At 72.3% G+C, this 40,502-nt stretch carries 39 protein-coding genes and 1 pseudogene; 29 read left to right on the top strand and 11 right to left on the bottom strand.

The features are described from left to right. Nucleotides 1-57: 57 nt before the first annotated feature. The 7 genes from PV721_RS12165 to PV721_RS12195 all read left to right on the top strand — a co-directional run bounded on the left by PV721_RS12165 (nucleotide 58) and on the right by PV721_RS12195 (nucleotide 9,497). The gene (locus PV721_RS12165) at nucleotides 58-918 is read left to right on the top strand and encodes an RNA methyltransferase (protein WP_319723235.1); all 861 of its coding nucleotides are present in this window, start codon (nucleotides 58-60) and stop codon (nucleotides 916-918) included. 55 nt (nucleotides 919-973) lie between these two features. Beyond that, nucleotides 974-2,233, top strand: coding sequence for a sensor histidine kinase (locus PV721_RS12170; protein WP_319723237.1), 1,260 nt, complete (start codon nucleotides 974-976; stop codon nucleotides 2,231-2,233). A gap of 151 nt (nucleotides 2,234-2,384) precedes the next feature. Next, nucleotides 2,385-3,512, top strand: a complete 1,128-nt coding sequence (gene pheS, locus PV721_RS12175) for a phenylalanine--tRNA ligase subunit alpha (RefSeq protein ID WP_030706150.1) — start codon at nucleotides 2,385-2,387, stop codon at nucleotides 3,510-3,512. Next, complete coding sequence (pheT, locus tag PV721_RS12180; RefSeq protein WP_319723239.1) at nucleotides 3,512-6,040, top strand: phenylalanine--tRNA ligase subunit beta; 2,529 nt, start codon at nucleotides 3,512-3,514, stop codon at nucleotides 6,038-6,040. Before pheS ends, pheT begins: the two co-directional genes overlap by 1 nt. 138 nt (nucleotides 6,041-6,178) lie before the next feature. Then, the gene (locus PV721_RS12185; RefSeq protein WP_319723240.1) at nucleotides 6,179-7,258 is read left to right on the top strand and encodes a PP2C family protein-serine/threonine phosphatase; all 1,080 of its coding nucleotides are present in this window, start codon (nucleotides 6,179-6,181) and stop codon (nucleotides 7,256-7,258) included. Between the two features lie 308 nt (nucleotides 7,259-7,566). Next, a complete protein-coding gene (locus tag PV721_RS12190; protein ID WP_319723241.1) occupies nucleotides 7,567-8,907 on the top strand; it encodes a transcriptional regulator in 1,341 nt (446 codons plus the stop codon). Between the two features lie 62 nt (nucleotides 8,908-8,969). Continuing rightward, nucleotides 8,970-9,497, top strand: a complete 528-nt coding sequence (locus PV721_RS12195) for an NUDIX hydrolase (RefSeq protein WP_416371080.1) — start codon at nucleotides 8,970-8,972, stop codon at nucleotides 9,495-9,497. Nucleotides 9,498-9,597: 100 nt separating this feature from the next. Here PV721_RS12195 and PV721_RS12200 read toward each other — a convergent pair whose 3' ends face one another. Then, entirely contained in the window at nucleotides 9,598-10,470 is an 873-nt protein-coding gene (locus tag PV721_RS12200) for a 3-hydroxybutyryl-CoA dehydrogenase (protein ID WP_319723243.1), read from the bottom strand. A gap of 159 nt (nucleotides 10,471-10,629) precedes the next feature. Between PV721_RS12200 and PV721_RS12205 the strand changes: the two genes are divergently transcribed. Further along, on the top strand, nucleotides 10,630-11,877 hold the full coding sequence (locus PV721_RS12205) for a glycoside hydrolase family 10 protein (protein ID WP_319723245.1): 1,248 nt from the start codon (nucleotides 10,630-10,632) through the stop codon (nucleotides 11,875-11,877). A 1-nt stretch (nucleotide 11,878) separates the two neighbouring features. Here the strand turns inward: PV721_RS12205 and PV721_RS12210 are convergent, their stop codons facing one another. Together PV721_RS12210 and PV721_RS12215 are read right to left on the bottom strand one after the other, a co-directional pair. Further along, the gene (locus PV721_RS12210) at nucleotides 11,879-12,076 is read right to left on the bottom strand and encodes a DUF1918 domain-containing protein (RefSeq protein ID WP_319723247.1); all 198 of its coding nucleotides are present in this window, start codon (nucleotides 12,074-12,076) and stop codon (nucleotides 11,879-11,881) included. Between the two features lie 56 nt (nucleotides 12,077-12,132). After that, nucleotides 12,133-13,038 carry a DMT family transporter gene (locus tag PV721_RS12215; protein ID WP_319723248.1) on the bottom strand — a complete coding sequence of 302 codons (906 nt, stop codon included), beginning with the start codon at nucleotides 13,036-13,038 and terminating at the stop codon, nucleotides 12,133-12,135. On the opposite strand from PV721_RS12215, the gene PV721_RS12220 reads away from it, so the two are divergent. The 9 genes and pseudogenes from PV721_RS12220 to PV721_RS12260 all read left to right on the top strand — a co-directional run bounded on the left by PV721_RS12220 (nucleotide 13,037) and on the right by PV721_RS12260 (nucleotide 21,962). Next, complete coding sequence (locus PV721_RS12220) at nucleotides 13,037-14,506, top strand: PLP-dependent aminotransferase family protein (RefSeq protein ID WP_319723249.1); 1,470 nt, start codon at nucleotides 13,037-13,039, stop codon at nucleotides 14,504-14,506. The two genes, PV721_RS12215 and PV721_RS12220, sit on opposite strands and share 2 nt — an antisense overlap. Before the next feature lie 31 nt (nucleotides 14,507-14,537). Further along, on the top strand, nucleotides 14,538-15,113 hold the full coding sequence (locus PV721_RS12225; RefSeq protein ID WP_319723251.1) for a histidine phosphatase family protein: 576 nt from the start codon (nucleotides 14,538-14,540) through the stop codon (nucleotides 15,111-15,113). A 42-nt stretch (nucleotides 15,114-15,155) separates the two neighbouring features. Continuing rightward, nucleotides 15,156-15,940 (top strand): annotated as a pseudogene (locus PV721_RS12230) (N-acetyltransferase). 163 nt (nucleotides 15,941-16,103) lie between these two features. Beyond that, nucleotides 16,104-17,132: an N-acetyl-gamma-glutamyl-phosphate reductase gene (gene argC, locus PV721_RS12235; protein WP_319723253.1), complete on the top strand. Its 1,029-nt coding sequence runs from the start codon at nucleotides 16,104-16,106 to the stop codon at nucleotides 17,130-17,132. After that, nucleotides 17,129-18,301: a bifunctional glutamate N-acetyltransferase/amino-acid acetyltransferase ArgJ gene (gene argJ, locus PV721_RS12240; protein WP_319723255.1), complete on the top strand. Its 1,173-nt coding sequence runs from the start codon at nucleotides 17,129-17,131 to the stop codon at nucleotides 18,299-18,301. Before argC ends, argJ begins: the two co-directional genes overlap by 4 nt. Next, the gene (gene argB / locus PV721_RS12245; RefSeq protein ID WP_319723256.1) at nucleotides 18,298-19,254 is read left to right on the top strand and encodes an acetylglutamate kinase; all 957 of its coding nucleotides are present in this window, start codon (nucleotides 18,298-18,300) and stop codon (nucleotides 19,252-19,254) included. Before argJ ends, argB begins: the two co-directional genes overlap by 4 nt. Beyond that, the gene (locus tag PV721_RS12250) at nucleotides 19,251-20,456 is read left to right on the top strand and encodes an acetylornithine transaminase (protein WP_319723257.1); all 1,206 of its coding nucleotides are present in this window, start codon (nucleotides 19,251-19,253) and stop codon (nucleotides 20,454-20,456) included. The genes argB and PV721_RS12250 overlap by 4 nt, the downstream gene beginning before the upstream one ends. Nucleotides 20,457-20,463: 7 nt before the next feature. Beyond that, complete coding sequence (locus PV721_RS12255) at nucleotides 20,464-21,000, top strand: arginine repressor (protein ID WP_319723258.1); 537 nt, start codon at nucleotides 20,464-20,466, stop codon at nucleotides 20,998-21,000. 65 nt (nucleotides 21,001-21,065) lie between these two features. Beyond that, nucleotides 21,066-21,962 carry a hypothetical protein gene (locus tag PV721_RS12260; protein ID WP_319723259.1) on the top strand — a complete coding sequence of 299 codons (897 nt, stop codon included), beginning with the start codon at nucleotides 21,066-21,068 and terminating at the stop codon, nucleotides 21,960-21,962. On the opposite strand, the gene PV721_RS12265 is transcribed toward PV721_RS12260, so the two are convergent. From PV721_RS12265 to PV721_RS12275, 3 genes are read right to left on the bottom strand one after another with little or no spacing between them, the layout of a single operon-like run. Next, nucleotides 21,949-22,635: a L,D-transpeptidase family protein gene (locus tag PV721_RS12265; protein WP_416371081.1), complete on the bottom strand. Its 687-nt coding sequence runs from the start codon at nucleotides 22,633-22,635 to the stop codon at nucleotides 21,949-21,951. The genes PV721_RS12260 and PV721_RS12265 overlap by 14 nt on opposite strands. A gap of 6 nt (nucleotides 22,636-22,641) precedes the next feature. Continuing rightward, nucleotides 22,642-23,223 carry a pyridoxamine 5'-phosphate oxidase family protein gene (locus PV721_RS12270; RefSeq protein WP_319723261.1) on the bottom strand — a complete coding sequence of 194 codons (582 nt, stop codon included), beginning with the start codon at nucleotides 23,221-23,223 and terminating at the stop codon, nucleotides 22,642-22,644. A 5-nt stretch (nucleotides 23,224-23,228) separates the two neighbouring features. Further along, nucleotides 23,229-24,707 carry a hypothetical protein gene (locus PV721_RS12275; protein ID WP_319723263.1) on the bottom strand — a complete coding sequence of 493 codons (1,479 nt, stop codon included), beginning with the start codon at nucleotides 24,705-24,707 and terminating at the stop codon, nucleotides 23,229-23,231. A gap of 184 nt (nucleotides 24,708-24,891) precedes the next feature. Between PV721_RS12275 and PV721_RS12280 the strand changes: the two genes are divergently transcribed. Continuing rightward, nucleotides 24,892-26,085, top strand: coding sequence for an argininosuccinate synthase (locus PV721_RS12280; RefSeq protein WP_319723264.1), 1,194 nt, complete (start codon nucleotides 24,892-24,894; stop codon nucleotides 26,083-26,085). Between the two features lie 116 nt (nucleotides 26,086-26,201). After that, on the top strand, nucleotides 26,202-27,629 hold the full coding sequence (argH, locus tag PV721_RS12285; protein WP_319723266.1) for an argininosuccinate lyase: 1,428 nt from the start codon (nucleotides 26,202-26,204) through the stop codon (nucleotides 27,627-27,629). A 54-nt stretch (nucleotides 27,630-27,683) separates the two neighbouring features. Here argH and PV721_RS12290 read toward each other — a convergent pair whose 3' ends face one another. Beyond that, complete coding sequence (locus tag PV721_RS12290; protein ID WP_319723268.1) at nucleotides 27,684-27,860, bottom strand: hypothetical protein; 177 nt, start codon at nucleotides 27,858-27,860, stop codon at nucleotides 27,684-27,686. 4 nt (nucleotides 27,861-27,864) lie between these two features. Next, a complete protein-coding gene (locus tag PV721_RS12295) occupies nucleotides 27,865-28,380 on the bottom strand; it encodes an HAD domain-containing protein (RefSeq protein ID WP_319723269.1) in 516 nt (171 codons plus the stop codon). A gap of 89 nt (nucleotides 28,381-28,469) precedes the next feature. Between PV721_RS12295 and PV721_RS12300 the strand changes: the two genes are divergently transcribed. The 3 genes from PV721_RS12300 (at nucleotide 28,470) to PV721_RS12310 (ending at nucleotide 32,107) form a co-directional block, all read left to right on the top strand. After that, entirely contained in the window at nucleotides 28,470-29,021 is a 552-nt protein-coding gene (locus PV721_RS12300) for a TetR/AcrR family transcriptional regulator (RefSeq protein ID WP_319723271.1), read from the top strand. Then, entirely contained in the window at nucleotides 29,018-30,562 is a 1,545-nt protein-coding gene (locus PV721_RS12305; RefSeq protein WP_319723273.1) for an MFS transporter, read from the top strand. The genes PV721_RS12300 and PV721_RS12305 overlap by 4 nt, the downstream gene beginning before the upstream one ends. 69 nt (nucleotides 30,563-30,631) lie before the next feature. After that, complete coding sequence (locus PV721_RS12310; RefSeq protein ID WP_319723274.1) at nucleotides 30,632-32,107, top strand: membrane-associated oxidoreductase; 1,476 nt, start codon at nucleotides 30,632-30,634, stop codon at nucleotides 32,105-32,107. 7 nt (nucleotides 32,108-32,114) lie between these two features. Here PV721_RS12310 and PV721_RS12315 read toward each other — a convergent pair whose 3' ends face one another. Continuing rightward, nucleotides 32,115-32,744, bottom strand: coding sequence for a lysophospholipid acyltransferase family protein (locus tag PV721_RS12315; RefSeq protein ID WP_319723276.1), 630 nt, complete (start codon nucleotides 32,742-32,744; stop codon nucleotides 32,115-32,117). A gap of 330 nt (nucleotides 32,745-33,074) precedes the next feature. On the opposite strand from PV721_RS12315, the gene PV721_RS12320 reads away from it, so the two are divergent. From PV721_RS12320 to PV721_RS12330, 3 genes are all read left to right on the top strand, one after another. Next, nucleotides 33,075-34,238 (top strand): glycerophosphodiester phosphodiesterase, encoded by a 1,164-nt coding sequence (locus PV721_RS12320; RefSeq protein WP_319723278.1) that lies wholly within the window; start codon nucleotides 33,075-33,077, stop codon nucleotides 34,236-34,238. 73 nt (nucleotides 34,239-34,311) lie between these two features. Then, nucleotides 34,312-34,884: an RNA polymerase sigma factor gene (locus PV721_RS12325; protein ID WP_319723280.1), complete on the top strand. Its 573-nt coding sequence runs from the start codon at nucleotides 34,312-34,314 to the stop codon at nucleotides 34,882-34,884. A 37-nt stretch (nucleotides 34,885-34,921) separates the two neighbouring features. After that, nucleotides 34,922-35,428: a GNAT family N-acetyltransferase gene (locus PV721_RS12330; RefSeq protein ID WP_319723282.1), complete on the top strand. Its 507-nt coding sequence runs from the start codon at nucleotides 34,922-34,924 to the stop codon at nucleotides 35,426-35,428. A 40-nt stretch (nucleotides 35,429-35,468) separates the two neighbouring features. On the opposite strand, the gene PV721_RS12335 is transcribed toward PV721_RS12330, so the two are convergent. Beyond that, complete coding sequence (locus PV721_RS12335) at nucleotides 35,469-35,891, bottom strand: hypothetical protein (protein WP_319723284.1); 423 nt, start codon at nucleotides 35,889-35,891, stop codon at nucleotides 35,469-35,471. Then, complete coding sequence (locus tag PV721_RS12340; RefSeq protein WP_319723286.1) at nucleotides 35,884-36,252, bottom strand: hypothetical protein; 369 nt, start codon at nucleotides 36,250-36,252, stop codon at nucleotides 35,884-35,886. Before PV721_RS12340 ends, PV721_RS12335 begins: the two co-directional genes overlap by 8 nt. A 581-nt stretch (nucleotides 36,253-36,833) precedes the next feature. Here PV721_RS12340 and PV721_RS12345 point away from each other — a divergent pair. The 4 genes from PV721_RS12345 (at nucleotide 36,834) to PV721_RS12360 (ending at nucleotide 40,459) form a co-directional block, all read left to right on the top strand. After that, nucleotides 36,834-37,889 (top strand): methionine ABC transporter ATP-binding protein, encoded by a 1,056-nt coding sequence (locus PV721_RS12345; protein ID WP_319723295.1) that lies wholly within the window; start codon nucleotides 36,834-36,836, stop codon nucleotides 37,887-37,889. After that, complete coding sequence (locus PV721_RS12350; protein ID WP_319723288.1) at nucleotides 37,886-38,554, top strand: methionine ABC transporter permease; 669 nt, start codon at nucleotides 37,886-37,888, stop codon at nucleotides 38,552-38,554. Before PV721_RS12345 ends, PV721_RS12350 begins: the two co-directional genes overlap by 4 nt. Before the next feature lie 111 nt (nucleotides 38,555-38,665). Beyond that, nucleotides 38,666-39,529: a MetQ/NlpA family ABC transporter substrate-binding protein gene (locus PV721_RS12355; protein WP_319723290.1), complete on the top strand. Its 864-nt coding sequence runs from the start codon at nucleotides 38,666-38,668 to the stop codon at nucleotides 39,527-39,529. 240 nt (nucleotides 39,530-39,769) lie between these two features. After that, complete coding sequence (locus PV721_RS12360; protein ID WP_319723292.1) at nucleotides 39,770-40,459, top strand: GNAT family N-acetyltransferase; 690 nt, start codon at nucleotides 39,770-39,772, stop codon at nucleotides 40,457-40,459. Nucleotides 40,460-40,502 lie beyond the last annotated feature (43 nt).

Below are 40,502 nucleotides of genomic sequence, written 5' to 3' on the forward strand. Positions count from 1 at the left end.
CCCCCGCTTCCCCGCGCCCCGTGCGCATCGGAACCCCGAGAGAGAACCGCTGAGACCATGGGTACCCCCGCCGAGCTGATCTCCCCCCGATCCCCGCGGGTGGCCGCCGCCAGGCGACTGGCGCGGCGCAACTTCCGCACCAAGGAGCGCCGGTTCATCGCCGAGGGCCCGCAGGCGGTCCGCGAGGCCGTCGAGCACCGCGGTCCCACCGGAGCGTCGACCCTGATCGAGCTGTTCGCCACCGTCGAGGCGGCCGAGCGCTACACCGAGATCATCGACGCCGCCCTCGACGCGGGTGCCCGCGTGCACTACGCCTCCGACGAGGTGCTCGCCGAGGTCTCGCAGACCGTCACCCCGCAGGGCCTCGTCGGCGTCTGCCACTTCCTGGACTCCCCGTTCGAGGAGATCCTCGCGTCCGGGCCCAAGCTCGTCGCCGTCCTCGCGCACGTCCGCGACCCCGGCAACGCCGGTACGGTGCTGCGCTGCGCCGACGCCGCCGGCGCCGACGCGGTGGTGCTGACCGACGCCTCCGTGGACCTCTACAACCCCAAGTCCGTACGGGCTTCCGTGGGCTCCCTCTTCCACCTCCCGGTCGCGGTCGGCGTCCCGGTGGAGCAGGCCGTCGAAGGACTGCGGGCGGCCGGCGTACGGATCCTCGCGGCCGACGGCGCGGGCGAGGACGACCTCGACGCCGAGCTGGACGCGGGCACCATGGGCGGGCCCTCCGCCTGGGTCTTCGGCAACGAGGCCTGGGGCCTGCCGGAGGAGACCAGGGCCCTGGCGGACGCCGTGGTGCGGGTCCCGATCCACGGGAAGGCGGAGAGCCTGAACCTGGCGACGGCCGCCGCCGTGTGTCTCTACGCGTCCGCGCGTGCACAGCGGGCGCCCGGAGGGTGCCGCTCCGTGACCCCCAGCTAGTAATGTGGCGGCCCGGGGGCCCACTGCGCTACTCGGAGATGTGGGGTACGGGGACATGACCGTCGGTACGAACAGCTCACCGGGGGCCGGCACGACGGCCGGTACGCCGGTGCCGGCCGGACCCGGCCCCGCCCAGGTCCCGCCGCAGGTCGACGGTCTGGCCGGCGTCCCGCCGCAGGCCCCGGCCGGCGCCCGTGCGGGCGGGCCTGCGGACTCCGTCCCCGGCGCCCGCGCCGATGCCGTACCCCCGGGGTCCGCCCCCGGTGAGGGGCTCGGCTTCGGGATCGACCCCGACAGCCTCCCCGACGGCCTCGTCGTCGCCGACCACACCGGGCGCGTCATCTGCTTCAACCGGGCCGCCGCCCGGATGACCGCCACCGACCCCGCCCGGGCCCTCGGTGCGCGCATCGACCGGGCCCTCCCGCTGGAGGACCTCGAAGGCCGCCGCTGGTGGGCGCTGACCGATCCGTACGGGGGCCTCGCCACCCGCCGCGGACAGCCCGAGCGGAACCTGCTGCTCCCCGGCGGCCGCGAGGTGCTGGTCTCCGCCAGCTACGTCCGCACCCACCCCACGGGCCCGCTGCGCCGCCTCGTGGTCACCCTGCGGGGCACCGAGGCGCGCCGCCGCACCGAGCGCAGCCACGCCGAGCTGATCGCCACCGTCGCCCACGAGCTGCGCTCTCCCCTGACCTCGGTCAAGGGGTTCACCGCCACCCTGCTCGCGAAGTGGGAGCGGTTCACCGACGACCAGAAGCGGCTGATGCTCGAGACCGTCGACGCCGACGCCAACCGCGTCACCCGCCTCATCGCCGAACTCCTCGACATCTCCCGCATCGACTCCGGCCGCCTGGAGGTGCGCCGCCAGCCCGTCGACATCGCCACCGCCGTCGGCCGCCACGTACAGGCGCTCACGGCGAACGGCCAGGCCCCCGAGCGGTTCCTCGTGAGCGTGAGCCGTCCGCTCCCCGATCTGTGGGCCGATCCGGACAAGATCGACCAGATCCTCGGCAACCTCCTCGAAAATGCGGTGCGCCACGGAGAGGGAACGGTCACCATCGGGGTATCGCCGCATGAGAAGGGAACCGCCGTCACCGTGTCCGACGAAGGCCCCGGGATCCCCGAGGAGTCGATGGGCCGCGTCTTCACCCGCTTCTGGCGGGGGAGCAAGCGCGGCGGCACCGGCCTGGGCCTCTACATCGTCAAGGGCATCGTGGAGGCCCACGGCGGCACCATCACGGTCGGCCGCGGCCCCGGCGGCGGCGCCGAGTTCCGATTTATCCTGCCCGTGAGCGCCCCGGCGTACCTCACGCAGTAGCCCTGCTGAGCATCTCGCCAGACGGCCCACGGGCTCCTTCACCTCCAGCGACCTTTAGACTCGTCCTTTGGCACCTTTGTGTCTCTGCTTCGATCGGTCTGATCGTGTCGTACGGGGACCCACCAGCCAGCCATCGGAAGTACGGGAAGAGATGTCGGCACCGAACAAGTCGTACGACCCTGTCGAGGTCGAGGCACTGAAACCGGAAGAGATCGAGCGCATGCGGGACGAGGCGCTCGCCGCCTTCGCGTCCGCCGGCGACCTCGACGCGTTGCGTGAGGCGAAGACCGCGCACATGGGCGACCGCTCGCCCCTGGCGCTCGCCAACCGCGAGATCGGCGCGCTGCCCCCGCAGGCCAAGGCCGAGGCGGGCAAGCGCGTGGGCCAGGCCCGCGGCGCCGTGAACAAGGCCTTCGGGGCCCGCACGGTCGAGCTCGAGGCCGAGCGCGACGAGCGGGTGCTGGTCGAGGAGGCCGTGGACGTCACGCTGCCCTACGACCGCGTCCCCGCCGGCGCCCGGCACCCCCTGACCACGCTGATGGACCGCATCGCGGACATCTTCGTGGCCATGGGGTACGAGGTCGCCGAGGGGCCCGAGGTCGAGGCGGAGTGGTTCAACTTCGACGCCCTCAACTTCACGCCCGACCACCCGGCGCGCCAGATGCAGGACACCTTCTTCGTCCGGGGCCCCGAGGGCACCGAGGGCGACGAGTCCGGTGTCGTCCTGCGCACCCACACCTCCCCGGTGCAGGCGCGCTCGCTGCTGGAGCGCAAGCCCCCCGTCTACATCGTCTGCCCGGGCCGGGTGTACCGCACCGACGAGCTCGACGCGACGCACACCCCGGTCTTCCACCAGGTCGAGCTGCTCGCCGTGGACGAGGGCCTGACCATGGCGGACCTCAAGGGCACCATGGACCACATGGTCCAGGAGCTGTTCGGCGAGGGCACCACCACGCGTCTGCGCCCGCACTTCTTCCCCTTCACCGAGCCGTCCGCCGAGATGGACATGCAGTGCTACGTGTGCCGCGGCGAGTCGGTGGGCAACCCCGACCGCCCGTGCCGTACCTGCTCCAGCGAGGGCTGGATCGAGCTGGGCGGCTGCGGCATGGTCAACCCCAAGGTGCTCGTCGCCTGCGGCGTGGACCCGGAGAAGTACAGCGGGTTCGCCTTCGGGTTCGGCATCGAGCGGATGCTGATGTTCCGTCACAACGTTGAAGACATGCGAGACATGGTCGAGGGTGACGTTCGCTTCACCCGGCCGTTCGGGAGTGAGATCTGATGCGCGTCCCGCTTTCCTGGCTGCGGGAGTACGTCGACCTGCCCGCGGGCGAGACCGGTCGTGACGTGGCCGCCAAGCTGGTCGACGCCGGCCTCGAGGTCGAGACCGTCGAGCAGCTCGGCGGCGGGCTCAAGGGCCCGCTCGTCGTCGGCCAGGTGCTGACCATCGAGGAGCTCGAGGGCTTCCGCAAGCCGATCCGCTTCTGCACGGTCGACGTCGGCCGGGCCAACGGCACCGGTGAACCGCAGGAGATCGTCTGCGGCGCCCGGAACTTCTCCGTCGGCGACAAGGTCGTTGTGGTCCTGCCCGGCGCGGTGCTCCCCGGCGACTTCGCGATCGCCTCGCGCAAGACGTACGGCCGCACCTCGCACGGCATGATCTGCTCCGGCGACGAGCTGGGCATGGGCGACGACGGCACGCACGGCATCATCGTGCTGCCGCACGAGCACGAGGTCGGCACCGACGCGATCGAGCTGCTCCAGCTCGTCGACGAGGTCCTCGACATCGACATCACCCCGGACCGCGGCTACTGCATGTCCATGCGCGGTGTCGCCCGCGAGGCGGCCACCGCCTACGGCCTGCCGCTGCGCGACCCGGCGCTGCTCGACGTGCCTCAGCCGAACTCGTACGGCTACCCGGTCGAGATCGACGACCCGGCCGGCTGCGACCGCTTCACCGCCCGCACGGTGACCGGCCTCGACCCCGACGCGCGCTCCCCGATCTGGCTGACCCGCCGCCTGCAGAAGGCGGGCATGCGTCCGATCTCGCTCGCCGTCGACATCACCAACTACGTGATGCTCGAGCTCGGCCAGCCGCTGCACGCCTACGACCGCTCCAGCATCGAAGGCGCCATCGGCGTCCGCCGTGCCGAGCAGGGCGAGAAGTTCACCACCCTCGACGGGGTCAAGCGCACGCTCGACGCCGAGGACCTGGTGATCACCGACAACAGCGGCCCGATCGGGCTCGCCGGTGTCATGGGCGGCGCCCACACCGAGATCGCCGACTCCGTCACCGACCCCGAGACCGGCCAGGTCACGGGGACCACGGACGTCGTCATCGAGGCCGCGCACTTCGACTCCGTGTCGATCTCGCGCACCGCCCGCCGCATGAAGCTCTCCTCCGAGGCCTCCAAGCGCTTCGAGCGGGGCGTCGACCCGCAGGCCGCCGCCGCGGCCGCGCAGCGGACCGTCGACCTGCTCGTGCTCCTCGCGGGTGGCACCGCCGAGGCGGGCGTCACCGAGGTCCTCGCCCCGGGCGCGCCGCGCACCATCGCCATGCCCGCGGACCATCCGGACCGGGTGGCGGGCATGGAGTACGGCCGCGAGACCGTCGTGCGCCGCCTCCAGGAGATCGGCTGCGACGTCTACGGCCAGGACGAGCTCGTCGTCACCGTCCCCTCCTGGCGGCCCGACCTCGCCGCGCCCAACGACCTCGCCGAAGAGGTCATCCGGCTGGAGGGCTACGGGAACCTCCCGTCGACCCTCCCGCAGGTGCCCTCCGGCCGCGGTCTGACCGCCCGGCAGCAGCTGCACCGCCGGGTCGGCCGCGCGCTGGCCGGCGCGGGCTACGTCGAGGCGCTGAGCTACCCCTTCATCGGCGAGGGCGTCTTCGACCAGCTCCAGCTCCCGGCGCACGACGCCACCCGCCAGGTGGTCAAGCTCGTCAACCCGATCTCCGACGAGGAGCCGGCGCTGCGCACCACGCTGCTGCCGGGTCTGCTCGGCGCACTGCGCCGCAACGACAGCCGGGGCAGCCACGACCTCGCGCTCTTCGAGACCGGTTCGGTCTTCCGGGCCGCGGCCCAGCCGGGCGTCGCCGTCCGGCTGCCCGTGGACCGGCGTCCCACCGACGAGGAGATCGCCACCCTGAACGCGGCCCTGCCCGCGCAGCCGCGCTACGCCGCGGTCGTGCTGGCCGGTGCGCGCGAGCAGGCCGGCTGGTGGGGCAAGGGCCGCCCGGCCGGCTGGGCTGACGCGGTCCAGGCCGCCCGCTCGCTGGCCGTCGAGGCCGGCGCGGAGCTCGTCGTCCGCCAGGGCCAGTACGGCCCCTGGCACCCGGGCCGCTGCGCCGAGCTCGTCGTCACCATCGACGGCGTCGAGCAGGTCATCGGCCACGCCGGCGAGCTGCACCCGCGCGTGGTCAAGGCGATGGGCCTGCCGGCCCGCACCAGCGCCATGGAGCTCGACCTGGACCGTCTCGCGACGGCCGGCGGCGAGGCCCTGCAGGCGCCCCGGATCTCCACCTTCCCGGTGGCGACCCAGGACGTCGCGCTGATCGTGGACGCGTCGGTTCCGGCGTCCTCGGTGGAGGCCGCCCTGCGCAAGGGCGCGGGCGAACTCCTCGAGTCGCTGCGGCTGTTCGACGTGTTCACCGGTGAGCAGGTCGGCGAGGGCAAGAAGTCCCTCGCGTACGCGCTGCGCTTCCGCGCGGCCGACCGGACGCTGACCGCCGAGGAGTCCACGGCCGCGCGCGACGCGGCGGTGGCGCTGGCGGGCGAGCGGACCGGGGCGGTGCTCCGGGGCGCGTAGCCGCACCGCGTAAGGCCAGTTGAGGGCGCATCCGGACCACCGGATGCGCCCTCACTCGTTCGGGTGAGAAGCGCGGAGGCCGTGTCCGGGGGCACCGGTCGGTCGACACAATCGATCCGGCCGGAGGGGAGCCTACGGATGATCTCGCGCGGGGAGATGCCCCAGCTGCGCCGGGTGTGCGTCGTCGCCTGGGGCGGCGCCGCGGTGTCCTGGGAGCTGGCCACCCCGGGGCGACTGGTGCCGAGCCTGGCCACGTGTGCGGCCTTCCTGCTGCTGGCCACCGGGTGCGCCCTGCACATCCGCCGCGGGCTGCTGGGCGAACTGCGCCGCTCGCAGGAGATCGCGGGCGCCGCGCAGCGGGCGCTGCTGCGGCCGCTGCCGGGGCGGATCGACGGCCTGACGCTGGCCGCGGCGCAGCTCTCGGCGAGCCGGGGCGCGGCGGTGGGCGGGGACCTGTACGAGGCCGTGCCGACGGGGTACGGCGTGCGGGTGGTCATCGGGGACGTACGGGGACACGGGCTGCCGGCGCTGGGTGCGGCGGCGGCCGTGCTGGGGGCCTTCCGCGAAGCGGCGTACGACGAGGTGTCGCTGAGCGGTGTCCTGCGGCGGATGGAGCGGGCGCTCGGCCGGCATCTGCGCGACCGGGCGCGTGCGGAGCATCCGGCCGCCTGCACCGGCGAGCCGGAGTCGCCCTCGGCGGAGGAGTTCGTAACGGTGCTGCTCCTCGAGATCGCCCCGGACGGCGCCCTGCTGGCCCTGAACTGCGGCCACCCCTGGCCGTACCGCATCCGCACGGCCCCCGTTCCGGAGCATTGCGCTGCGCGCAACCGGGGCTCCGCCGCGGACCCCGCGCCTCGATCGCCGACGGGGCTGGATCTTCCGCGGGGTGGGGGCGGCTCCGCGCAGCGGCTCACCGACGTGCAGGCTCTGGCCGGCGAGACCCTGCCACCGCTCGGGGTGGTGCCCGTACCGGTGGAAACGCAGCCGCACGCCGTGGGGGAACTGCGGCCCGGGGACACCCTCTTCCTGCACACCGACGGTGCCGAGGACGCCCGGGACGGCGCCGGCGCGTTCTTCCCCCTGCGGAGCGTCCTCGCAGAGGCACCGCTCACGCCCGCGCGGCTGGTCGCGGGCGTGCACGCGGCCCTGCTCCGGCACACCGGCGGGCGACTCGCCGACGACGTCGCCCTGCTGGTGCTCCGCAACGACCGGTCCTGACCGGCCGGGTGCCGGGGGGCGGGCTCCGCCGGGCCCGGCGACCAACCGGGCGCCGGCGGAGCCGGAACACGCCGCCCGCCTGCCGTGGAGTGTCGGGCAGACAGCAGGACGGGCGGCGCGGTGCGGGTCGTCGCACTGTACGAGGGGGAGCCGACGACCCGAGCCGCCTCTTGGCGAGGCCCTTAAGTGAAGCGCCCACGGAGGCCCGTGCGGCAGAGTGCGCATCGCATTTATGCGCGTACGCGGTTCACACCCCGTGTGAACCGCGCACCCACTAGCCTGAGACCGACGAGCCCTTGGAGCGGCCCATGCAGCCCAATGTCCTGCTCGACGCCCTCCTCGCCGAGGCGGGCATGTCCCATGCCGGACTCGCCGCCTACGTGAACCAGGCAGGCCGCACGCGCGGACTCGCCCTGCGTTACGAACACACCGCCGTGGCCCGGTGGCTGAAGGGCCAGCGGCCCCGGGGCCAGGTCCCCGACCTGATCTGCGAGGTGCTCGGCGGCCGGCTGCGGCGTCCCGTCGGGCTGGACGACATCGGGCTCGGGGCGGCCGACCGGCCCGTCTCCCTGCACGCCTGCCCGCTCAGCGGGTTCGTGGACCGGGCCGCAGCCCTGTGGCGTTCCGACGGCCAGGCCCGGCCCCAACTGCTCGCCGCCGAGGCGGTCACGGGGACGCCCGCCGTCATCCCCGTCTGGGAATGGGAGAATCCGCCCGAGGACGCGGACGTCTCCCGTGAGGGGCCGAACCGGATCGGTCCCGAGCACATCGAGATCCTGAAGGCCGCCCGCGCGCACTACGAGCTGATGTACCGCCGGGCCGGCGGAGTGGCCACCCGGGACCGGATCGTCCGCTTCCTCGGCAGTGAGACGGCGCCCATGCTGCGCGGCAGTTACTCCGACGGCCTCGGCCGCCAGCTGCACCGGGCCACCGGGTCCCTCGTGGCGGTGGCGGGCATCTGCGCGTACGACTCGGACGCCCACGGGCTCGCCCAGCGCTACTTCCACCAGGCGCTGCGCCTGGCCAAGGCGTCCGGGGACCGGGGGCTCGGCGCGTACGTGATCGCGCTGATCGTCAACCAGTCCCTGCACCTGCGCGAATACCGCCAGGCCGTCGCCTTCGCCGAGGCCGCGCTGCGCGCCGCCGGCCCGCACACCACCCCGGCGCTGGCCGCCGACCTGTACGCGATGCAGGCCAAGGCGTACGCCCAACTCGGTGACACCCAGGCCGCGCTGGCCTGCATCCGCAAGGCCGAGGCGGCCGCCGAGCGCATCCACCCGGGCACCGAACCCGACGAGACCGGCTACGTGCAGCCCGGGCTCGTCAACGTCCAGGTCGCCGAGGCGCTGCTCAGTCTGGGGGATCTGGAGGCAGCCCGGATCCAGGCGGCCGCCGCCGTCGACACCCCGGCCCACGACCGCGGCCGGGTGCACCGGCTGGCGATGCTGTGCGAGATCCAGCTGCGCCAGGGCGAGGTGGACCGGGCCGCGGCGTCCGCGGCGGAAATGGCCGAGCGCGCCAGGGGGATGGAGTCGCTGAGGCTGCGCGACCGGCTGCGGACGGTCCGCGAACAGCTGTTGACCAGCGGTTGTTCGGACGCGGCACAGACCGCAGAGCTCATCGACGGGGCGCTGCGCGTTCCGCTGTGACGGGTCAGCTGCTGCCATGTTTGCCACCTACTCGAACGGAAGGTGGCACAGCCGTGCAGTGGATGAACCTGAGTGAGCAGACTGTGTACAAGAACCGCTGGTTCGACGTGAATCTCGCCGATGTGGAACTCCCCGACGGCCGGCACCTGGACCACTTCGTGATCCGGCTGCGCCCGGTCGCCGTGGCCACGGCCGTCAACGAGGCCAACGAGGTGCTGCTGCTCTGGCGGCACCGCTTCATCACCGACAGCTGGGGCTGGGAACTGCCCGCCGGGGTGGTCGAGGACGGCGAGGACATCGCGGTCGCGGCCGCGCGGGAGATGGAGGAGGAGTCGGGCTGGCGGCCCGGCCCGCTCCACCACCTGATGACCGTCGAGCCGTCCAACGGGCTGACCGACGCCCGCCACCACCTGTACTGGGCGGACGGGGCCACCTACATCGGCCACCCCGAGGACGATTTCGAGTCCTCGCGCCGGGAATGGGTCCCGCTCAAACTCGTGCCGGACATGATCGCGCGCGGGGAGGTCCCGGCCGCCAACATGGCGGCCGGGCTGCTCCTGCTGCACCACCTGCGGCTCGGCCAGCCCTAGGGGACCATCCGCAGGGAGGGCCGTACGGGACCGGCCGTACGGGACCGGCCGTACAGGGTCGGCCGTACGGGACCGGCCGTACAGGGTCGGCCGTACGGGATCAGCTGTACGGGTAGAAGCCCGCGCCCGTCTTGCGGCCCAGGCGGCCCGCGTCGACCATCCGCTGGAGCAGCGGGGGAGCGGCGTACAGCGGCTCCTTGTACTCCGCGTACATGGAGTCGGCGATCGAGGCGATGGTGTCCAGGCCGATCAGGTCGGACAGCTTGAGCGGGCCCATCGGGTGGGCGCAGCCCAGCTCCATGCCGTTGTCGATGTCCTCGCGGCTCGCGATGCCGGACTCGAACATCCGGATCGCGGAGAGCAGGTACGGGACGAGGAGCGCGTTGACGACGAAGCCGGAGCGGTCCTGGGCGCGGACCGCGTGCTTGCCCAGCACGTTCCGCACCAGGGCCTCGGCCCGCTTGACCGTCTCCTCGCCCGTGGTCAGCGCGGGGATCAGCTCGACGAGCTTCTGCACCGGGGCCGGGTTGAAGAAGTGGATGCCGATGACCTGGTCGGGCCGCGAGGTCGCGACGGCCAGCTTGACCAGCGGGATCGAGGACGTGTTGGAGGCCAGGATCGCGTCCGGGCGGGTGATCACCTGGTCGAGGACCTGGAAGATCTCCGTTTTGACCTGCTCGTTCTCGACGACCGCCTCGATGACGAGGTCACGGTCGGCGAACTCGCCGAGGTCGGTGGTGAAGGTGAGGCGGGCGAGGGTGGCGTCGCGCTCCTCCTCCGTGATCTTGCCGCGTTCGGCGGCCTTGGTCAGGGAGTTGTGAAGCCGGGTCCGGCCGATCTCCAGGGCTTCGCCGGTGGTCTCGGCGACCTTGACCTCAAGGCCACTGCGGGCGCACACCTCGGCGATACCCGCGCCCATCTGGCCACAGCCCACTACGCCGACTCGTGTGATGTCGGAAGGGAGGTCAGTCACTTCGTGCCTTTCGCAGCTCTCCGTCGGCGGGTCCCCCGTACGATTCCGGCGCCCGCCACGCCCCCCGACGTTACTCCCGACCTTGCGCCGGCCGGCGGGCCGGGGCGGGCATGCTGAGCGGACATCATGCAATGTCACTCAGCGAAACGGAGACGTCACATGGCGTACATCGGCCGACGGGCGCTACTGGCCGGAGCCGCGGGGGTGATCGCGGCCGCCACGTCCGGGCCGGCCGCCGCGGCGGCGCGGCGGACCTCCTCCGGGCCTTCCCCACGGGCAGCCGCCGCCGACTTCAGGGGGATGTGGATCGCCTCCGTGTCCAACGTGGACTGGCCCTCCGCGAGCGGGCTCTCCGCCGGGCGGCAGCGCACGGAACTGCTCCGACTCCTCGACGCGGCGGTCGCGCGACGGCTCAATGCAGTGATCCTCCAGGTCAGGCCGGCGGCCGACGCGTTCTGGCCCTCGAAGCTGGAGCCCTGGTCGCAGTGGCTGACCGGGGAGCAGGGGGTCGATCCCGGCTGGGACCCCCTGGGCACGGCCGTCGCGGAGGCGCACGCCCGCGGGCTGGAGCTGCACGCCTGGTTCAACCCGTACCGGGTGGCCAACCACACCGACCCCGACCGGCTGGCGGCCTCCCACCCGGCCCGTCGCAATCCGGACTGGACCGTGGAGTACGGCGGCAAGCTCTACTACAACCCCGGCCTGCCCGAGGTGCGGCGCTTCGTCCAGGACGCCATGTTCGACGCCATCACCCGCTACCCGGTGGACGCGGTGCACTGGGACGACTACTTCTACCCCTACCCGGCGGAGGGCGAGTACTTCGACGACGACGCGGCGTACGAGGAGCACGGGGGCGCCTTCGCCTCCCGCGCCGCCTGGCGCCGCCACAACACCGACACCCTGGTCCGGGAGATGTCCGCGCGGCTGCGGGCCCTGCGCCCGGCGGTCCGGTTCGGCATCAGCCCCTTCGCGGTCTGGCGCAACTCCGACCGCGACCCGCTCGGCTCGCCGACGCGGGCGGGCCTGGGAACGTACGACGACCTGTACGCGGACACCCGCAAGTGGGTCAGGGAGGGCTGGATCGACTACGTCGTGCCGCAGGCGTACTGGCACATCGGGCACCCGACCGCCGACTACGCCGACGTCGTCCCCTGGTGGGCGCGGACCGTCGCGGGCACGGGCGTGGACCTCTACGTGGGGGAGGCGCTGTACCGCTGCGACGCGGAGAGCACCATCACGGCCTGGCGCGACCCCGGGGAGCTGTCGAAGCACCTACGGCTCGCCGCCGGACACCCGGAAGTCCGCGGCCACGCCTACTTCTCGGCGAAGCAGGTGGCCGCGGACCCCAATGGAGCGATGGCCCGGGTGGTCGCCGACCACTACGGCTCGGCGGCGCCCCCGCGCTGATTCAGTGCTCGGGCTCCGACGGGTGGCGGACCGTGCAGTCGGGCCCGGGGGCCATCAGGGCCTCGTGCCCGTCCTGGAAGCGGACCCGGTACGGGGGGGTTCCGTTCTCGCCCAGCACCTGGGTGATCTCGCCCACCTTGTCGTGCTGTCCGACGATCCTGCCGTGCTGCACCAGCTGGTCGCCCTCGGTCGCGCGCATACTGACCTCCTCGGTGGCGGTCCGATCCGGTGCTAGCAGTTTAGGTCGTTCCGGGGCTATTTGACCCGTTGAGTCACCGCGATGCAGACGAGGACCGCGCAGGCAGCGGCCGGAGCGGCGGGGGTGAGGTGCTCGCCCAGCAGCGCCACCGACCAGACCAGGGTCAGCAGCGGCTGGGCGAGCTGGAGCTGGCTCGCGCGCGGCGCGCCGATCTCGGCCATGCCCCGGTACCAGACGTACAGGCCCAGGAAGGTGGAGCCGGCCGCCGCCCAGACCAGGCCGGCCAGCCCGTGCGCGCCGAGGTGCACCGGCTCGTACGCGAGCCCGAGCGCGGAGCCGGCCAGGCTGAGCGGCAGGCACAGGACCAGCGCCCAGCCGATCACCTGCCAGCCGGGCAGGGTCCGCGCGAGGCGCCCGCCCTCGGTGTACCCGGCCGCGCAGACCAGCAGGGCGCCGAAGAGGTAGGCGTCGCCGGCCGAGAGGGCGCCCCCGCTCTGCGCCAGCGTGAAGCCCAGCACGACGACGGCCCCGGCGACGGCCGCCGCCCAGAAGGCGCGCGAGGGGCGGGCGCCGGTCCGCAGGGCGGACAGCGCTGCCGTGGTGAGCGGCAGCAGGCCGACCACCACGGCGGCGTGCGAGGTGGTGGAGGTCGTCAGCGCGAGGGTGGTGAGCAGGGGGAAGCCGACGACCACCCCGGCGGCGACCACGGCGAGACCGGCCCAGTGCTCGCGGGCGGGCAGCGGGGCGCGGCGGGCCAGCAGGAAGGCTCCGGCGATGACGGCGGCGAGCACGCTGCGCAGGGCGACGAGGGACCACGGGCCGAAGCTCTCCAGACCCCAGGCGGTGGCGGGGAAGGTCAGCGAGAAGGCGAGGACGCCGAGCGAGGCGAGGGCGGTGCCCCGGCCCACCGGACTCTTGACCGCTATCGGCTTCGGGAGAGTAGCGCTATTCTGTGCTGTCATGTACGAGCGTAGCAGTGTGGTGGAACTGGCAGAATCTCTACGGTCCGAGCTGAACCGCTACTCGGTGGGTGGAAAGCTCCCGTCGAGCCGGGCCCTGGTCGAGCGCTACCGGGTCAGCCCCGTCACCGTCTCCAGGGCCCTGGCGCAGCTCGCCGCCGAGGGCCTCGTCGTCACCCGGCCCGGCGCCGGCGTCTTCCGGGCCTCCCCGCGCACGGCGCCCGCCGCGCCCGGGGACACCTCCTGGCAGGAGGTCGCCCTCAGCGCCGAGGCCCCCGGCGAGATCGTGCCGCGCTCGGTGGACGCCTCCGGGGTGCTGGCCTGTCTGGCCGCACCGCCGCCCGGGGTGATCGGGCTCAACAGCGGTTACCTGCACGCCTCCATCCAGCCCGAGCGGGCCATGGCCGCCGCGCTCGCACGGGCCGGGCGGCGCCCCGGGGCCTGGGACCGGCCGCCCATGGAGGGGCTGCCCGAGCTCCGCGACTGGTTCGCCCGCGAGATCGGCGGGGGCGTCGCGGCCGCCGACGTACTGGTCACCGCGGGCGGGCAGAGCGCGCTGACCACCGCCCTGCGGGCGCTGGCCCCGCCCGGGGCGCCGATCCTGGTGGAGTCCCCGACCTATCCCGGGCTGCTGGCCATCGCCCGCGCCTCCGGATGCCGGCCCGTCCCTGTCCCGGTGGACGCCGAGGGGGTGCGGCCGGAGCTGCTGGCCGCCGCCTTCGAAGCGACCGGTGCGCGGGTGTTCGTGTGCCAGCCGCTGTTCCAGAACCCGACGGGGGCGGTACTGGCTCCCGGGCGCCGGGCCGAGGTGCTGAGGATCGCGCGGGCAGCCGGGGCCTTCGTGGTGGAGGACGACTACGCCCGCGCCCTGGGCCACGACGACGCCGGTCCGATGCCCGCGACGCTGGCCGCCGAGGACCACGACGGGGTGGTCGTGCACGTCCGGTCCCTGACCAAGGCCACCTCGCCCAGCCTGCGGGTGGGCGCCCTCGCCGCCCGGGGCCCGGTGGTGGACCGGCTGCGGGCCATCCAGGTCGTGGACAGCTTCTTCGTTCCCCGGCCGCTCCAGGAAGCCGCCCTCGAACTGGTCGGCACGCCCGCCTGGCCGCGCCACCTGCGCACCGTGGCCGGCGAGCTCCGGCACCGGCGGGACGTGCTCGCCGGGGCCCTGCGGCGCGAGCTGCCCGGGCTGACGCTGCCGCACCTGCCCTCGGGCGGATACCAGTTGTGGGTCCGGATGGCCGACGGCGCCGACGACGCGGCCTTCGCGGCCGCGGCCCTGCGCGCCGGGGTGGCGGTGGCCCCCGGACGCCCGTACTTCTGCGCCGAACCGCCCGGCCCGTACGTCCGGCTGAGCTTCGCCGGGGTGTCGGGACCGGCGGAGCTGGTGGAGGCGGTCCAGCGGCTGAGGGCGGGCCTGGGCGGCCAGCCCTCTGCGGCCCCGCCGGCGGCCTCGTCCCGGAAAGCTTGACCCCCGGCCGTTCGCGGCTCACCATCACCGCATGCATGTTCGGGTTTCGCTGGTTGCCGCAGCCCGTAGTTCCTCGCTGCTCGCCGAGCGCTTCGACGACGACCGACCGCTGGACGGAGCGGGCTGGCGGTCCGTGGAGTGCGCCGCCCGGGACCTCGTGCCCCTGGGCTCGGCCGAGCTGCGCTACTGCTCTCCGACCCCGCGCAGCCGGGCCACGGGCGAGGCCCTCGGGTACGCGCCCCTCGCGCAGCCCGCGCTGCGCGAGTGCGACATGGGCCGCTGGCGGGGGATGACCCTGGCGGAGGTGACGGCCCGCGAGCCCGGCGCGGTGGACCTGTGGCTCGCCGATCCGCGGGCCGCCCCGCACGGAGGCGAGTCCCTGCTCGCCTTCATCTCCCGGATCGGCGGCTGGCTCGACACCCGCCCCGCCGACGACGGCGGCGAGATCGTGGCGGTGGCCGAGCCCTCGGTGGTCCGGGCGGCCCTGGTCTACGCGCTTCAGGCGCCCCCGCTGACCTACTGGCACGTGGACGTCCGGCCGCTGTCCACGCTCACCCTGACGGGCTGGTCGGGGCGCTGGTACCTGTCCCTGCAGGCCCCGGCGTAAACGCGTTCGAGACCTCGCGGGACAGTCGTCTAGTGTGCGGGGATGACCGCGTTGCTCATCACCACGCTCGCCGAGCGGCGCGAACTGGCGGACCGGCTCTGGGACATGAAGGACCCGTGGCCGCCGTTCGCCGCCCACGACGCCCTCGCCTGGCTGCTCTACCCGCGGATGACGACCGAGCTGGCGGACTACGTCCTGGTCGCCACGGACGGGGACGCGGTGGTCGCCCGGGGCTTCAGCGTGCCCTTCGCGCTCCACGTCGGCGGCCGGGACGGGCTGCTGCCGGCGCAGGGCTGGGACCGGGTCCTCATGTGGGCCTTCTCCGACCTGCGCCGCGGGGTGCGGCCCGACACGGTGAGCGCGATCGAGATCACCGTGGCGGCCGACCGGCAGGGCGAGGGTCTCTCCGCACTGATGCTGACCGCGATGCGGGACAACGCCAGGGCCCGGGGCTTCGACGAGGTGGTGGCCCCGGTCCGGCCCAGCGGAAAGCCGGCCGAGCCGGACACCTCGATCCACGAGTACGCGTACCGGACGCGCGAGGACGGCCTCCCGTACGACCCGTGGCTGCGCGTCCACGTCCGCGCGGGCGGGCTCGTCCACTCGGTGCGCCGCTGTCGATGACGATCACCGGCTCGCTCGCCCAGTGGCGCGAGTGGACCGGACTGCCCTTCGACGCCGCCGGCCCCGTGCGCGTACCGGGCGCCCTGACGCCGGTGCGCTGCGACCCGGAGCAGGGTTACGCGGTCTACGTGGAGCCGAACGTATGGGTCAGGCACCGTCTCGTCGACGGGACGGCCTCGCCGGCCGGCGGCGCGACCGGCTGACGGGAAGGCGGAATCGCCGCCGGAGCGGGGCCTTTCCTGCTAGACATCTTCTCTGGGGCGCCGCAGGCGCCGGATCCTCCCGTGCCTCCCTCCCGCCGAGATCCAGAACATTGCATAAACGTGCGGACATACGTATAGTCATGCCATCGATGAGGAGGGTCCGATGGTGGTACGTGTAGCGGTGGCCGGAGCGAGCGGGTACGCGGGCGGAGAAGTCCTGCGCCTCCTGCTCTCGCACCCCGAGGTGGAGATCGGCGCGCTGACCGCCAACTCCAACGCCGGACAGCTCCTTGGCTCCCTGCAGCCGCACCTCGTGCCGCTCGCCGGGCGCACCCTGGAGGCGACCACCCCCCAGGCCCTCGCCGGCCACGACGTCGTCTTCCTCGCGCTCCCGCACGGCCAGTCCGCCGCCGTCGCCGCCGAGCTCGGCGAGGACGTCCTCGTCGTCGACATGGGCGCCGACCACCGGCTCAAGGACTCCGCCGACTGGGACGCCTTCTACGGCGCCCCCCATGCCGGGACCTGGCCCTACGGGCTCCCCGAGCTGCCGGGCGGCCGCGCCGCGCTGGAGGGCGCCAAGCGCATCGCCGTCCCCGGCTGCTTCCCCACCGCCGTCTCCCTCGCGCTCTTCCCCGCCTACCAGGCGCAGCTCGCCGAGCCCGAGGCCGTGATCGTCGCCGCCACCGGAACCTCAGGCGCGGGCAAGGCCCTCAAGCCGCACCTGCTCGGCGCCGAGGTGATGGGATCGGTGACCCCGTACGGCGTCGGCGGCGGCCACCGGCACACCCCCGAGATGGTGCAGAACCTGAGCCCGCTCGCCGGGCAGCGCGTCTCCGTCTCCTTCACGCCGACCCTCGTGCCCATGGCGCGCGGCATCCTCGCCACCTGCTCGGCCAAGGCCCTCCCCGGCACCACCGCCGAGACGCTCCGCGCCGCCTACGAGAAGGCGTACGCCGACGAGCCCTTCGTCCACCTCCTGCCCGAGGGCCGGATGCCGTCCACCAAGTCAGTCCACGGTTCCAACGCCGTCCACGTCCAGGTCGCCTACGACGCGTCCGCCCAGCGGATCATCGCCGTCAGCGCCATCGACAACCTCACCAAGGGCACCGCCGGCGGCGCGGTGCAGAGCATGAACATCGCCCTCGGGCTCCCCGAGCAGCTCGGGCTTTCCACGATTGGAGTCGCGCCGTGAGCGTTACGGCTGCACAGGGATTCACGGCAGCGGGCATCGCCGCCGGGATCAAGGCCAACGGCAATCCGGACCTGGCCCTCGTGGTCAACAACGGGCCGCGTCTCGCCGCCGCGGGCGTCTTCACCTCCAACCGCGTCAAGGCCGCCCCCGTGCACTGGTCCGAGCAGGTCCTGCGGGGGGCCGCCGTCGGCGCGGTCGTCCTGAACTCCGGCGGCGCCAACGCCTGCACCGGCCCCAAGGGCTTCCAGGACACCCACGCCACCGCCGAGAAGGTGGCCGACGTCCTGAACGGGCTCGGTTGCGGCGCGGAGTTCAACGCCGGGGAGGTCGCCGTCGCGTCCACCGGCCTGATCGGCGTCCTGCTCCCCATGGACAAGCTGCTCCCGGGCATCGAGACCGCGGCCGCCGCCCTGTCCGAGGACGGCGGCGAGGCCGCGGCCATCGCCATCAAGACCACCGACACCGTGCACAAGACGGCCGCCGTCTCCCAGGGAGGCTGGACCGTCGGCGGCATGGCCAAGGGCGCGGGCATGCTCGCCCCGGGCCTGGCCACCATGCTCGTCGTCCTCACCACCGACGCCGATCTGGACAGCGCCACCCTCGACGAGGCGCTGCGCGCCGCCACCCGCACCACCTTCGACCGGGTCGACTCCGACGGCTGCATGTCCACCAACGACACGGTGCTGCTGCTCGCCTCCGGCGCGTCCGGCCAGGTGCCGGTGTACGAGGAGTTCGCGGAGGCCGTGCGCACGGTCTGCGACGACCTGGCCCGCCAGCTGATCGGCGACGCCGAGGGAGCCAGCAAGGACATCCGCATCGAGGTCATCGGCGCGGCCAGCGAGGACGACGCGGTCGAGGTCGGCCGGTCCATCGCCCGGAACAACCTGCTCAAGTGCGCCATCCACGGCGAGGACCCGAACTGGGGCCGGGTGCTCTCCGCGATCGGCACCACCAAGGCCGCCTTCGACCCGGACCGCCTGGGCGTCGCCATCAACGGCGTGTGGGTCTGCAAGAACGGCTCGGTCGGCGAGGACCGCGACCTGGTGTCGATGAAGGACCGCGAGGTCCGCATCACCGCCGACCTGTCCACCGGCAGCGAGTCGGCCGTCATCTGGGCCAACGACCTGACCGCCGACTACGTCCACGAGAACAGCGCCTACTCCTCATGAGCGACGAGAAGGCCGGCCAGCCCGGCACCTCCGGCGGCACCGCCCGCAAGCACACCGCCCTGCCCAAGGCGCAGATCCTCATCGAGGCCCTGCCCTGGCTCACCCGCCACAACGGCAAGATCGTCGTCATCAAGTTCGGCGGCAACGCCATGATCGACGAGGACCTCAAGGCCGCCTTCGCCCAGGACGTGGTCTTCCTGCGCCAGGCCGGCCTCAAGCCGGTCGTCGTGCACGGCGGCGGCCCCCAGATCAACGCCCAGCTCGACAAGCAGGGCCTGGTCAGCGAGTTCAAGGCCGGCCTGCGCGTCACGACGCCGGAGGCCATGGACGTCGTACGGATGGTCCTGGCGGGCCAGGTCCAGCGCGAGCTGGTCGGACTGCTCAACCAGCACGGGCCGCTCGCCGTCGGCATGACCGGCGAGGACGCGCACACCATCACCGCGACCAAGCACACCCCGCAGGTCGGCGGCGAGGCCGTCGACATCGGGCGGGTCGGCGAGATCACCGCCATCGACACCGGCGCGATCGAGGCGCTGCTGTCGGACGGCCGGATCCCGGTCATCTCCTCCATCGCGCGCAGCGCCGACGACCACCACGTCTACAACGTCAACGCCGACACGGCGGCCGCGGCACTCGCGGCCTCGCTGGGCGCCGAGACGCTGATGGTCCTCACCGACGTCGAGGGGCTGTACGCGGACTGGCCGCACAGCGACGAGGTCATCAGCCGGCTCACCGTCAGCGAGCTGGAGAAGCTGCTGCCCGAGCTGTCCAGCGGCATGGTGCCCAAGATGGAGGGGTGCCTGCACGCCGTGCGCAACGGCGTGAACACCGCCCGCGTGCTCGACGGGCGGGTCCAGCACTCGATCCTGCTGGAGATCTTCACGGACTCGGGCATCGGCACGATGGTCGTGCCCGACCCACAGCCCGGACAACAGCCAGGGGGAGCGGAATGACGAAGGGCACCGGCAACCAGGAATACGGCGCGCGCTGGCAGGGTGCGCTGACCAACAACTACGGAACCCCCGCGGTCGCCCTCGTGCGCGGCGAGGGCGCCCAGGTGTGGGACGCCGACGGCAAGCAGTACACCGACTTCGTCGGCGGCATCGCCGTCAACGCCCTCGGCCACGCCCACCCGGCGATCGTGGCGGCCGTGACCGAGCAGATCTCCACCCTCGGCCACGTCTCCAACCTCTTCATCTCCGAGCCGGTCGTCGCGCTCGGCGAGCGGCTGCTGCAGCTCTTCGGGCGCCCCGGCAAGGTCTTCTTCTGCAACTCCGGAGCCGAGTCGATCGAAGCCGCCTTCAAGATCGGCCGGCTGACCGGGCGGACCCACATGGTCGCCACCGACGGCGGCTTCCACGGCCGCACCATGGGCGCCCTCGCCCTCACCGGCCAGCCGAAGAAGCAGGCCCCTTTCCTGCCGCTGCCGGGTGACGTCACGCACGTCCTGTTCGGCGACGTGGAGGCCCTGCGGGCCGCCGTCACCGAGGACACCGCGCTCGTCGTCATCGAGCCGATCCAGGGCGAGAACGGCGTGGTCGTGCCCCCGGCCGGGTACCTGACGGCCGCGCGCGAGATCACCCGCGCCACCGGCACCCTGCTCGTCCTCGACGAGGTCCAGACCGGCATCGGCCGGTGCGGCCAGTGGTTCGAGCACCAGGCCCACGAGGACGTCGAGCCCGACATCGTCACCCTCGCCAAGGGGCTGGGCGGCGGTCTGCCGATCGGTGCGGTGGCCCTCTTCGGGGCCGCGGCCGACCTGTTCCAGCCCGGCCAGCACGGCACCACCTTCGGCGGGAACCCGGTCGCCTGCGCCGCCGGCCTCGCCGTGATCGACACCATCGACTCCGAGGGCCTGCTCGACCAGGTCAAGGCCAGGAGCGAGCGGCTGCGCGCCGGGATCGAGGCCTCGGGGCACTCGCTGGTCTCCCACGTCCGGGGCGCCGGCCTGCTGCTGGGTATCGTGCTGACCGAGCCGCTCGCACCCCAGGTGCAGCAGGCGGCTCAGGATGCCGGATTCCTGGTCAACGCGCCCGCCCCCGACGTCGTACGGCTCATGCCCCCGTACGTACTCACCGAGGCCGAGGCGGACGCGTTCCTCCGGGCCCTGCCCGGCATCCTCGACGCAGCCCACGGGGACGGATCCGGAGAATGAGACGACGATGAGCCAGCCGCAGGACAACGAACAAGGCGGACAGGCCGTCCCGCAGACCCGCACCGCGCGCCACCGCCGGATCGTGGACATCCTCAACCGGCAGCCGGTCCGCTCCCAGAGCCAGCTGGCCAAGCTGCTCGCCGACGACGGGCTGAGCGTCACCCAGGCGACGCTCTCCCGCGACCTCGACGAGCTGGGCGCGGTGAAGATCCGCAACACCGGTGGCGAGCTGATCTACGCGGTGCCCAGCGAGGGCGGGTTCCGCACCCCGCAGGCCCCGCTGGGCGAGTCTGCGAAGGAGGAGCGCATGCGGCGCCTCTCCGGGGAGTTGCTGATCTCGGCGGAGGCCTCCGCGAACCTCGTGGTCCTGCGCACCCCGCCGGGTGCGGCCCAGTTCCTCGCCTCGGCGATCGACCAGGCCGAACTCCGCGCGATCCTCGGCACGATCGCAGGCGACGACACCCTGATGCTGATCAGCCGCGACCCGTCGGGCGGCCAGGCCCTCGCCGATCACCTCCTGCGGCTGGCGCAGAAGGAGAGCTGAGCGGAGAAGTCGCGGGCGCCGGAAATCCGGTGCCGGCCCGGGTCCCGCCGACATAGCCTCGGGGCGTGCTCCAACTCGTCCTCGCCCTGTCGGTGTCCGTCGTGACCGTCGCCGTGTACGGGCCCATCGGCCTGCGGTGGCGGCGCCGGGCCCGGATCCGGCGCGAGATCCTCCGGCTCGTCGCCGCCCTCGACATCGAGCCGTACCACGCCGCCCTGCTGCGCAACCAGGCGACCGAGGCGGCGGCCGCCGAACTCGTCCTCGGCGGGTGCCTGCGGATCGACGGGGAAGGAGCCGCGTTCCTGACCGAGGCGGGCCGCGACCCGGCCCGGACGCCCGCTCACCCGCTGCCCGCCGCCCTGCTGGAAGCCGTACGCCGGCACGATCCCGAGCCCGTGTCGATCGGCTGGATCGACTGGTGCGACGAGGAATACGCGAAGCGGCGCAGTGCGTACGGGAGCGAACGCGACGGCCTGCTGCCCGATCTCCCGCGGATGCCGGACGGCGAGGGGAACCGGCTGCTGGCCTGCTGCGGCTGCGTGGGCATCGTCCTGGTGATGTTCTTCTGGTGCCTGGCGGGCGTGCTGCTGCTGGCCGAGCGCCCGCACGGCGTACGGGAATGGGCCTGCGCCACGGTGGCCGCCCTCGGCCTGGCGGCGCTGGTGTTCGCCGAAAGAGCCGGCAAGGAGGTCCGGGCCCGGACGGAGTGCGGCGACCCGCTCGGGGACCGGATCCGCGCCCAGCCGCACCCGGCCCTCGCGGCCCTGGACGAAGAGCAACGGCGCGACCTGGTACGGAGCATCGGTCACCGCGACAGGTGGCGCGGCGTCGACCAGGTCGATGACGCGGACGACGACGAGGACGACGAGTGGCTGGACGACAAGGTCTGGTGGGAGGACGCGTACGAGTACCGGGCCACCGACGAGGACGAGCCCGAGGCCGAGGGGCCTAGTACCGGGTGACGGCGAGCGGCCCGTCCTCCGTGCCGATCGCGATGTGCGGGCGTCGGCGAGGGTCCGCCCAGCGCAGGATCGCCCGCATGGCCCGCTCGGGCACGGACACGCAACCGGCCGTCGCGCCCTTGCCGTTGACGTGCAGGAAGATCCCGGCGCCCCGGCCGCGCACGGGCCGCTCGTAGTTGAAGGCGATGAGCAGTGCGTGCGCGTACTGCTTCTCGTACGTCACCAGGTGCTCGGCCTCGCCCGGCGCGCAGTCCGCGGGCAGCGGCTCCACCCAGCGGTTGTACTGCGCGGACGCGTTGTCCTGGCACCACCAGGAGTCGCCCCGCACCCGCCGGTAGCCGAACTCCGTGCCGGCCGGCGCCCGCCGGATCCCGAAGGCGTACGGGAGTTCGTACAGCCCCGTCGGCGTGGTGCTGGTCCCCTGGGTACGGGTCGTGCCCTCGGTGAGGCCGTTCGACCCGAACCGGGCGGGCGCGCTCCCGGCCTCGTGCCAGCCCCCGGACCACCGGTCCCACCAGGTCAGCCGGCCGCTGGTGGATCCGGGTGCGGGCGCGACGGCGATGATCAACTGGCTGCCGCCGCCGGTGTCGGCGAGCCGGGACGGCAGGGGCGCGGGACCCTGCGGGAGCAGGCTGGTGACGATCAGCGAGCCGGTGACGAGAGCGGTACGCAGCACATGTCAGACGCTACGGGGCGGAAGGGGCAGAGGCAGCGCAGGCAGGCCGTCGACGCTCGATCCGATGAACTCCTTCTTCTCGCAGTACGCCGCGAACTCCTCGTCCGTCTTGCGGCCGAAGTACTCCGCGTGGAGGGTGCGCTCGCCCTGGTACTCCATGAGCGGCACGGCGTATCCGCAGACGTCGGCGATCCGGCGGGCGTGCACGAGGACGATGGCCCGCGCGGCGGGTCCGTCGGCCTCGCCGAACAGGGCGACCAGCCCGGCCCAGCGCGGGTCGTCGCGGAAGACCGCCTCGCCCTCGCCGTGGATGCGCACGATGTTCGGCGGGCCGCTGAACGCGCACCACATGAGGGTGATCCGGCCGTTCTCGCGGACGTGCGCGATGGTCTCGGCGCCGCTCCCGCCGAAGTCCAGGTAGGCGAGCGTCTGTTCGTCGATGACCACGAGGGTCCCGGCACGGCCCTTGGGGGACAGGTTGACGTGACCGTCACCCGCGAGGGGTGCGGTCGCGGTGAAGAAGACCGGCTGCTCTTCGATGAACTTGCGCAGGCGGGCGTCTATTCGTTCGTGGAGTTTTCCCATGATGATCAGTATCCGTCCACCGCGGTGGTGCGGGGGATTCCGAGCTGTGAGCGCATCCGCTGCAGGACGTAGTCGCTGAACACTCCGGTGCAGCGGTCCAGCAGGGCGCCGACCTCCGGATCGCGGATCGGAAGGGCGGGCGGCCGGCAGGGGGACCACAGGCTCCCGAGGCGTTGCCTGGCGAGCACGCGCAACCCCGCGTCCTCGTCCGACAGCAGGTCCACGGAGGCCCGCAGCCCGACCACACCACCGCGCGCGAACAGCAGCCGGTAGGCGGCCCGGCGGGTGTGCAGCGGCCGCTCGGGCGCGACGCGGGCCAGCAGCCAGTCGGCGGGCAGCTGCCCGGCCGAGGCCCGCAGGCTCACCGAGGCTTCCCGGGCCACGCCCGGCGAGGGGTCGTCCAGCAGCGGCCGCAGCAGCGCGAGGTCGGTGACGTCCAGGAGGCGCAGCCCCGCGACGGCCGCCGCCCGGACCGCCCCCGCGGGGTGCTCCAGCAGGGCGCGCAGCAGCGGGGCGTCCTCGCGCCGGGCGCATTCGGCGAAGCCGGTCACGGCGTACGGGGTCAGGCGCACGGGGTCGGCCAGCCGCTCGCGGCAGGAGGCATACGGGTCGCCGCCGTCCTGGCGGACCAGCCAGCGGGCGCAGGCCCGGACGATCCCGGAGCGGTCGGCGAGGTGGCCGGCGGCCTCGGCGGCCCGCCCGGCCCGGCGCAGGGCGGTGACCCCGGCGGAGCGGACCATCGGGGTGTGGGCGCCGATCAGCGTGTCGATCGCCTCGTCGTCCGGTCCGTCGGCGGCCATGGCCGCCAGCGCGCCGTCCGTCCACAGCTGGGCCGCGGCCGGGTCGTGCTCGCCGGCGGCCAGCCGGGCCAGCTCCCGAAGGCCGAGCAGCCCGGCTTCGAGGGTCAGCCGGGCGGCGTACCGCCGGGTCGGCAGGTCGGCGCTGCCACGCAGCTCGCCGAGGAACCCGGCGCTGTCGCCCAGCACGGCCCGCGACGGACCCCGCTCCCACCAGGACGTGTCCACGGCCACCGGCTCGCCGCGCAGCACGGCCCGGAACAGCTCCAGCGCCCACGCGCCCTGCTCGCGCCGGCCCAGCCGCAGCACGATGGGGGTCAGCCGGCGCAGCGTGGCCGCGGGGTCGCCGGCCAGGGCCGTGACGAGCAGCCGCCGGGCCTGCTTCCGTACGGCCGGTACCCAGTCCGCGCACCGGATCGCGATGAGTTCGGGCACCGGCTCCGGCTCGCGCAGCGCCGCCTCGCGGACCCGGCCGTCGGGATGGCACAGCCGCACGGCCGCCGCCGCCCCGCTGCCGGGCGTCACGTACGACCAGCGGTGGATCCGCCGGACCTGGTGGTCGAAATCGATCCACTCGGCCGCCGCGCCTTCGGGCAGCGGGAAGCCGGTCTCGTCCGGCGCCGTGCCCGTCAGCCGCTGCGCGCAGGCGCGCCCCGCCCGTTTTCCGCCGTGTGATCCGGTGCCCATGCGTCCCCCTCGTGCTCGTTGCCGCTGATCGTAGGCAACCGGGCTGCCGACTCGCCTCCCATATATCCGCAGGTCAGGCTGGATGGTGGGCGCCAGTCGCGGCGCGCCGCCCGACTCGATTGACGAAACATACGGAGTAGTGCATAGTTATGCCTGTCGTTGAATGCACCGTAAGGAGAAACCCGTGACCGAGCGCGTCGTACTCGCCTACTCGGGCGGCCTGGACACCTCCGTCGCCATCGGCTGGATCGCCGAGGAGACGGGCGCCGAGGTCATCGCCGTTGCCGTGGACGTCGGCCAGGGCGGCGAGGACCTGGACGTCATCCGCAAGCGCGCGCTCGACTGCGGTGCGGTCGAGGCCGAGGTCGCCGACGCCTCCGACGAGTTCGCCAACGAGTACTGCCTCCCGGCGATCAAGGCGAACGCCCTCTACATGGACCGGTACCCGCTGGTCTCGGCGCTCTCCCGGCCGGCCATCGTCAAGCACCTGGTCGCCGCCGCCAAGAAGCACGGCGCCACGACCGTCGCCCACGGCTGCACCGGCAAGGGCAACGACCAGGTCCGCTTCGAGGCGGGCATCGTCGCCCTCGCCCCGGACCTCAAGTGCATCGCCCCGGTCCGTGACTACGCGATGACCCGCGACAAGGCGATCGCCTTCTGCGAGGAGAAGCAGCTCCCGATCGCGACCACCAAGAAGTCCCCGTACTCCATCGACCAGAACGTCTTCGGGCGCGCCGTCGAGACGGGCTTCCTGGAGGACATCTGGAACGCCCCGATCGAGGACATCTACGAGTACACCTCGAACCCGGCCCTGCCGCGCGAGGCCGACGAGGTCGTGATCTCCTTCAAGGAGGGCGTCCCGGTCGCCATCGACGGCAAGCCCGTCACCGTGCTCCAGGCGATCCAGCAGCTCAACGACCGCGCCGGCGCCCAGGGCATCGGCCGGATCGACATCGTCGAGGACCGTCTCGTGGGCATCAAGTCCCGTGAGGTGTACGAGGCCCCGGGTGCGATCGCGCTGATCACCGCCCACCAGGAGCTGGAGAACGTCACCGTCGAGCGCGAGCTGGCCCGCTACAAGCGGCAGGTCGAGCAGCGCTGGGGCGAGATGGTCTACGACGGCCTGTGGTTCTCCCCGCTCAAGCGGGCCCTGGACGGCTTCATCAACGAGGCCAACCAGCACGTCACCGGTGACATCCGGATGACGCTGCACGGCGGCCGCGCCGTCGTCACCGGCCGGAAGTCGGAAGAGTCGCTGTACGACTTCAACCTCGCGACCTACGACTCGGGCGACACCTTCGACCAGTCCAAGGCCCAGGGCTTCATCGAGATCTTCGGCCTCTCCTCGAAGATCGCGGCGCGGCGCGACCTCGCCTGACCGATCAGCAGTACGTGACCGCCTCCCCGTTTCCTCCGCGGCGGGGAGGCGGTTTCACATCCGAAAAGCATGCCGTACAGGCCGTACAGGCCATGCAGTCCTGAGGAGCAGTAGCTGTGAGCAGCAACAAGGGTGACGTCCGGCTCTGGGGCGGCCGGTTCGCCGACGGTCCCGCCGAGGCCCTCGCGAAGCTGTCCGCGTCGGTCCACTTCGACTGGCGCCTCGCGCCCTACGACATCGCCGGCTCGCGCGCCCACGCCCGCGTGCTCCACAAGGCGGGCCTGCTCACGGCCGAAGAGCTCGACCGCATGATCGCCGGACTGGACCGGCTGGAGGCCGACGTGGCCGACGGCTCCTTCACCGGCACCATCGCCGACGAGGACGTGCACACGGCCCTGGAGCGCGGCCTGCTGGAGCGGCTCGGCGCCGACCTCGGCGGCAAGCTGCGCGCCGGCCGCTCCCGCAACGACCAGGTGGCCACCCTCTTCCGCATGTACCTGCGCGACCACGCCCGGACCATCGGCGGTCTGCTCGCGGACCTCCAGGACGCGCTGGTCGGGCTCGCCGAGAGCCACGCGGACGTGGCGATGCCGGGCCGGACCCACCTCCAGCACGCGCAGCCGGTGCTCTTCGCCCACCACATGCTGGCCCACGTGCAGTCCCTGTCCCGGGACGCGGAGCGGCTGCGGCAGTGGGACACCCGGACCGCGGTCTCCCCCTACGGATCGGGCGCCCTCGCCGGTTCCTCGCTGGGCCTGGACCCGGAGGCGGTCGCCGCCGACCTGGGCTTCGAGCGGGGCTCGGTCGGCAACTCCATCGACGGCACGGCCTCGCGCGACTTCGTCGCCGAGTTCGCCTTCGTCACCGCGATGATCGGGATCAACCTGTCCCGGATCGCGGAGGAGATCATCATCTGGAACACGAAGGAGTTCTCCTTCGTGACGCTGCACGACGCCTTCTCCACCGGCTCGTCGATCATGCCGCAGAAGAAGAACCCGGACATCGCGGAGCTGGCGCGCGGTAAGTCGGGCCGCCTCATCGGCAACCTGACCGGTCTGCTCGCCACGCTCAAGGCGCTGCCCCTGGCGTACAACCGGGACCTGCAGGAGGACAAGGAGCCGGTCTTCGACTCCTGCGACACCCTCGAGGTCCTGCTGCCGGCCTTCACCGGCATGATGGCCACCCTCACGGTCAACCGGGAGCGGATGGAGGAGCTCGCCCCGGCGGGCTTCTCGCTCGCCACCGACATCGCGGAGTGGCTGGTCAAGCAGGGCGTGCCGTTCCGGGTGGCGCACGAGGTGGCCGGCGAGTGCGTCAAGGAGTGCGAGGCGCTCGGCATCGAGCTGGACGAGCTCACGGACGAGCAGTTCGCGAAGATCTCGGAGCACCTGACCCCCGAGGTCCGGACCGTCCTCGACGTCAAGGGCGCCCTCGCCTCGCGCAGCGGCCGCGGCGGCACCGCCCCGTCGGCGGTCGCGGTCCAGCTGACCGAGCTGAAGGCCGACCTGGTCATCCAGCACGCCTGGGCGGTCCACAAGCAGTAGTCCCGAGCGTGGCCGGGGGCGGGGGAGCGGACGGGCTCCCCCGCCCCTTCGGCGTTACGGGCAGACGACGCTGATCGCGTACGGCCGGTCGCTGTCGGCGGCCGCGGTGCCGCCCGCGGACGGGGTGGCGGTGCGGATGAAGAGGGTGTTCCCGTTCACCTGGCCGACCAGGATGGAGGCGTGGCCCGTTGACCGCTGCACATCGTCGGGGCGAACGCGAATAGTAGTCATCGAATCACAGCGAGTCCGCCCAGTTCGCCAGGGTGTGGAAGTCCTGCCCGGTCAGGCCGATCTGCTCGTCGATCCGCAGGAGCAGCGCGTGCGCCGGGTGGTGGTGGTCGACGTACTCGTGGTCCATGGCCCCGATGTCGTCGTCGATCCAGGCGAAGGGCCGGCCGCCCGCGTACTCCAAGACGTACTGGGTCTTCCAGAAGGTGCCGCGCGGTGCGCGGCCGTGCATCGACGGCCAGTCGATGAAGGGGAGCCGGGGCAGGCCGAGGCGGGGGCCGATCCAGTCGTTCGCCTCGTCCTTCCAGGTGGTGGCCCACACCAGTTCGTACGCGTCCGCCAGCGCCAGCAGTTCCTCCCCGTGGGCGGGATTCAGCCAGACCCGCAAGGGCTTCGCGCTCTCCGCCTCCCTCCAGCCCGTCGGCCGCATCCGATGGGTGGTGTAGCCCTCGGGGCGGCGCTGGGCCTTGGCCGCGTAGGGGTTCAGTGGTCCGTCGACGTCGATCAGCAGCAGTGGCTTCATCGGCTCAGATTCCCTTCCGGCTGCCCGTGTAGCAGCCCATTTTTCTCGAAAATGAGACATTGACGTCTCATTCGGGGTATGCTTGTCTCATGGCCATGGATCGTGACCAGGTGCTCCGCGACGCCGCCGCCCTGCTCTCCCGCAAATCGACCGCCACGATGGACGAGGTCGCCCGCGCCGCAGGAATCGGACGCGCGACCCTCCACCGTCACTTCGCCGGGCGGGACGCCCTCGTACGGGCCCTCGAAGAACTCGGCATCCGGGAGTTCGAGGTGGCTTTCGACAACGCCCGCCTCGACGAGGGCACGGCCGTGGAGGCACTCAGACGCCTGGTCGCGGAGGCCGAGCCCAACGCCGAACTGCTGGCCTTCCTCGTGACCGAGAACCAGCTGTTCGAAGGCGAAGAGATCCACGAGGGATGGGCCCGGCTCGACGCCCGCGTCACCGCCCTGTTCCGGCGCGGCCAGGAAGAGGGCGACATCCGGATCGACCTGAGCCCGGCCTGGCTCACCGAGGCCCTCTACGGCCTCATCGGCAGCTGCGCCTGGGCCGTCATGGACGGGCGGGTCGCCGCCAAGGACTTTCAGTACATGATCATCGAGCTGCTGCTCGGTGGCGCCAGACGGAGCGTGGAGAAATGAGCCGTACCGAACAGCTGAGCAGGCAGACGGGGACGGAGGGGAAGAGCAAGGGGCGCTGGCTCGCGCTCTCCGTGCTCGTCCTGGCCGTGCTGCTGGTCGCGGTGGACGCCACCGTACTCGGCCTCGCCACCCCCTCCCTCAGCGAGGACCTCAAGCCGTCCGGCACCCAGCTGCTGTGGATAGGCGACATCTACTCCTTCGTCATCGCCGGACTCCTGGTGTCGATGGGCAGCCTCGGCGACCGCATCGGCCGCAAGAAGCTGCTCCTCGTCGGCGCCACCGCATTCGGTGCCGTCTCGGTCCTCAACGCCTACGCGACCAGCCCCGAGATGATGATCGTCGCCCGGGCCCTGCTCGGCGTGGCGGGCGCGACCCTGATGCCCTCCACCCTCGCGCTGATCCGCAACATCTTCCACGACCCCAAGGAGCGCAGCCTCGCGATCGGCATCTGGGGCGCCACCGCCTCGGCCGGCGCGGCCGTCGGCCCGGTCGTCGGCGGAGCCCTGCTCCAGCACTTCTGGTGGGGCTCGGTCTTCCTCATCAACCTGCCCGTGATGATCGCCCTGGTCCTCGTCGGCATCAAGCTGCTGCCCGAGTCCAAGAACCCGGTCGCCGGGCCCTGGGACCTGGTCAGCGTCGGCCTCTCCCTGGTCGGCGTCATCGCCGTGGTCTACGCCGTCAAGGAAGTCGCCACCCACGGCCTGACCTGGGAGGTCGTCGCCACCGCAGGGCTCGGCGCGGGCGCCCTGTACGCCTTCGTCCGCCGCCAGTTCACCCTGCCGTCCCCGCTGCTCGACATGCGCCTCTTCAAGCACCGCGGCTTCTCCGGCGCGGTCCTCGCCGACCTGCTCACCGTCTTCGGCCTCTCCGGACTGGTCTTCTTCCTCTCACAGTTCCTCCAGCTCGTCCAGGGCCGCGGTCCGCTGGAGGCCGGCCTCGCCGAACTGCCCGCCGCCCTCGGCGCGGTGGTCACCGGCCTCATCGCGGGCAACTACGCCCGCAAGTACTCCGTACGGTCCATCGTGGCCGGCGGCCTCGGCGCCATCGGCCTGGCCCTGGCCGTCCTGACCGTGATCCACAAGGAGACCGGCTACCCGCTGCTCGGCGTGGCCCTGCTCGTCGTCGGCCTCGGCGCCGGCTTCTCCTTCACCGTCACCGCCGACGTGATCCTCTCCAGCGTGCCCAAGGAACAGGCCGGTTCGGCCTCCGCCGTCTCCGAGACCGCGTACGAACTCGGCGCCGCCCTCGGCATCGCCCTGCTCGGCTCCATCGTCACCGGCGTCTACCAGGGCTTCACCGCCCCGGCCGCCGCCACCGGGCCGGTGGCCGACGCCGCGCACGAATCCCTGGGCGGGGCGGTCGAAGCCGCCAAGTCACTGGACCCGGCCACCGCCACGCAGATGGTGGGCGCTGCCCAGGAGGCTTTCGTCGACGGCCTGCGCCTCGCCTCCGGCGTCGGTGCGGCCGTGCTGCTGGCCACCGCCGCGGCCGCCTGGTTCCTCCTGAAGGGCCAGCGGCTCCAGGACGGCATCGAGCACTGACGTCCCGCCAGGGGGTGCTGTCCCGAACGGAGTTGACAGTCCGTCGAACCGCGGGACACCATCCCGGCGATGGAGATCAACGACCTGACCCCGGCCGAGCGCCGCATCTGGGACGCCTTCCCGCGCGGTGAGGGCGTCGACTTCCGCGAGCACCCCGACGACAGCTCCGTGGACGGGGCCGGCTGGGGGCCGCAGCGCACTGTCCGGGCCGAGGTCCTGCGGGCCCTGCTGCTGGGCGCCGGCCGCGCCGAGCCGGGCCAGGTCGCCGGGCTGAAGGTCAAGGGCGCGAGGATCGTCGGCAAGCTCGACCTGCGCTACGCGGTCATCGACCACGCGGTCCGGCTGCGTGACTGCTGGTTCGAGCGCAAGCCCCTGCTGTACGGGGCCCAGCTGCCGGCCCTGGTGCTCGGCTACTCCACCCTGCCCGGCCTGACCGCCGGCACGGTCCGCGTCGACCTGGTGTTCCGCCTCAACTGCTGCCGCATCACCGGACCCGTCAGGATGGCGGGCGCGAGGATAGCCGGCGGCCTCTTCCTCCAGGGTGCCGTGATCGGCCCGCTCACCGGCGAAGAGGCCGACGAACCCCCGCTCCAGCTCAACCACGCCGAGATCGGCACCGACATCATCGCCTCCGACCTGGTCGTGCACGGCCAGCTGCGGCTCAACGGCTCCACCGTCGGCGGTCAGATCAACCTCGACGGTGCCCGCCTCCTGGCCCCCGGCGGGACCGCCCTGCACGCCGAGACCGTGACCGTCGGCACCGACCTGCGGGCCAAGGGCATGCGCGCCGAGGGCAGGGTCACCTTCACCGGATCCCGCATCCCCGGGCAGCTCAACCTCGCCCACGCCCAGCTCGTCAACCCCGGCGGCGTGGCCCTGAGGGCCAGCAGCTGCACGGCGGGCGAGGTCTGGCTGCGGGGCTGCGACACCGTCCAGGGCACGGTCAACCTGCGCCGCTCCCAGTTCGACCTGCTGCACATAGAGCCGGAGACCTGGCCGGACACGCTTCTGCTCGCGGGGCTCAGCTACCGGGCGCTGAGCCCGCACCTCCCGGCCGAGGAGCGGCTGCCCGCCCTGGAGCGCGAGGAGTCCGGCTACCTCCCGTACGCCTACGAACAGCTCGCCGCGGCCTACCGTACGGCGGGGGACGAGGCGGGCGCCCGCACGGTGCTGCTCGCCAAGGTGCGCCGGCACCGGCGCACCCTGCCCCGGCACGCCCGGCTCTGGGGGCTGCTCCAGGACGGCACCGTCGGCTACGGCTTCCGGCCGCTGCGGGCCACGGGCTGGCTGCTGGCGCTCCTGCTGACCGGGACGATCGCCTACGGGCTGGCGCCGCCCCGGCCGCTGAAGACGGGGGAGGCCCCCGACTTCAACGCGGTCTTCTACACGATCGACCTGATGCTGCCGATCATCGGCTTCGGGCAGGAGTCCGCCTACGCGCCGAGCGGCTGGTACCAGTGGCTCTCGTACCTGCTGATCGTGACCGGATGGATCCTCGCCACCACCACGGCGGCGGGCGTCAGCCGGTCACTGAGGCGTCAGTAGGAACGGACTACGCGGCCTTCGCCTTCGTCGCGTACATGTCTACGTACTCCTGGCCCGAGAGCCGCATGACCTCGGCCATCACCGAGTCGGTGACGGCGCGCAGCACGTAGCGGTCGCGGTCCATGCCCTCGTAGCGGGAGAACTCCATCGGCTCGCCGAAGCGGACGGTGACGCGGCCCGGGCGCGGCATGCCGGCGCCTCCGGGCTGGAGCTTGTCGGTGCCGATCATGGCGAACGGGACCACGGGGGCACCGGTCATCAGGGTCAGGCGGGCGATGCCGGTGCGGCCGCGGTAGAGCCGCCCGTCGGGGGAGCGGGTGCCCTCGGGGTAGATGCCGAAGATCTTGCCCTCTTCGAGGATCCGGCGGCCGGTCATCAGGGCCGCGACCCCGCCGTTGGCCCCGTCACGGTCGACGGGGATCATGCCGGCCCCGGTGAAGAACCAGGCCATGGCGCGCCCCTTGATGCCCTTGCCCGTCACGTACTCGTCCTTGCCGATGAAGTGGACCGTACGGTCGCAGACCAGCGGAAGGATCATGGAGTCGATGAAGGTGAGGTGGTTGCCCGCCAGGATCACCGGTCCGTCGCCGGGGATGTTCTCGACGCCCTCCACGCGGGTGCGGAACATCATGCGCATGACCGGTCCGACAGTGGCTTTGATGAGGCGCGTACGGAACAACGTGGGCCCTCCGGCATCGAAAAGCGGGGTTCTCGCACTCACCACACGGCGGTGGTGCAGGTGAGGACGATACTCGCGGGTCAGGTCCGAGCGCACATCGGGTTCACGTGTCGGATACGCAGTGTTGACACACGTTTCCGCCAAGTTCCCCGGATGTGCCGTCGCCGCACCCCCTGCGGCCACCCCTCTTTGCCTACCATCGGCACGCCGATCAGGGCCGCCGAAATGCCGGGACATCGGAGATCCCCGGCACGCGGCAGCCCTTCGCGACGACGAGGAGTGGCACTCATGACACAGGGTGGGGCAGCGCGGCGCACGGTCCTGGGGGCGGCCGTCCTGGCGGCCGGGGGCGGCATCACCGGGCTCGCGGCGGGACCGGCGTCCGCCACGAGCGGCGGGCACGGCGACGGAGGCCACCGGGACCTCCCGCACCCGACGGTCATCGGCCACCGCGGGGCCAGCGGCTACCGGCCGGAGCACACGCTCGGCTCCTACCAGCTGGCACTCGACCTGGGCGCCGACGTCGTGGAGCAGGATCTCGTCCCGACGAAGGACGGGCACCTGGTGTGCCGCCACGAGAACGAGATCGGCGGCACCACCGACGTCGCCGACCACCCCGCGTTCGCCGCCCGGCGCACCACCAAGTCCGTCGACGGGGTCTCCGTCACCGGCTGGTTCACCGAAGACTTCACCCTCGCCGAGCTGAAGACCCTGCGCGCGAAGGAACGCATCCCCGCCGTCCGACAGCGCAACACGCTCTACGACGGCCAGTGGGCCGTGCCCACCTTCGAAGAGGTGCTGCGCTGGGCCGACCGCGAGGGCAAGCGGCGCGGCAAGAGGGTCTGGCTGCACGTCGAGACCAAGCACCCGAGCTACTTCCGGGGCCTCGGCCTCGGCCTGGAGGAGCCCCTCGCCAGGCTGCTGCGCCGCTACGGGCGCGACGGCCGCGGCGCCGCCCTCTTCCTCCAGTCCTTCGAGCCCTCCAGCATCCAGCGGCTCTCCCGGCTGGTCTCCGCGCCCCGCGTGGTGCTGCTCTCCGCGGCGCACACGCGTCCCTGGGACTTCGAACAGGCCGAGGACCCGCGGACGGTCGCCGACCTGGTCAAGCCCGAGGGACTGAAGTGGATCGCCGGCTTCGCCCAGGGCATCGGCCCGACCATGGACCTGATCCTCCCGCGCACGGCGGACGGCAGGCTCGGAGCGCCGACCACCCTGGTGAAGGACGCCCACGCCCGCGGGCTGGTGCTGCACCCCTATACCGCCCGCAACGAGAACAGCTTCCTGCCGGCCGAGTACCGCAAGGGCACGGATCCGGCGGCCTACGGCGAGGCCCTCGCCGCCTTCCGGACGTACTTCGAACAGGGCATCGACGGAATCTTCACCGACAATCCGGACACCGGACTGCTGGCGGCCGAGGCCTTCCGCCTGGGCCGACGCCCCGTCAACGACTGAGCGCACCTTCCCGTACGAGTGGGCCGGGCCCGGCGGGGAAACCGCCGGGCCCGGCCCACTCGTCCCGCCCGGCATGGACCTGCTGAAGGCTGACCTCTTTGAGAAGCTCGGCCCGCTGCTCTCCGCGGAGGCGGCCGCGGAGGCCGCGGGCACCGGAGTCGACGCGGCCGACCTGGAACAAGCCGTCTGGGTCAGGCTGCTGGAGAGCGGCCGGCGCGCCCCCGATCCCGCCGAGCCGGCGGAACCGGCGCGCTGGCTGCGCCGGGCGGTACGCGCGGAGGCCCGCCTGGCCCGTCGCCGGGCCCGCCGGGAGATCCCGTACGACGGCCCGCCGGCCGGCGAGAGCGCGGGTGGTGAACCGGCCGCCGGACGCGAACCGGCCGCGGGGGCCGAACCGGAAGACGCCCTTCTGCACGGGGAGGTGAACCGCGCACTCCGATCGGCGGTCGCCCGGTTGCCCGGACGCTGTCCCGAGCTGATGAAGGCATTTCTTTCGCCCAGAGACCTCACTTACCGTGAAATCGCAGGAGAGTTGGGTATCTCACAAGGAAGTTTGGGGCCCGTCCGTTCCCGTTGCCTGGGATGTCTGCGCAGAATGCTGGCTGCAGAGGTTGCGGCTCCTGGCCTTCGGGGAAAGGAGCGGTAGACCAACGGGCTACCAGGTGAGCTGGAGGCATGCGCACATGGGCATGAGCGTGACCATTTCGGCGGCGGCTGCCGAGGACGCTGAGCAGATCTTCAAACTGCAGTACCTGGCCTTCCAGCGCGAGGCCGAGCTGTACGGCAACTACCTCATCCAGCCGCTCACCCAGTCCCTGGACTCCCTCAAGGGAGAGCTGGCGGCGGACACGGTCCTGGTTGCCCGGCTCGGCGACGAGATCGTCGGCACCGTCCGCGGCAGCGTGGACGAGGACGGCACCGGCAAGATCGCCAAGCTGTGCGTCCACCCGCGCCTGCAGGGCCACGGACTCGGCGCGCGCCTGCTGCGCGCGGTCGAGGAGGCCCTCGCGAGCCCCGGCACCACCACGCGCTTCCGCCTGCACACCGGGCACAAGAGCGAGTCGAACCTGCGCCTCTACCGCAAGGCCGGCTACGTCAAGGTCGGCGGCCGCACGGCCTCCGACGGGGTCCAGCTGGTGATCCTGGAGAAGGAGGCCAAGGACCCGACCGACTTCACGGTCAGCGCGTAGCCGTCCGGCGCCGGCCGCCCGCTCCTCGGCGCCCGTTCGCTCAGCGCTTCGTGCGCAGCCAGAGCATCCCGGTGATCGGCAGGATCACCGGGATGAACAGGTACCCCATCCCGAAGGCCGACCACACGGTCGTGTCGGGGAAGGCGTCGCGGTCCACGAGGGTCCAGGTGCCCACCGCCAGTACGCCGGCCAGCTCGGCGGCGCAGCAGGCCAGCGCCGCCTTGCGGGCCCTCTCCCCGCCGCGCACCAGCGAGTACGTGATGAAGGCGTAGGCCAGCGCCGCCACGGCGGACAGCGAGTACGCGAGCGGCGCCTTGCCGAACTCGGTGGAGATCTGGAAGGCGGAGCGTGAGACCGCGCCCACCACCATCACGCCGTAGAGCCACACCAGCAGCAGCCCGGGCCCGGAGACCAGCCGCTTGCGCCCGGCGGGAGTGGCGGTCGTCGTCTCAGCGTCAGGCACCGGCGGTTCCCCAGATGTCGTAGAGCCGTACTTCGAGGACGGCCAGGACGACCGCGCCGGCGGCGACCGTCACCGATCCCCACTTGGTCCGCTCGGTCAGCGAGAGCATGCCCGCCGCCGGCACCGCGGCGAACGCACCCAGCAGGTACGACACGAAGATCACCGTGCCCTCGTCGGGCTTCTCGCCCTGGCCCAGCTTGACCAGGCCGATCACCAGCTGGGCCAGGACCAGCACCGTCACGACGGCCATGCCGATGAAGTGCCAGTCCTTGGTCGGCTGGTCCCGCCATGCGGCGTGGCCGCACCAGGCGGCGAGGGCGAGTGCGGCCACGCCTATGGCGACCGTCAGGGCGTCGAGCATGCAGCGAGGGTATTACGGGCCGAAAGACCCGATGCGCGCGCCCCTTCCGGCCGGCCCCGCGCTCCGGTGACCGCGGCTGGTGCGCGGACCGTGGTCTTGACCACAAAGGACCCCCTCCTGCAGGGCTCCGGACCAGTACGGCCGCATGGGGGCGTGGGTCGCGTCGGCGCAGGTCAGGGGCGAGAGCGCGGCAAGCGGTACGCAGGGATGCTGTCCGGTATGCGGGCGGAATACGTCCGCTATGCGGACGTCGTTGATCGGTCAGGGGAGAGGTCTGCTTTACTTGGGCCCATGACCACGACGAGCAGCCGCATCCTTGCGACCGAGGCGACGATGACGCCCGGTGCTCGTTGTATGTGTCGAATGTGCGCCTTCTGAGGGCCCCTTCCTGAGCCTCGCGCCCCGAAGCGAGACCAGCCGCGCCAGTGCGTCACCCGCTGATGAACAGCACGGCTCACTCCTGCCCCGCGCATGCGACCAAGCCATCGTTTTCTGACGGTTCGTCCCGTATCGCGTCCCCAGATGTTTGCCCCGTGCCCGGCACCCCGCTGCGCCGTGCACTCGACAGCGACGGAAATCCTGTGATCACCACATCGGGCCTCACGAAGGTCTACCAGTCCCGTGGCCGCGAGGTCACCGCCCTGGACGGCGTCGATCTCCACGTCCGTGAGGGCGAGGTGTACGGAGTCATCGGCCAGAGCGGCGCCGGCAAATCCTCCCTGATCCGCTGCGTGAACCTGCTGGAGCGCCCCACCACCGGCACCGTGAGCGTCGACGGACTCGACCTCACCGCGCTCGCCGGCCGCGGCCGCCGCGCCGGCAAGGAGCTCCGCGAGGCCCGCAGCCGCATCGGCATGGTCTTCCAGCACTTCAACCTGCTGTCCTCGCGCACCGTCCAGGCCAACGTCGAACTGCCCCTGGAGATCCTCGGCGTCTCCGGCCGCGAGCGCTCCCGCAAGGCACTCGAACTCCTCGACCTGGTCGGCCTCGCCGACAAGGCCAAGGCCTACCCCACCCAGCTCTCCGGCGGCCAGAAGCAGCGCGTCGGCATCGCCCGCGCCCTGGCCGGCGACCCCAAGGTGCTGCTCTCCGACGAGGCCACCAGCGCCCTGGACCCCGAGACCACCCGCTCCATCCTCAAGCTGCTGCGCGACCTCAACCAGCAGCTCGGCCTCACCGTCCTGCTCATCACGCACGAGATGGACGTGGTCAAGACCGTCTGCGACTCGGCCGCCCTGATGAAGAACGGCCGCATCGTCGAGTCCGGCACCGTCGCCGAACTGCTCGCCACCCCCGGCTCCGAGCTGGCGGGCGAGCTCTTCCCGGTCACCGGCGCGGCCACCGGCCCCGACCGCACCGTCGTCGACGTCACCTTCCACGGCGAGGCCGCCGCCCAGCCGGTCATCTCGCAGCTCTCGCGCACGTACAACATCGACATCTCGATCCTCGGCGCCGCGATGGACACCGTCGCAGGCCGGCTGATCGGCCGCATGCGCATCGAACTGCCCGGCCGCTACGAGGACAACGTCGTGCCGGTGGGCTTCCTGCGCGAGCAGGGCCTGCAGGTCGACGTGATCGACGAGGCCGACGAGATCGACGACGAACTGGCCGCGCTGGTCAAGGATGGTGCGAAGTGACCTGGTCCGAAATGCAGCCCCTGCTCACCCAGGGCACCTACGACACCCTCTACATGGTGCTGTGGTCCACCCTGGTGACCGTGCTCGGCGGACTGCCCATCGGCATCCTGCTGGTGCTCACCGACAAGGGCGGCCTGCTGCAGAACCAGCCGCTCAACAAGGTCCTCGGCGTGATCGTGAACATAGGCCGCTCGCTGCCGTTCATCATCCTGCTGATCTTCCTGATCCCGGTCACCACCGCGGTCGTCGGCACCTTCATCGGCCCCACCGCCATGATCGTCCCGCTGGCCATCGGCGCCGTCCCCTTCTTCGCCCGGCTCGTCGAGACCGCCGTCCGCGAGGTGGACCACGGCCTGATCGAGGCCGTCGAGTCCATGGGCGGCGGCATCCCCACCCTCGTCGGCAAAGTGCTCCTGCCCCAGGCCCTGCCCTCGCTGGTCGCCGGCGTCACCACCACCGTCATCACCCTCGTCGGCTACTCCGCCATGGCCGGCGCCGTCGGCGGCGAAGGACTCGGCTCCAAGGCCATCACGTACGGCTTCCAGCGCTTCGAGACCGGCTTCATGGTCGCCACCGTCGCGGTCCTGATCGTCCTCGTCACGGTGATCCAGCTGGTCGGCGACGGCGTGGTCCGCCTCCTGGCCCGCCGCGGCCGCACCGCCTGACCGGCCCACGGGCCGCCCCCCCGCTTTCCCACCCCACAGAGCCCGCACTTGTCGTGCTTGGGCCACCACCAGCAAGTCCTCGGTACTTGTTCAGCAAGAAAGGCACTCTTCGTGCGTAAGAACATCAAGCTCACCGCCCTCGCCGCCACGGCCACCGCGCTCGCCCTCGGCCTCACCGCCTGCGGCAGCTCCTCGGACCCGTCCTCCAGCAAGGCCGACGGCGGCAAGACCGACGAGAGCAAGCCGCTCGTCATCGCGGCCTCCCCGAGCCCGCACGCCGACATACTGAACTTCGTCAAGGACAACCTCGCGGCGAAGGAAGGCCTCAAGCTCGACGTCAAGGAGTTCACGGACTACGTCCTGCCGAACACCGCCACCGAGCAGGGCCAGGTCGCCGGCAACTTCTTCCAGCACAAGCCGTACCTCGACGACTTCAACAAGAAGAACAACACGCACATCGTGCCCGTCGTGAACGTGCACCTGGAGCCCCTCGGCCTCTACTCCAAGAAGGTCAAGGCGATAGCCGACATCAAGGCCGGCCAGACCATCGCCGTCCCCAACGACACCACCAACGAGGGCCGCGCGCTCCAGCTGCTCGCCGCGAACAACCTGATCACCCTCAAGGAGGGTGTCGGCACCAGCGCCAAGCTGTCCGACATCACCGACAAGAAGGGCCTGGAGTTCAAGGAGCTGGAGGCCGCCACGGTCCCGCGCGCCCTGAACGACGTGGACGCCGCCGTCATCAACGGCAACTACGCCATCGAGGCCAAGCTGTCGCCCGCCAAGGACGCGCTGATCCTGGAGAAGGCCGAGGGCAACCCCTACGCCAACTTCCTCGCGGTCAAGGAAGGCAGCCAGAACGACCCGCGGATCCAGAAGCTCGCCAAGCTGCTGAACTCCGACGAGGTCAAGAAGTTCATCGAAGAGAAGTACCAGGGCTCGGTCATCCCGGCCTTCGGCACCCCGGCCTCCTGACCCGGCGGGCCGGCCCGCCCCCGGGCGCGGCCCCGCAGTCAGGAATCTCGGCCCCGCACGCCCCTGACGGCGCGCGGGGCCGAGCTCTGCCCGCTTCCGGGCAACCCGGCCCTGCACATCCCCCGGTCGATGCTGCATGCTGTGGCCTACGACCCGTGGAGGCGGCGCCGCACGGACGGTCCCTCACCACGGTCGCAACGCACCACGGTCGCACCACGTTTCTCAGGCATGGAGCTGCGCATGACTACCACCTTCCCGGACGTCACCATCAGCACGGACCGGCTGGTGCTGCGCCCCTTCGAGGAAGAGGACGTCACCGCGCTCACCGAGATGATGAACGACGAGTACGTCACCGCCTGGACCACCGTGGCGCACCCCTACACCCACGCCGACGCACACGGCTGGGCCACCCGCGACTCCCACGCCGAGCGCACCGAGGGCCGCGGCATCGTCTTCGCCGTCACCGAGTTCCTCACCCAGCGCCTCGTCGGCATCGTCCACCTCCAGAACACCAACTGGCGCACCCGCGCCACCGAGGTCGGTTACGTCACCGCCCCCTGGGCCCGCGGCGAGGGCTACGCCAGCGAGTCCGTCCTGGCCGTCGCCCAATGGCTCTTCCGCGACCAGGGGTTCGAGCGCCTCGAACTGCGCACCGCCGCCGACAACACCGCCTCCCAGCAGGTGGCCCAGAAGATCGGCTGCATCAGCGAAGGCGTCCTCCGCAACGCGTGGATAGTGCGCACGCAGACGCCCGACGGAGGCTGGAGCGACACCCGCACCGACCTCATCGTCTGGAGCCTCGTCCCCGAGGACCTCGACGAAGGCGACGGCTACGACGGCTACGACTCCTACGACGGATACGCGGGCAGCACCGCCTTCGGGCAGCGGGCGGACGCGCACGGCCGCGCCGTCGGCGCCGACTGGAACTGAACCGATGACCGGGTAGTCTCACCGTGCCCGCCCCCGACGAAGC

This window comes from Streptomyces sp. MB09-01, assembly GCF_033794505.1.
Classification (GTDB): Bacteria; Actinomycetota; Actinomycetes; order Streptomycetales; family Streptomycetaceae; genus Streptomyces.

What these genes read in the sequence shown, in the direction of transcription:
- pheT (WP_319723239.1), top strand. Translation starts at nt 3,512, where the DNA reads ATGCGCGTCCCGCTTTCCTGGCTGCGGGAGTACGTCGACCTGCCCGCG.
- PV721_RS12165 (WP_319723235.1), top strand. Translation starts at nt 58, where the DNA reads ATGGGTACCCCCGCCGAGCTGATCTCCCCCCGATCCCCGCGGGTGGCC.
- PV721_RS12190 (WP_319723241.1), top strand. Translation starts at nt 7,567, where the DNA reads ATGCAGCCCAATGTCCTGCTCGACGCCCTCCTCGCCGAGGCGGGCATG.
- PV721_RS12290 (WP_319723268.1), bottom strand. Translation starts at nt 27,860, where the DNA reads ATGACTACTATTCGCGTTCGCCCCGACGATGTGCAGCGGTCAACGGGC.
- PV721_RS12295 (WP_319723269.1), bottom strand. Translation starts at nt 28,380, where the DNA reads ATGAAGCCACTGCTGCTGATCGACGTCGACGGACCACTGAACCCCTAC.
- PV721_RS12170 (WP_319723237.1), top strand. Translation starts at nt 974, where the DNA reads ATGACCGTCGGTACGAACAGCTCACCGGGGGCCGGCACGACGGCCGGT.
- argB (WP_319723256.1), top strand. Translation starts at nt 18,298, where the DNA reads ATGAGCGACGAGAAGGCCGGCCAGCCCGGCACCTCCGGCGGCACCGCC.
- PV721_RS12305 (WP_319723273.1), top strand. Translation starts at nt 29,018, where the DNA reads ATGAGCCGTACCGAACAGCTGAGCAGGCAGACGGGGACGGAGGGGAAG.
- PV721_RS12270 (WP_319723261.1), bottom strand. Translation starts at nt 23,223, where the DNA reads ATGGGAAAACTCCACGAACGAATAGACGCCCGCCTGCGCAAGTTCATC.
- PV721_RS12185 (WP_319723240.1), top strand. Translation starts at nt 6,179, where the DNA reads ATGATCTCGCGCGGGGAGATGCCCCAGCTGCGCCGGGTGTGCGTCGTC.
- PV721_RS12320 (WP_319723278.1), top strand. Translation starts at nt 33,075, where the DNA reads ATGACACAGGGTGGGGCAGCGCGGCGCACGGTCCTGGGGGCGGCCGTC.
- PV721_RS12225 (WP_319723251.1), top strand. Translation starts at nt 14,538, where the DNA reads ATGCATGTTCGGGTTTCGCTGGTTGCCGCAGCCCGTAGTTCCTCGCTG.
- PV721_RS12250 (WP_319723257.1), top strand. Translation starts at nt 19,251, where the DNA reads ATGACGAAGGGCACCGGCAACCAGGAATACGGCGCGCGCTGGCAGGGT.
- argC (WP_319723253.1), top strand. Translation starts at nt 16,104, where the DNA reads ATGGTGGTACGTGTAGCGGTGGCCGGAGCGAGCGGGTACGCGGGCGGA.
- PV721_RS12195 (WP_416371080.1), top strand. Translation starts at nt 8,970, where the DNA reads ATGAACCTGAGTGAGCAGACTGTGTACAAGAACCGCTGGTTCGACGTG.
- PV721_RS12215 (WP_319723248.1), bottom strand. Translation starts at nt 13,038, where the DNA reads ATGACAGCACAGAATAGCGCTACTCTCCCGAAGCCGATAGCGGTCAAG.
- PV721_RS12210 (WP_319723247.1), bottom strand. Translation starts at nt 12,076, where the DNA reads ATGCGCGCGACCGAGGGCGACCAGCTGGTGCAGCACGGCAGGATCGTC.
- PV721_RS12340 (WP_319723286.1), bottom strand. Translation starts at nt 36,252, where the DNA reads ATGCTCGACGCCCTGACGGTCGCCATAGGCGTGGCCGCACTCGCCCTC.
- PV721_RS12325 (WP_319723280.1), top strand. Translation starts at nt 34,312, where the DNA reads ATGGACCTGCTGAAGGCTGACCTCTTTGAGAAGCTCGGCCCGCTGCTC.
- PV721_RS12330 (WP_319723282.1), top strand. Translation starts at nt 34,922, where the DNA reads ATGGGCATGAGCGTGACCATTTCGGCGGCGGCTGCCGAGGACGCTGAG.
- pheS (WP_030706150.1), top strand. Translation starts at nt 2,385, where the DNA reads ATGTCGGCACCGAACAAGTCGTACGACCCTGTCGAGGTCGAGGCACTG.
- PV721_RS12315 (WP_319723276.1), bottom strand. Translation starts at nt 32,744, where the DNA reads ATGCGCATGATGTTCCGCACCCGCGTGGAGGGCGTCGAGAACATCCCC.
- PV721_RS12255 (WP_319723258.1), top strand. Translation starts at nt 20,464, where the DNA reads ATGAGCCAGCCGCAGGACAACGAACAAGGCGGACAGGCCGTCCCGCAG.
- PV721_RS12275 (WP_319723263.1), bottom strand. Translation starts at nt 24,707, where the DNA reads ATGGGCACCGGATCACACGGCGGAAAACGGGCGGGGCGCGCCTGCGCG.
- PV721_RS12205 (WP_319723245.1), top strand. Translation starts at nt 10,630, where the DNA reads ATGGCGTACATCGGCCGACGGGCGCTACTGGCCGGAGCCGCGGGGGTG.
- PV721_RS12310 (WP_319723274.1), top strand. Translation starts at nt 30,632, where the DNA reads ATGGAGATCAACGACCTGACCCCGGCCGAGCGCCGCATCTGGGACGCC.
- PV721_RS12220 (WP_319723249.1), top strand. Translation starts at nt 13,037, where the DNA reads ATGTACGAGCGTAGCAGTGTGGTGGAACTGGCAGAATCTCTACGGTCC.
- PV721_RS12360 (WP_319723292.1), top strand. Translation starts at nt 39,770, where the DNA reads ATGACTACCACCTTCCCGGACGTCACCATCAGCACGGACCGGCTGGTG.
- PV721_RS12300 (WP_319723271.1), top strand. Translation starts at nt 28,470, where the DNA reads ATGGCCATGGATCGTGACCAGGTGCTCCGCGACGCCGCCGCCCTGCTC.